Source organism: Streptomyces sp. NPDC054786 (assembly GCF_053611685.1).
The window spans coordinates 99838-157508 of the sequence record NZ_JBSHAW010000018.1 but is presented as its reverse complement, the minus strand read 5'-3'; the positions used below and the strand labels follow the sequence as shown (position 1 = coordinate 157508).

The 57671-nt window shown below is 70.6% G+C and carries 50 protein-coding genes and 1 pseudogene (1 of these 51 running past the window's edge); 18 read left to right on the top strand and 33 right to left on the bottom strand.

Annotation, left to right across the window (positions count from 1 at the left end; all coding sequences use genetic code 11):
* A protein-coding gene (locus tag ACWGI6_RS17300; protein WP_453268286.1) for an FtsX-like permease family protein crosses the window boundary here: on the top strand, positions 1-2399 show its 3' portion. It extends 19 nt beyond the left edge of the window; only the last 2399 of its 2418 coding nucleotides appear in the window; its start codon lies beyond the left edge, outside the window; it ends in the stop codon at positions 2397-2399.
* A gap of 57 nt (positions 2400-2456) precedes the next feature.
* Positions 2457-3056: a dihydrofolate reductase family protein gene (locus ACWGI6_RS17295; protein WP_453268285.1), complete on the top strand. Its 600-nt coding sequence runs from the start codon at positions 2457-2459 to the stop codon at positions 3054-3056.
* A 100-nt stretch (positions 3057-3156) separates the two neighbouring features.
* Here ACWGI6_RS17295 and ACWGI6_RS17290 read toward each other — a convergent pair whose 3' ends face one another.
* Complete coding sequence (locus tag ACWGI6_RS17290) at positions 3157-4116, bottom strand: LysR substrate-binding domain-containing protein (RefSeq protein WP_453268284.1); 960 nt, start codon at positions 4114-4116, stop codon at positions 3157-3159.
* A 132-nt stretch (positions 4117-4248) separates the two neighbouring features.
* Between ACWGI6_RS17290 and ACWGI6_RS17285 the strand changes: the two genes are divergently transcribed.
* Together ACWGI6_RS17285 and ACWGI6_RS17280 are read left to right on the top strand one after the other, a co-directional pair.
* The gene (locus tag ACWGI6_RS17285; RefSeq protein WP_030084285.1) at positions 4249-4803 is read left to right on the top strand and encodes a peroxiredoxin; all 555 of its coding nucleotides are present in this window, start codon (positions 4249-4251) and stop codon (positions 4801-4803) included.
* Positions 4804-4835: 32 nt separating this feature from the next.
* Positions 4836-5369 (top strand): alkyl hydroperoxide reductase, encoded by a 534-nt coding sequence (locus ACWGI6_RS17280; RefSeq protein ID WP_244418910.1) that lies wholly within the window; start codon positions 4836-4838, stop codon positions 5367-5369.
* Between the two features lie 81 nt (positions 5370-5450).
* Here the strand turns inward: ACWGI6_RS17280 and ACWGI6_RS17275 are convergent, their stop codons facing one another.
* The 4 genes from ACWGI6_RS17275 to ACWGI6_RS17260 form a co-directional block, all read right to left on the bottom strand.
* A complete protein-coding gene (locus tag ACWGI6_RS17275) occupies positions 5451-6950 on the bottom strand; it encodes an AI-2E family transporter (protein ID WP_453268283.1) in 1500 nt (499 codons plus the stop codon).
* 127 nt (positions 6951-7077) lie between these two features.
* A complete protein-coding gene (locus ACWGI6_RS17270; RefSeq protein ID WP_393906799.1) occupies positions 7078-7779 on the bottom strand; it encodes an aggregation-promoting factor C-terminal-like domain-containing protein in 702 nt (233 codons plus the stop codon).
* A gap of 403 nt (positions 7780-8182) precedes the next feature.
* Positions 8183-9505: a PhoH family protein gene (locus ACWGI6_RS17265; protein WP_453268282.1), complete on the bottom strand. Its 1323-nt coding sequence runs from the start codon at positions 9503-9505 to the stop codon at positions 8183-8185.
* Between the two features lie 588 nt (positions 9506-10093).
* Entirely contained in the window at positions 10094-10873 is a 780-nt protein-coding gene (locus ACWGI6_RS17260) for an isoprenyl transferase (protein WP_453268294.1), read from the bottom strand.
* A 140-nt stretch (positions 10874-11013) separates the two neighbouring features.
* On the opposite strand from ACWGI6_RS17260, the gene mgrA reads away from it, so the two are divergent.
* On the top strand, positions 11014-12045 hold the full coding sequence (gene mgrA / locus ACWGI6_RS17255) for an L-glyceraldehyde 3-phosphate reductase (protein ID WP_453268281.1): 1032 nt from the start codon (positions 11014-11016) through the stop codon (positions 12043-12045).
* Positions 12046-12437: 392 nt separating this feature from the next.
* Here mgrA and ACWGI6_RS17250 read toward each other — a convergent pair whose 3' ends face one another.
* The gene (locus ACWGI6_RS17250) at positions 12438-13172 is read right to left on the bottom strand and encodes a prepilin peptidase (RefSeq protein ID WP_453268280.1); all 735 of its coding nucleotides are present in this window, start codon (positions 13170-13172) and stop codon (positions 12438-12440) included.
* Positions 13173-13265: 93 nt separating this feature from the next.
* On the opposite strand from ACWGI6_RS17250, the gene ACWGI6_RS17245 reads away from it, so the two are divergent.
* On the top strand, positions 13266-13619 hold the full coding sequence (locus ACWGI6_RS17245) for a DUF192 domain-containing protein (protein ID WP_393906795.1): 354 nt from the start codon (positions 13266-13268) through the stop codon (positions 13617-13619).
* A 146-nt stretch (positions 13620-13765) separates the two neighbouring features.
* Here the strand turns inward: ACWGI6_RS17245 and ACWGI6_RS17240 are convergent, their stop codons facing one another.
* From ACWGI6_RS17240 to ACWGI6_RS17180, 13 genes are all read right to left on the bottom strand, one after another.
* The gene (locus ACWGI6_RS17240; protein ID WP_453268279.1) at positions 13766-14392 is read right to left on the bottom strand and encodes an OmpA family protein; all 627 of its coding nucleotides are present in this window, start codon (positions 14390-14392) and stop codon (positions 13766-13768) included.
* A gap of 10 nt (positions 14393-14402) precedes the next feature.
* On the bottom strand, positions 14403-14987 hold the full coding sequence (locus ACWGI6_RS17235; RefSeq protein ID WP_453268278.1) for a hypothetical protein: 585 nt from the start codon (positions 14985-14987) through the stop codon (positions 14403-14405).
* Positions 14988-15056: 69 nt separating this feature from the next.
* On the bottom strand, positions 15057-15746 hold the full coding sequence (locus ACWGI6_RS17230; RefSeq protein ID WP_453268277.1) for a pilus assembly protein TadG-related protein: 690 nt from the start codon (positions 15744-15746) through the stop codon (positions 15057-15059).
* Between the two features lie 38 nt (positions 15747-15784).
* Positions 15785-15949 carry a membrane protein gene (locus ACWGI6_RS17225; RefSeq protein ID WP_018089307.1) on the bottom strand — a complete coding sequence of 55 codons (165 nt, stop codon included), beginning with the start codon at positions 15947-15949 and terminating at the stop codon, positions 15785-15787.
* A gap of 362 nt (positions 15950-16311) precedes the next feature.
* Entirely contained in the window at positions 16312-16749 is a 438-nt protein-coding gene (locus ACWGI6_RS17220; RefSeq protein WP_453268276.1) for a hypothetical protein, read from the bottom strand.
* A 3-nt stretch (positions 16750-16752) separates the two neighbouring features.
* Positions 16753-17646, bottom strand: coding sequence for a DUF5936 domain-containing protein (locus ACWGI6_RS17215; protein ID WP_453268275.1), 894 nt, complete (start codon positions 17644-17646; stop codon positions 16753-16755).
* A gap of 38 nt (positions 17647-17684) precedes the next feature.
* Complete coding sequence (locus ACWGI6_RS17210; RefSeq protein ID WP_453268274.1) at positions 17685-18632, bottom strand: type II secretion system F family protein; 948 nt, start codon at positions 18630-18632, stop codon at positions 17685-17687.
* On the bottom strand, positions 18629-19969 hold the full coding sequence (locus tag ACWGI6_RS17205) for a CpaF family protein (RefSeq protein WP_393906788.1): 1341 nt from the start codon (positions 19967-19969) through the stop codon (positions 18629-18631). The genes ACWGI6_RS17210 and ACWGI6_RS17205 overlap by 4 nt, the downstream gene beginning before the upstream one ends.
* Positions 19966-20421, bottom strand: a complete 456-nt coding sequence (locus ACWGI6_RS17200; protein WP_453268273.1) for a TadE/TadG family type IV pilus assembly protein — start codon at positions 20419-20421, stop codon at positions 19966-19968. Before ACWGI6_RS17200 ends, ACWGI6_RS17205 begins: the two co-directional genes overlap by 4 nt.
* On the bottom strand, positions 20418-20801 hold the full coding sequence (locus ACWGI6_RS17195) for a TadE/TadG family type IV pilus assembly protein (protein WP_393906786.1): 384 nt from the start codon (positions 20799-20801) through the stop codon (positions 20418-20420). Before ACWGI6_RS17195 ends, ACWGI6_RS17200 begins: the two co-directional genes overlap by 4 nt.
* Before the next feature lie 3 nt (positions 20802-20804).
* Positions 20805-22265 carry an AAA family ATPase gene (locus ACWGI6_RS17190; RefSeq protein WP_453268272.1) on the bottom strand — a complete coding sequence of 487 codons (1461 nt, stop codon included), beginning with the start codon at positions 22263-22265 and terminating at the stop codon, positions 20805-20807.
* Between the two features lie 13 nt (positions 22266-22278).
* On the bottom strand, positions 22279-22998 hold the full coding sequence (gene cpaB, locus ACWGI6_RS17185; RefSeq protein ID WP_453268271.1) for a Flp pilus assembly protein CpaB: 720 nt from the start codon (positions 22996-22998) through the stop codon (positions 22279-22281).
* 132 nt (positions 22999-23130) lie between these two features.
* Positions 23131-24705, bottom strand: coding sequence for a hypothetical protein (locus ACWGI6_RS17180; RefSeq protein ID WP_453268270.1), 1575 nt, complete (start codon positions 24703-24705; stop codon positions 23131-23133).
* A gap of 316 nt (positions 24706-25021) precedes the next feature.
* On the opposite strand from ACWGI6_RS17180, the gene ACWGI6_RS17175 reads away from it, so the two are divergent.
* Entirely contained in the window at positions 25022-26062 is a 1041-nt protein-coding gene (locus ACWGI6_RS17175; protein ID WP_453268269.1) for a chitinase, read from the top strand.
* A gap of 104 nt (positions 26063-26166) precedes the next feature.
* On the opposite strand, the gene ACWGI6_RS17170 is transcribed toward ACWGI6_RS17175, so the two are convergent.
* Entirely contained in the window at positions 26167-27072 is a 906-nt protein-coding gene (locus ACWGI6_RS17170; RefSeq protein WP_453268268.1) for a S1 family peptidase, read from the bottom strand.
* 248 nt (positions 27073-27320) lie between these two features.
* On the opposite strand from ACWGI6_RS17170, the gene ACWGI6_RS17165 reads away from it, so the two are divergent.
* Positions 27321-28673 carry a M14 family metallopeptidase gene (locus tag ACWGI6_RS17165; RefSeq protein WP_453268267.1) on the top strand — a complete coding sequence of 451 codons (1353 nt, stop codon included), beginning with the start codon at positions 27321-27323 and terminating at the stop codon, positions 28671-28673.
* Between the two features lie 76 nt (positions 28674-28749).
* Here the strand turns inward: ACWGI6_RS17165 and ACWGI6_RS17160 are convergent, their stop codons facing one another.
* Positions 28750-28941 (bottom strand): hypothetical protein, encoded by a 192-nt coding sequence (locus ACWGI6_RS17160; protein ID WP_453268266.1) that lies wholly within the window; start codon positions 28939-28941, stop codon positions 28750-28752.
* Between the two features lie 10 nt (positions 28942-28951).
* Positions 28952-29800: a helix-turn-helix domain-containing protein gene (locus tag ACWGI6_RS17155; protein ID WP_453268265.1), complete on the bottom strand. Its 849-nt coding sequence runs from the start codon at positions 29798-29800 to the stop codon at positions 28952-28954.
* Between the two features lie 265 nt (positions 29801-30065).
* On the opposite strand from ACWGI6_RS17155, the gene ACWGI6_RS17150 reads away from it, so the two are divergent.
* Positions 30066-30554, top strand: a complete 489-nt coding sequence (locus ACWGI6_RS17150) for an ATP-binding protein (protein ID WP_453268264.1) — start codon at positions 30066-30068, stop codon at positions 30552-30554.
* Positions 30555-30624: 70 nt separating this feature from the next.
* On the opposite strand, the gene ACWGI6_RS17145 is transcribed toward ACWGI6_RS17150, so the two are convergent.
* The 4 genes from ACWGI6_RS17145 to ACWGI6_RS17130 form a co-directional block, all read right to left on the bottom strand.
* On the bottom strand, positions 30625-32100 hold the full coding sequence (locus ACWGI6_RS17145) for a GntP family permease (protein ID WP_453268263.1): 1476 nt from the start codon (positions 32098-32100) through the stop codon (positions 30625-30627).
* A gap of 176 nt (positions 32101-32276) precedes the next feature.
* A complete protein-coding gene (locus ACWGI6_RS17140) occupies positions 32277-32687 on the bottom strand; it encodes a RidA family protein (protein WP_453268262.1) in 411 nt (136 codons plus the stop codon).
* Positions 32688-32718: 31 nt separating this feature from the next.
* Entirely contained in the window at positions 32719-33471 is a 753-nt protein-coding gene (locus ACWGI6_RS17135; protein ID WP_393906774.1) for an IclR family transcriptional regulator, read from the bottom strand.
* Between the two features lie 73 nt (positions 33472-33544).
* Positions 33545-34657, bottom strand: a complete 1113-nt coding sequence (locus tag ACWGI6_RS17130) for a sugar kinase (RefSeq protein WP_453268261.1) — start codon at positions 34655-34657, stop codon at positions 33545-33547.
* A 201-nt stretch (positions 34658-34858) separates the two neighbouring features.
* Here ACWGI6_RS17130 and ACWGI6_RS17125 point away from each other — a divergent pair, with 201 nt between their 5' ends.
* Both ACWGI6_RS17125 and ACWGI6_RS17120 read left to right on the top strand, forming a co-directional pair.
* A complete protein-coding gene (locus ACWGI6_RS17125; RefSeq protein ID WP_453268260.1) occupies positions 34859-36148 on the top strand; it encodes an amino acid deaminase in 1290 nt (429 codons plus the stop codon).
* A 234-nt stretch (positions 36149-36382) separates the two neighbouring features.
* Positions 36383-38017, top strand: a complete 1635-nt coding sequence (locus ACWGI6_RS17120; protein ID WP_453268259.1) for an N-acyl-D-amino-acid deacylase family protein — start codon at positions 36383-36385, stop codon at positions 38015-38017.
* A 19-nt stretch (positions 38018-38036) separates the two neighbouring features.
* Here ACWGI6_RS17120 and ACWGI6_RS17115 read toward each other — a convergent pair whose 3' ends face one another.
* The gene (locus ACWGI6_RS17115; RefSeq protein WP_453268258.1) at positions 38037-40046 is read right to left on the bottom strand and encodes a P-loop NTPase fold protein; all 2010 of its coding nucleotides are present in this window, start codon (positions 40044-40046) and stop codon (positions 38037-38039) included.
* A 207-nt stretch (positions 40047-40253) separates the two neighbouring features.
* Here ACWGI6_RS17115 and ACWGI6_RS17110 point away from each other — a divergent pair, with 207 nt between their 5' ends.
* Both ACWGI6_RS17110 and ACWGI6_RS17105 read left to right on the top strand, forming a co-directional pair.
* Positions 40254-41465, top strand: a complete 1212-nt coding sequence (locus tag ACWGI6_RS17110; protein WP_453268257.1) for a pyridoxal phosphate-dependent aminotransferase — start codon at positions 40254-40256, stop codon at positions 41463-41465.
* A gap of 84 nt (positions 41466-41549) precedes the next feature.
* Positions 41550-41984 (top strand): SCO4983 family protein, encoded by a 435-nt coding sequence (locus ACWGI6_RS17105; RefSeq protein ID WP_453268256.1) that lies wholly within the window; start codon positions 41550-41552, stop codon positions 41982-41984.
* 87 nt (positions 41985-42071) lie between these two features.
* Here ACWGI6_RS17105 and ACWGI6_RS17100 read toward each other — a convergent pair whose 3' ends face one another.
* Together ACWGI6_RS17100 and ACWGI6_RS17095 are read right to left on the bottom strand one after the other, a co-directional pair.
* Positions 42072-43205: an L-talarate/galactarate dehydratase gene (locus ACWGI6_RS17100; protein WP_453268255.1), complete on the bottom strand. Its 1134-nt coding sequence runs from the start codon at positions 43203-43205 to the stop codon at positions 42072-42074.
* Between the two features lie 259 nt (positions 43206-43464).
* Positions 43465-45288 (bottom strand): phosphoenolpyruvate carboxykinase (GTP), encoded by a 1824-nt coding sequence (locus ACWGI6_RS17095; protein ID WP_453268254.1) that lies wholly within the window; start codon positions 45286-45288, stop codon positions 43465-43467.
* Positions 45289-45526: 238 nt separating this feature from the next.
* On the opposite strand from ACWGI6_RS17095, the gene trhA reads away from it, so the two are divergent.
* The 3 genes from trhA to ACWGI6_RS17080 all read left to right on the top strand — a co-directional run bounded on the left by trhA (position 45527) and on the right by ACWGI6_RS17080 (position 48753).
* Positions 45527-46243: a PAQR family membrane homeostasis protein TrhA gene (gene trhA, locus ACWGI6_RS17090; RefSeq protein ID WP_453268253.1), complete on the top strand. Its 717-nt coding sequence runs from the start codon at positions 45527-45529 to the stop codon at positions 46241-46243.
* A 396-nt stretch (positions 46244-46639) separates the two neighbouring features.
* On the top strand, positions 46640-48118 hold the full coding sequence (locus ACWGI6_RS17085; RefSeq protein ID WP_453268293.1) for a DHA2 family efflux MFS transporter permease subunit: 1479 nt from the start codon (positions 46640-46642) through the stop codon (positions 48116-48118).
* 2 nt (positions 48119-48120) lie between these two features.
* The gene (locus ACWGI6_RS17080) at positions 48121-48753 is read left to right on the top strand and encodes a TetR/AcrR family transcriptional regulator (protein ID WP_453268252.1); all 633 of its coding nucleotides are present in this window, start codon (positions 48121-48123) and stop codon (positions 48751-48753) included.
* Here ACWGI6_RS17080 and ACWGI6_RS17075 read toward each other — a convergent pair.
* The 4 genes and pseudogenes from ACWGI6_RS17075 to ACWGI6_RS17060 form a co-directional block, all read right to left on the bottom strand.
* A complete protein-coding gene (locus ACWGI6_RS17075; protein WP_393906762.1) occupies positions 48743-49243 on the bottom strand; it encodes a MerR family transcriptional regulator in 501 nt (166 codons plus the stop codon). The genes ACWGI6_RS17080 and ACWGI6_RS17075 overlap by 11 nt on opposite strands.
* Before the next feature lie 11 nt (positions 49244-49254).
* A complete protein-coding gene (locus ACWGI6_RS17070) occupies positions 49255-50622 on the bottom strand; it encodes an amidase (RefSeq protein ID WP_453268251.1) in 1368 nt (455 codons plus the stop codon).
* A 71-nt stretch (positions 50623-50693) separates the two neighbouring features.
* Positions 50694-51701 carry an MDR family NADP-dependent oxidoreductase gene (locus ACWGI6_RS17065; RefSeq protein WP_453268250.1) on the bottom strand — a complete coding sequence of 336 codons (1008 nt, stop codon included), beginning with the start codon at positions 51699-51701 and terminating at the stop codon, positions 50694-50696.
* 126 nt (positions 51702-51827) lie between these two features.
* Positions 51828-53887: pseudogene (locus ACWGI6_RS17060) on the bottom strand (thioredoxin domain-containing protein).
* 355 nt (positions 53888-54242) lie between these two features.
* On the opposite strand from ACWGI6_RS17060, the gene ACWGI6_RS17055 reads away from it, so the two are divergent.
* Together ACWGI6_RS17055 and ACWGI6_RS17050 are read left to right on the top strand one after the other, a co-directional pair.
* On the top strand, positions 54243-55442 hold the full coding sequence (locus ACWGI6_RS17055) for a cytochrome P450 (protein WP_453268249.1): 1200 nt from the start codon (positions 54243-54245) through the stop codon (positions 55440-55442).
* Positions 55443-56504: 1062 nt separating this feature from the next.
* Positions 56505-57191: a Crp/Fnr family transcriptional regulator gene (locus tag ACWGI6_RS17050; protein WP_453268248.1), complete on the top strand. Its 687-nt coding sequence runs from the start codon at positions 56505-56507 to the stop codon at positions 57189-57191.
* Positions 57192-57671: the final 480 nt, after the last annotated feature.

Here is a 57671-nt window from a genome sequence, read left to right as displayed (position 1 = left end):
ACACCGGCAGCGGCCACGCGGGCGACGGCGCGCCCGCACCCCGCGACCCGCTCGCCGCACCGCGCACCGGCCCCGCGGCCTGGGCCCGGGACCTCGTGATGGGGATGCGGTTCGCGGCCGGCGGCGGCCGCGAGGGCTGGATCCGTACGGCGCTGACCGCGGCCGGCGTCGCCCTGGGCGTGGCCGTCCTGCTGCTCTGCTCGTCCGTACCGCCCCTGCTGGACTCCTGGCACGGCCGGGAGAAGGCCCGGGAGAACCTGGGCCGGCTACACCCTCCGCCGCGCTCCGGCCGCACCATGCTCTACACCTCGGCCGACACCACCTTCCGCGGTGCGCCGATCCGCGGCCGCCTGATGCGCCCGGACGGCGCGCATCCGCCCGTACCTCCCGGCATCGGTCAACTCCCGGGCCCCGGACGGATGCTGGTCTCCCCGGCGCTCAAGGAGCTGCTGGGCTCCCCGCAGGGTGCGCTGCTGCGCGACCGGCTGCACTACAAGGTGGCCGGTGTGATCGGCGACGACGGTCTGCGCGGACCGCAGGAGCTCACCTACCTCGCGCAGAGCGCCACCCTCGCCCAGGCCGACGGCTATCGCATCGACCACTTCGGCAAGGACTGGGAGCCACCGCCGATGCGGGCGCCCGTCGTGCTCCTCCTGGTCATGACGTGTGTGACGCTGATGATGCCGGTGATGGTCTTCATCGGCACGTCCGTACGGTTCGGCAATGAGCGCCGCGAGCGCCGGCTGGCCGCGCTCCGGCTGGTCGGCGCCGATGTCGGTACGACCCGCCGGATCGCCTCCGGTGAGGCGCTGTTCGGTTCGCTGCTGGGGCTGGTGGGAGGCGGCGCGCTGTTTCTGGGCGGCCGGCAGTTCGCCTCGGCGGTCACGCTGTGGGACGTCAATGTCTTCCCCTCGGACGTGACCCCCGCCCCGCTCGCCGCCGCACTGATCGCCGTGCTGGTGCCGACGGCGGCGGTCCTGGTGACGCTGTTCGCACAGCGCGGCATCACCATCGAGCCGCTGGGTATCGTCCGCAACCGCCCCGCGCTCCGCCGCCGGCTGTGGTGGCGGGTGGCGCTGCCCGCCGTGGGCACCCTGCTGCTGGTGCCGCTGGCCCGGGAACAGCCGTGGCGCGACACCCCGCTCAACACCTTCCGGCTCGCCACCGGCTCGATGCTGCTGCTGTTCGGCGTCACCGTCCTGCTGCCCTGGCTGGTGGACGCGGTGGTCGGCCGGCTGCGCGGCGGCCCGGTTCCCTGGCAACTGGCGGTCCGCCGACTGCAGTTGAACAGCAGCTCGGCCACCCGTGCGGTCAGCGGCATCACCGTCGCGGTGGCCGGTGCCATCGCGATCCATATGCTCATGACCGGTATGCAGGCCGGTTACGCCCAGGCGTACGCGGAGTCCGGCAAGCTCCCGCGGATCGGCCTGTGGGGCAACGCCCACGGCTGGCCGCACACCCAGCGGGCGCTCACCGCGCTGCGTGCCACCCCCGGAGTGACGGCGGTCCGCGGCACGATCGACGCGAACATCGGCCGGCTGCCGGCCGCCGGACGTCCCGCGTCCGATGCACCGCCCTCGACGCTCGCCGTCGGCAGCTGCGCCGAGCTGCGCCGTCTGGCCCGTCTGGACTCCTGCCGGGACGGCGAGGTGTTCCTCACCGATGCCACGGACCGGGACGCCGCCCTCGCACCCGGCGCGAGGATCAGCCTCAACACCCCGTACACCGACGAAGATCCGCAGACCCCGCACCCCTGGACGATCCCCACGGCGGCCCGCGTCGCCCGGCTCTACGACCGCGAACGCGACCCCGACCACGTCTCGTACGACCTGCTGGCCACGCCCTCCGCGATCGACACCGGCCGGCTCAGCCACCCCACCGCCGAGTTCAAGCTCGACTTCGATCGCGGCACCCCGGACGCCGTGGAGTACATCCGCAACACCGTGGCCCGTATCGACCCGACGATGAACGAGTTCTCCGCCATCGACAATCCGCATGACGCGCAGTACACCAGCGTCCGTGACGGCCTGTTCGCCGGCGCCGCCCTCACCCTGCTGCTGATCGCCTCGGGCCTGGTCATCTCCACCGTCGAGCAGCTCTCCGAGCGCCGCCGGCTGCTGTCCACCCTCGATGCGTACGGCGCCCGCCGCGCCACCCTGGGCTGGTCGGTGCTGTGGCAGACCGCCCTCCCCGTCGCGCTCGGGCTGGGCCTGGCGCTGGGCTGCGGGCTGGCGCTGGGGGCGCTGCTGCTGACGATGATCGACAACCCGGTGACGGTCGACTGGCCGGTGGTGGCGGGGATGACCGGTATCGGCGGCGGCATGATCCTCTTCGTGACGCTGCTGAGCCTGCCGCCGCTGTGGCGGATGATGCGGCCGGATGGGCTGCGTACGGAATGAATCTGCGAGATCATTTCGCCACAGCAGTGCCCATCAACTGCCCAAGGGGGACCCTTCATGCGCCGACTCGTCTACTGCATCGCTTCCACCCTCGACGGCTTCCTCGCCGGCCCTGACGGCGCGGACCCCACCGGCCCGGACGGCTTCTGGCCGATCGCCGACGACTACCTCAAGCATCTGGCCGCCGAGCTCCCCGAGATCCTGCCCGTCCAGGCCAGGTCGGCGCTCGGCATCACCGACGAGGGAACGCACTTCGACACCGTCCTGGAAGGCCGGCGCACCTACGACATCGGCCTCCGGGCCGGCATCCCCGACGCCTACCCGCACCTGCGGCACCTCGTCTTCTCCCGGACCATGACGCAGAGCCCGGCCCCGGCGGTGGAGCTGGTGGCCACCGACCCGGTCGCAAAGGCCCGCGAGCTGAAGTCCGCGGACGGCAAGGACATCTGGCTGCTGGGCGGCAGCGAACTGGCCGGTGTGCTCTACCCGGAGATCGACCAGCTGATCGTCAAGCTCAGCCCGCTCACCCTCGGCACCGGCATCCCGCTCTTCTCCCGCGACACCGCCTTCGACCCCCGCACCTGGGAGCTGACCGAGCACACGGTCCTCCAGAGCGGCGCGGCCTTCCTGACGTACGACCGGGCCGGCACGGCCTGAGAACTGCCGGAGCGCCGCAGGGCCGGCGCCTTCGCGCACGGGTGGACCCGGCCCTGCGCGGAGCGCGCCGGGCGCAGTCCCGGTGACGGCGCGCCGCCTCTCATCCCCCCACCATCCGCACCGGCAACCCCCGCAACGCCTTGCGCAGTGCCCCCGCGAACTCCTCGAACTCCCCCTGGCGTGCGGCGCCCGTCCGCATGGCGAGGGCGATCCGTCGCGAGGGTGCAGGATCGGCGAAGTAGCCGGTCGTGAGCTGGTCGTTGCGGCCGGTTTCGACCCGTAGCGCGGTGCGTGGCAGCAGCGTCACGCCGAGGCCGCCGGCCACCAGTTGCACCAGGGTGGACAGGCCCGCCGCGCTGGTCGTCACGGGGGTGTTCTCGTCCCGGCCGGCCTCCCGGCAGATGTCCAGGGCCTGGTCGCGGAGGCAGTGGCCCTCGTCGAGCAGCAGCAGGTCCAGTTCCTGGAGCGCCTGGCGCGGGATGTCGCCGCGGCCGCCGAGCCAGTGCTCCTTGGGGGCGACCAGGACGAAGTCCTCGTCGAAGAGCGGGAGTTCGGTGATCTGGGGGACGCCGAGCGGCACGGCGAGCAGGAGCAGGTCGAGGCGTCCGTGGGACAGGCCGTCCAGGAGGGAGGCGGTCTGTTCCTCATGCACCTGGAGGTCCAGGTCGGGGTAGGTCCCATGGACCAGCCGCAGGACGGCGGGCAGCAGATACGGGGCGACGGTCGGGATGACGCCGAGCCGCAGCACGCCCGTGAACGGCGCGCGGGCCGCCTCCGCCTCCTCCATCAGATCGCCGACGGCCTCCAGGACCGTGCGGGCCCGTGCGGCCACCCGCTCCCCCGCGGGCGACAGCAGCACCTTGCGCGTCGTACGCTCCAGCAGCTGCACTCCGAGGGTCTCCTCCAGTGCGGAGACCGCCCCGGACAGCGCGGGCTGGCTCATACCGATCTCGGCCGCCGCCTCGCGGAAATGCAGATGCTCGGCCACCGCCGCGAACGCCCGCAGCTGGGCCAGGCTGGGCTGGCGTGGCCGGCCGCCCTGATGCGCCGGTGAAGCCACTGATAACCACCTCCGATCAACATCAACCAGTCTAGCTATTTCCCTGATCAATGTCCGCTGTGGCACTGTGTAACCCGTCCAAGCCTCACGGAAAGACCTCAAAAGGGACTTTTCGCGCAACAAGGAGAGTACGTGCTCACTGTCGGAGACAAGTTCCCCGAGTTCGACCTGACCGCCTGCGTCTCGCTGGAGCAGGGCCAGGAGTTCGAGCAGATCAACCACAAGACCTACGAGGGCAAGTGGAAGATCGTGTTCGCGTGGCCCAAGGACTTCACCTTCGTGTGCCCCACCGAGATCGCCGCCTTCGGCAAGCTGAACGACGAGTTCGCCGACCGTGACGCCCAGGTCCTCGGCTTCTCCGGCGACTCCGAGTTCGTGCACCACGCCTGGCGCAAGGACCACCCGGACCTGACCGACCTGCCCTTCCCGATGCTCGCCGACTCCAAGCACGAGCTCATGCGCGACCTGGGCATCGAGGGCGAGGACGGCTTCGCGCAGCGCGCCGTCTTCATCGTCGACCAGAACAACGAGATCCAGTTCACCATGGTGACCGCCGGTTCCGTCGGCCGTAACCCCAAGGAGGTCCTGCGGGTCCTCGACGCCCTGCAGACCGACGAGCTGTGCCCGTGCAACTGGTCCAAGGGCGACGAGACCCTCGACCCGGTCGCGCTCCTCTCGGGCGAGTGAATCTCAGCTAGCGAACTGGAGGCTGATCTGACATGGCTCTCGACGAACTGAAGTCCGCCGTACCGGACTACGCCAAGGACCTGAAGCTGAATCTCGGCTCGGTCATCGGCAACAGCGACCTCCCGCAGCAGCAGCTGTGGGGCACCGTGCTGGCCTGCGCGATCGCCTCGCGCTCGCCGAAGGTGCTGCGCGAGCTGGAGCCGGAGGCGAAGGCGAACCTCTCCCCCGAGGCGTACACCGCCGCCAAGTCGGCCGCCGCCATCATGGCGATGAACAACGTCTTCTACCGGACCCGGCACCTGCTGTCGGACCCGGAGTACGGCAACCTGCGCGCCGGTCTGCGGATGAACGTCATCGGCAACCCGGGCGTGGACAAGGTCGACTTCGAGCTGTGGTCGCTGGCCGTCTCGGCCATCAATGGCTGCGGCATGTGCCTGGACTCGCACGAGCAGGTGCTCCGTAAGGCCGGCGTGGACCGCGAGACGATCCAGGAGGCCGTCAAGATCGCGTCCGTCCTGCAGGCCGTCGGCGCCACCCTCGACGCCGAGGCCGCGCTCGCCGAGTAAGCACGGCACGCGCGACGCACACCGACAGAACCCCGCAGACATGACGTCTGCGGGGTTCTGTGCGTCCAGGGGCCGGTGGGACTACGCCGGGGGCTCCTCGGCCCGGCGCGACACCGGGGGCGGGGTCGGCGCCACCGAGATCGCGGTGGCGCCGCGTGGAGCCACCGACATCCGGACCGCCTGTTCCCTGGAGTACGAACGCAGGTAGCCGACCACCGTGTTGGTGACCGCCACCAGAGGCACCGCGACGACCGCACCGCCGATGCCCGCGATCAGCCCGCCCGCGGCGACCGACAGGATCACCGCGAGCGGATGGACCCGCACCGCCCGGCCCAGGATGAACGGCTGCAGTACATGGCCTTCGATCTGCTGGACGGCCAGCACGACCGCCAGCACCATCAGGGCCGTGAACACGCCATTGGCGACCAGCGCGATGACACACGCCAGCGCGCCCGAGACCACCGCGCCGATCAGCGGGATGAAGGCGAACAGGAAGATGAAGACGGCGAGCGGCACGGCCAGCGGCACATTGAGGAAGTACAGGCCGATACCGATGAAGATGGCATCGATCAGGGCGACGACCACCGTGCCGCGGACATAGGCGGTCAGCGTCCGCCAGGCCCGCGGCCCGGCGCCCGCCACGCCCTCGCGGGCCGCGCTCGGGACCAGCTTGAGCAGCCAGTTCCAGATCCGCGGGCCGTCGTAGAGCAGGAAGAGCGTGGTGAACATCGCCAGCAGGATGCCGGTGAACACTTCGAGGACGACGGTGACGCCCTCCAGGCCGGCCGAGGTGATGGCCTCGGTGTTGGCGCCGATCGCGTCCTGCAGGTTCTTGGCGATGTGGTTGATCTGAGACTCGGTCACATGGAACGGGCTCTTCAGCAGCCAGCCCTTGAGCTCGGTGATGCCCTCCTGGATGCGGCTGGAGACCGAGTCGATGTTGTCCTGGACCTGCCACACCACGAACCAGCCGACCAGGCCCATGATGACGAACCCGCCGATGAAGGTCAGCGCGGTGGCCGCCCCGCGCGGCAGCCCGCGCTGACGCAGCCAGCCCACGGTGGGCTGCAGCAGCGCGGTGATCAGCGTCGCCGCGATGAAGGAGAGCACCACCAGTTCGATGGTGGTGATGACGCGCGCGAGGACCCACAGCGTGGCGGCCAGCACCAGCAGCCGCCAGCCCGCCTCGGCGGCGACCCGAACTCCCCACGGCACCGCGGCGACCGGGTCCGGGCGGGCCGCGACCGCGGGGGCGTAGGAGGGTGGCGGGGGGACGTTCTCCGGCGGTACGGCTTCGGGGGACGGCGAGACGAGCTCCGTCGCGGGGTGCGGCACCCCGTCCTTCGCCTCCGGCAGCTGCGTACGGGGGACGGTGAGCGTGCTCAGCGCACCGTCGCGCGCCGGGGAGTCGTCGGCCACGGCGTCGGCCACGGGGACGTCCGCGTGCCCGGCACGCCTCAGCTCTTCCGGGTCGACGGCCACTGCGGCGGCCTCCGCGCGGCGGCGCTGTTCCTCCAGCCGCTGCGAGAGCCGCGTCAGACCGGTGCCGAGGCCACCGACCCACTGAGGCAATCTGGACATGTTCCTTCCTCTTCCCCTCCCACGCGCCACAATCTGACGGGCACGACGTTACCTGCGCCGGACGCACGAAACCCCCGACGCTGCCGCGTTCGGGGGTTTCGGAAGTGCGGTGGTACTGCCGGCGGGCCTAGTACCAGCTGTTGGCCTGCCAGAACGACCAGGCGCCACAGGGGCTGCCGTAGCGGTCGTTCATGTAGTTCAGCCCCCACTTGATCTGGGTGGCCGGGTTGGTCTGCCAGTCGGAGCCCGCCGAGGACATCTTGGAGCCGGGCAGCGCCTGGACGAGCCCGTAGGCGCCCGAGCCGGCGTTGGTGGCCTTGTAGTTCCAGCCGGACTCGTGGTCCACGATGTTGCTGAAGCACTGGAACTGGTCGCCGGCCATCATCTGCCGCGCGATGGCCTGCGTCTCGGAAATGGAGTACGAGCTCTTGCCGAGGAGGTCGCCCACGTCGCGCGACGAGGAGCGGGACGCGGCCAGCTCCTTCTTCTTGCGCGCGTCGGCTTCCTTCTTGGCCTTCGCCTCGTCCGCCGCGTCCTTCTTGCTCTTCGCGGTCTCAGCAGCAGCCTTGCGGGCCGACTCCTGAGCGGACTTCAGCGCTGCCGTGTCCGCCTGGGTGGACTGGTCGTCCGCCTGCTGTGTCAGGGAAGCCGTCTGCACCTGGGCCTGTGCGCCCGCGGGAATGTCGGCGATCGTCGCGTCGGCAGCGGTGGCCTCGGTGTTGCCGACCGAGGCGGGCTCGTTGCCTGCAGCGACGCCGACCACGGCGCCGACGGTGGTGACCGCGGTGGCGGATGCCACGGCGAATCCCCGGACCGAGATCCGGCTCACACGATTTCCTTCCAGCATCGCCCACATAGGTGACCTCGCGGGCGCAATCGTGCCCCTGACGCTGGCCTCCCCTTGTTCCGGGCCCTGTTGAGGGGGTCCGACTGGTCACGGGAGGCACTGGCCCGGTACGTCCCCCTCGGGGTCCGCGTGGTGCTCGGGCGGCATACGGCGCATCGCTATGAAGTTCGTTGGTTCTGCACACCGCTGGGGGTGCTTGATGCCGTATGCGGGGCCTGACAGGACCCAGACTCTGCCCGACCGGGACGCCGCGAGGCAATTCCCCACTGGGTGTGAAAGCTCACACCTCGTTTACGGCAAATGATTTTCGGATATCCACTCGCAGCACTGCGCCGCCCGGCTAAGCTCCTTCGCTTTTGCCGGGCGGCGCCGTGTTCACAACCGGTCAGATCCTGCCGTCCTCCAGCAATTCGGTCACCAGTGCCGCGATCGGCGAACGCTCCGAGCGGTTCAGCGTGACGTGGGCGAACAGCGGATGCCCCTTCAGCTTCTCGACGACCGCGACCACCCCGTCGTACCGCCCGACCCGGAGGTTGTCGCGCTGCGCGACGTCGTGGGTCAGCACGACCCGGGAGTTGGCGCCAATACGGGACAGAACCGTCAAAAGGACGTTGCGCTCCAGGGACTGGGCCTCGTCCACGATGACGAACGCGTCATGCAGCGAACGCCCGCGGATATGGGTCAGCGGCAGCACCTCCAACATGCCGCGCCCCACCACCTCTTCGATGACGTCCTTGCTGGTCACCGCGGACAACGTGTCGAAGACGGCCTGGGCCCAGGGGCTCATTTTCTCCGCCTCGCTGCCCGGCAGATAGCCCAGCTCCTGCCCGCCGACGGCGTACAGCGGGCGGAACACCATCACCTTGCGGTGCTGCCGGCGCTCCAATACGGCCTCCAGGCCCGCACACAGCGCCAGCGCCGACTTGCCCGTACCGGCCCGGCCGCCCATCGAGACGATGCCGACGTCCGGGTCGAGCAGCAGATCCAGCGCGATCCGCTGCTCGGCGCTGCGGCCGTGGATCCCGAACGCCTCCCGGTCGCCCCGCACCAGCCGGACCGCACCCTCCGCGGTGACCCGGCCGAGCGCCTTGCCGCGATCGGACTGCAGCACAAGTCCGGTATGCACCGGAAGTTCGGAGACTTCCGGTACGTGGGCGGTCTCGGCGGCGAACAGGTCGTCGATCTGCTCGGCGGAGACGGTCAGCTCGGCCATCCCCGTCCAGCCGGAGTCGGTGATCGCCAGCTCGGCGCGGTACTCCTCGGCCAGCAGCCCGACCGAGGACGCCTTGATACGCAGCGGCAGATCCTTGGAGACGACCGTGACGTCGTACCCCTCGGCCTGCAGATTGCGTGCCACGGCGAGGATCCGCGAGTCGTTGTCACCGAGCCGGAAGCCCGCGGGCAGGATTCCGGGGTCGGAGTGGTTCAGCTCGACCCGGAGTGTCCCGCCGAGATCCCCGATGGGGATGGGCGCGTCCAGCCGCCCGAACTGCACCCGGTACTCGTCCAGCAGACGCAGCGCCTGCCGCGCGAAGTAGCCGAGCTCGGGGTGGTGCCTCTTGGCCTCCAGTTCCGTGACCACGACGACCGGCAGCACGACTTCGTGCTCGTCGAAGCGGGCCATGGCGCCTGGATCCGCCAGCAGCACACTGGTGTCAACGACATAAGTGCGCCGGTCGTGCTCACGGCGCTGCTTGATGTTCACCACGGGTGGACGAACCCCCTCGGATGAGGTTGGGGTGCGACGGCGTCGCGGGGCGGTGTTCTCCCGGGGCCACCGCTCGTCCAGCTACCGCTGGGCGGCGTCCCCGAGAACCCCGGCCATCTAGTGACCGGACCGGGCTCGGACCACAATGCGCGGGCCGAGCGCCGGCCCTCCGCGTCGACCGTGCGGTGCGCACGGACCTCCGTGATGTGCAAAGGGCCTCCCGGGCGGACGGCCCCATGCCGTCCGCTGAGATGCGGCGCCCGATGGCTTGTTCCGGACGCCGACCTGGAAGGGATATTCCCTCGAACCCGCGTAGCCATGCCACGGCATATGACGCACGGTCGGTGAACCTTGGGTTACACGTGCTCGCCGAGCGCCGTCGACGCAAAGGTGGTACCCGAGAGGAAGCTGCGTCAGAAGAGGCCCCGCCAGCGGCGCATGGGACCGGCGGGGCCTGGTGACACCCTGTGATATCGGGGCGTCAAGGACATCAGGGATGTAGCAGACGTATGGGGTGCAAAAGCAACTCGCCTGGCGGAACGAAGCGGAGGGCCCAGGGCCTGTCCGGCCCTGCCCGTCGGGCGCTCCCTAGAAGCCGTAGCGGCGGTGCCGGGCGGCGTAGTCGCGCAGGGCACGCAGGAAGTCGACCTTCCGGAACGCCGGCCAGAAAACTTCGCAGAAGTAGTACTCCGAATGGGCGCTCTGCCACAGCATGAAGCCCGACAGCCGCTGCTCGCCGCTCGTACGGATCACCAGATCCGGGTCGGGCTGGCCGCGGGTGTAGAGGTGTTCGGAGATCAGATCGATGTCGACGATCTCGGCGAGCTCCTCGAAGGAGGTGCCGCGCTCGGCGTGGTCCAGCAGCAGCGAGCGCACCGCATCGGCGATCTCCTGCCGGCCGCCGTAGCCGATCGCGACATTCACCAGCACGCCGGTGTTGTCACGGGTGGCCTGCTCGGACCCCTTGAGCACCTGCTGGGTGGCGGTGGGCAGCAGATCGCGGTTGCCGACGTGGTGCACCCGCCAGCGGCCGTCGGCGGCCAGATCGCGGACGGTGTTCTCGATGATGCCCAGCAGCGGCTTCAGCTCCGCCTCGGGCCGGTCGAGGTTGTCCGTCGACAGCAGCCAGAGCGTGACCACCTCGACGTCGGTCTCCTCGCACCAGCCGAGCAGCTCACTGATCTTGGCCGCGCCGGCCTGGTGGCCCTGCTCGGTCGTCCGCCCGTCGGCCCGCGCCCAGCGCCGGTTGCCGTCCAGGATGACGCCGATGTGCTTGGGCACCTGGGTGTGATCCAGGCGACCCTCCACCCTGCGCGCGTACAGCCGGTAGACCAGATTGCGCAGTGCAGGCGGATAAGGGATGCGCATCCCGGAAGATCGCAGCATGTGTGGTCCAGCCCCTCCGTGCCAATGGCGGTCGCCCCGTCGCCTCAAGTGGGCAACTTTACTTCTCGGCTGTGTCGACAGCCCAATCAGGTAGGTCACAAGTACGTGATAGGGAGATGAGCATGACTGGCACCGACTACCGCGCAGCGGATTCCCGCTACGACTCGATGAAGTACCGGAGAACGGGTCGCAGTGGACTCAAACTCCCCGCCATCTCCCTTGGACTCTGGCACAACTTCGGGGATGACCGCACCCTGAGCTCCCAGCGGGACATCCTGCGCCGCGCCTTCGACCTGGGCGTGACCCACTTCGATCTGGCCAACAACTACGGCCCGCCACCCGGGTCCGCCGAGCTGAACTTCGGAAAGATCTTCGCGCAGGACTTCCGCGGCTACCGCGACGAGATGATTCTCTCGACGAAGGCCGGATATCTGATGCACCCCGGCCCCTACGGAGAATGGGGTTCGCGGAAATATCTCCTCTCGTCGTTGGATGCCTCACTGAAGCGGATGGGCGTCGATTACGTCGATATCTTCTACTCGCACCGCTTCGATCCGGACACCCCGCTGGAGGAGACGATGGGCGCGCTGGCGTCCGCCGTCCAGCAGGGCAAGGCCCTGTATGCCGGGGTTTCCTCCTACAACGCCGACCAGACCCGTGAAGCGGCCGGAATCTTGCGCGGTATGGGGGTCCCTGCACTGATCCACCAGCCCTCGTACTCGATGATCAACCGCTGGACCGAGGACGATCTGCTGCTGGACACCCTCGAAGCCGAGGGCATGGGCTGCATCTCCTTCGCACCACTTGCGCAGGGCATGCTCACGGACAAGTACCTGCAAGGGATCCCCGAGGGCTCGCGCGCCTCCCAGGGCAAGTCCCTGGACCCGGACCTGCTGTCCGACGAGGTCGTACGCCGCCTCCGCGGCCTCAACGACATCGCGGCCCGCCGCGGCCAGTCGCTGGCCCAGCTCGCCCTGGGCTGGGTGCTCCGCGACGAGCGGATGACCTCCGCCCTGATCGGCGCCAGCAGCGTCGCCCAGCTGGAGGCCAATATCGCCGCCCTCGACGCCCCCGGGATCACGGACGCCGAGCTGGCCGAGATCGACGAGTTCGCGAAGACGACGGACGGCGTGAACATCTGGGCTCGGCGGTAGCGCCCGGCCCGGCGGAACGGGCCGAACGCCGTCACCGGGGTGTGCCGTGCAGCCGTGGGTGCCTGCGCTCCCCCGGGGTGCCCGGCGCTCTCCACGGGTGACGGCGCCGCCGGTGCACGGACCGGCCGGTGCACCGAACAAAAAGCGGGCCGGTCCGTGGGGGGGATACGGACCGGCCCGAGGGGGGGTTTCCACCATAACCCCGCGGGAGGGATGTTCCGCGCACCGGCGCGCACGACGGCGTGGCGCCGGCCCAGGAGGGGGCCGGGGCCGGGGGCAGGGCCCGCGGAGGAAATCCGTCCGTACGGCCGGGGGGCCGCGGAGGAGACCTGTCCGATACGGCCGCGGGTCCCGTGGAGGAGACCCGTCCGCCACGGCTGCAGGGCCCGCGGTCAGGCGTCCGCGGCGGCGCCCAGGAGCAGCCCGCAGAACGCCCCGAGGATCATGAAGGGCCCCAGGGGCATCGCCGTGCTCCGTGCGTCCCGCCGGACGATCATCAGCCCCGCACCGTAGAGCGCACCGATCAGCACCCCCGCCGCACCGCCGGTGACGAGGGTGCGCCAGCCGTACCACCCCAGGGCGACGCCCAGCCCGACCGCCAGCTTGACGTCGCCCAGCCCGATCCCGCGCGGGTTGACGACGTAGAGCAGGAGGTAGCCCGCGCCCAGGAACAGGCCGCCCAGCAGTGCCCGCCGCCACGCCCCGGCCTCCCCCGTGAGCCAGCCGACGGACCCCAGCAGCGCCGCCGCCACCACGGCGAGCGGCAGCGTCAGCTCGTCCGGGAGGCGCCTCACCCGCCAGTCGACGGCCACCAGCAGCACCGCGACCGGCGTCATCACCAGCCAGGCGACGAGTTCCAGCCGTGGCCCGGTGGCGGCCGCCAGGGCCGCACAGGCCAGCGCCGTGGCCGCCGCCGTCGGCAGCACTCCCGGCCCGTAGGCCCCGCAGTCCGGGCAGTGCCCCCGCCCCAGCCAGCCCCGCGCCACCCCCGTGATCGCATGCCCCCCGGGACAGACCGCGCGCCACGGCTCCTCGGGCCCGACGGCCATCCGGTGGGCGGGCCGCGGTAGGAACAGCCCGGCCGCGGTCCCGTAGACGGCGGCGAGAACCATCAGCATCACTGACACGTGCCGACCCTAGAGCCTGTCCGGCTCCAAGGTGGGGGACGGAACCGGGGCAGGGGACGGAACCGGCGCGCGGGAGCTGATAGAACGCTGTGCATGGCGCGTTGGGAGAACGGCCCGGGGATTCTGCACGGCGCGAATGCCGGCATTCCGGTGGAGATCGCGGCGTCCTACCGGGCCCGCACCCGCGGACTGCTGGGCCGCGAGGGCATCGAGGGGGCGCTGTTGCTGACCCCGGCGAGCAGTGTGCACACCTTCCGGATGCGGTTTGCGATCGATGTCGCCTATCTGAGCCGGGACTTCACAGTGCTGGCCGTACGCACCATGCGTCCGGGCCGGCTGGGGCTCCCCCGCCTCCGGGCCCGTCACGTCCTGGAGGCGGAGGCCGGTGCGATGGCGCGCTGGGGCCTGCGCCCCGGCCTCCGGCTCGGTCTCGACCCGGCCCGCTGACGGGCCGGGCACGGCGTGCTGCCGCGCCCGGGAGGCGGGCAACACCGCCGCATACGCGGGGCGGACGACGGCGGGCGCGCCGCCCCGCTCCGTCCGCCGCAGGAGGCGACCGGTCCCGCTCGGGGCGGCTCCGGCTGCGGCCGCGGTCACGAGGTGCGCGGGAAGCTGACCTCGACCCGGCGGTTCTTCTTGCGGCCCGCCTCGGTGCTGTTGTCGGCGATCGGGTACTGCTCGCCGTAGCCGCGGATCTGGAAGCTGATGGACGAGCCGAGGTCCTTGGCCAGCTCCTGTTGGACGGCGTTGGCCCGCTTCTTGGACAGGACCAGGCCGTGGCTCGCCGAGCCGAGATTGTCGGTGAAGCCGAAGACCCGGAGGCGGGTGGCGTTCTGCTTCTTGATCTCCGTCGCGATGGTGCCGATGCGCGACAGCGCGTCCGACGACAGCTTGGCGCTGTCCTTGTCGAACAGGACCTCCGCCTGGAGCGAGAAGGTCACATTGTCGTTGGTGTCCTGGCGGCGCTCGGAGCCGTCGTCGGTCTCGACGATGGACTTGATGTTGAGGACCTTGGAGGCGGCGAGCTTGGCGCCCTGGACCATCCGCAGGTCGGGGTCGTTCGGGTCGATGTGCACCGGGGGGCTGGAGTCCTCGGTCAGGCCCGGCGGATCGGCATGGGCGGCGGGGACCGTCAGCGCCGCGGTCAGCAGCAGGGCGACGGCGGCGGTGACGGCCGTACGGGGCGCGCGGCGTCCTCGGGGCATCTGGGTCGCGGTCATCGGTACCCGCTCAATCCGTGATCTGCACGTTGGCCGGGGGCATGGTCGGCAATTGGAAGTCGACCTGGGTCACCTTGGCCGGCGGCGCCGGGAACTGCGCGAAGATCGGGCGGCTGGCTCCCGGCATCAGACCGCTGAGGCCGGTGGTGCACAGGCATTCGCCATTGGTGTCGCGCAGCACCAAATACCGTTTCTTGCCCGCCTTGTCGACGAGGGTGGCTCCGGAGATGGAGGAACGGGACCGCAGCTCGGTCTCGTTGGAGCGCCAGTCGATCGCGTTGAAGGCGCGGTTGCCGTGGTTGGACACCGTGCCGTTGACGGTGACGAAGCCACCGGAGTCACGGACGACGGAGTGCAGGGTGACCACCACGCCGTCCGGCCCCTTCATCTCCCCGATCACCTTGTCGGAGTCGGCCGCCGGGCTGCCGGGGCCGCTGCCCTTGGGGGCGGTGCTGCGGGCCGGCGGCTTGTTGCCGTCCGACCCCTTCGCGCCGCCGTCGCCACCACCACAGCCGGCCACGACGAGAGCCAGGCCGACAGCGCTCGCCATGGCGACCGCTCCCCTGGCGGCCTTCGTGGTGCGCCGAATGCTCATTGGATGCGATTCCTTTGATCGTCGTCTGGTCGTCTCGGAGTGCGGGTCGGGGGGTGTGGGGGTGGCCGGTCAATGGGCGAGGCGTACGGAGAAGAGGTCGGCGGCGTCGGGGAGATGCTGGAGGTGGTCGGGGTCGAGCGTCCAGCGCTTTCCGTCGCAGGTGATCCCGATGGGCCCGGGGCCGTCCTTGCCCTTGCCGTCCTTGCCGGCCTTGTCCTTTTCCCGGCCCTTGGTGTCCGGCTCGGCCGTGCCGTCCTTGGCGGGATCGAGGGTGCAGCGGGGCGCGACGACGGACTTCGCCTCGGCCTGCGCATGGGTGCTCTTGGTGATCGGGATGACCGAATTGCCCACGGCGTTGCGGGTGGTGACCGCGACGGCGAACGAGGTGGGCCAGGAGTCCGGGGTGCAGCCGGCACCGGAGCCGGAGCCGGAGAGCCCGGCGCCGTTCCGCTCGGCGAACCAGCCCGCGCTCTCGCAGGCCGCTCCGGACGGGGCGCCGCGCCCGTTCAGCAGGTCCTTCCAGACGGTCAGGTTGCTCTCGTAGCTGCCGTCGCGCAGGCCGTCGAGAATGCCCTTGGTCAGCAGATCGCGGTACTTCTGGCCGGCGGCGAGCGCGGCCGCGTCGGCGGCGGTCTGGGCGCCGTTGCGGGTGGCCGCGGCCTGCCCGACGGCGAAGAAGGCGAGCGCGAGAAAGAGCAGGCCCCCGACCGCCACGATGTAGAGCGGGAAGGCCTGCCCGGCGTCGCGCCGGCGGCGCATGACGGTGACCGGCACGACAGTGGCGGCAGCGGCGGGGCCTAAATACCGACGACGTCGGAGATCTTGTTGGCGATGGCGTTCGCGATCTGACTGCCGAAGTCCGTGGTCGACAGGACCAGGACGATCGCCACGACCACCGCGATGATGCCGAGGTACTCGATCGAGGTCTGTCCTCGGTCGTTCCCCAAAATACGCTTCGCCATCGTCTTCCCCTCCATGGGCGGCCGTACCGCTCTGGTCCGGCTGGTCTGTCCCCGTGGTGCCGGCGCGTTCGACCGCGCTCACGACACGAGAAAAGTACGCCGGAACAGCGTGCCCGGAACAGGGATTCCGTACCCCATCCTCTTTTGGGATCACGGACGGCGGGCCCAACGGCGCATTTCGGCCACTCAGTCGCACCCCACCCACCCCCGCTCCCCCTCCGGAACCATGCCCCGTTCCGCTGCCCATCTGGACCGGGCGGCCCATCCGCACCGTAGTGCGAGCGAAACCGTCCGCCCACCCACTGTGACACAACTCGTTGCTCTTGCGAAGGAGTTGACGAGAAGCGAGCGGTGGAGCGCACTCATCCGGCCGGGTGCGGGCCACGGCCGCCGAGCGCGTACACCAGGCCCGAACAGTCGTTGCCACCAGCCGGATCGGGAGCGTACAGGGTCCACACCACGAAGGCCTCGAAGAGCAGTGGCAGCACGCCCAGAACCAGGAAGACCATGGCCGCCTCGGAGGCCCGGGACGCCGCCGGCGCCCAGCCGCGCCGGAGTGCGCCACCGTGCAGCACGGCGTACAGCAGCGGGGCGGCGAGGCCGGCACAGAGGCCCGCCCACCCGAAGATGTGCATCCGCAAGGACGGCCCGAAATAGTGACAGTCGTGGAAGGTGTCGGTGGAGAAGGCGGTGGAGAGGAAGGAAAGGGCCCCGCCGAGGAGCACCAGCGCGGGGACACCGAGCCCGGCCCAGCGGCGCCAGGCGGCCGGGGGCGGAGCGGTGGCCCGGGTCCGTGGCACGGTTCACTTCCCCATCAGCGAGCCGAAGTTGGTACCCGAGCCCAGGAAGAACCCGGCGATGAGCAGGATCATCGTGGCCGGAACCATAAAGGTGGTGACGACCATGGTGGCCTTGGGGACGGCGCGGGCGGCGCGGCGCCGGGCGTTCTGGGCGTCGGTGCGGCGCATGTCGTTGGCGATCTGGATCAGGGTCTCGACGATCGGCGAGCCGAGTTCCTCGCCCTGCTGGAGGGCGGTGACGAACTGGGCGACCTGTTCGGAGTCGTTGCGTTTGCGTAGCTCCTCGAAGGCCGCGCGACGGCTGACCCCCATGTCCATCTGCCGCAGCGTGATGCGGAGTTCATCGGCCCAGGGCCCCTCGTACTTCTCCGCGACCCGGTCCAGTGCCTGACGGAAGCTCAGGCCCGCGCTGACCACGACCGCCAGCACGTCCAGAAAGTCCGGAAGGGTGCGTTCGATGGTGTCCTTGCGCTGGCGGATCGCGGCCCAGATGCCGACCTCGGTCCAGAAGAGACCGAAGAGCACCATCAGGACGCCCAGCAGCGGCTGGCCGCGCAGGAACATCACCAGCGCGCCGAAGAAACCGAGGGCCCCGTAGACGGCGCGCCGGGCGGCGTACCGGTCGACGGTCAGCCCGCCGGGATTGCCGGCCAGGTCGATCCGCCGGCGGACCCGTGCGGTGCGCTTGTCGCCCATCAGCCGCAGCACCAGCGGCGCGTAGCGCATCCCGGTGCGGTCCACCGCCGAACCGACCACCGTGGTGCGCGTCGCGCCGACCTCCAGGGACAGCGCCAGGTCGGGCGGCAGCCGTGCCTCACGGCGGTAGAGCGCGATACCGCAGCAGATGCCGGCGACCGAGAGGGCGAAGGCCGCGGCCAGCAGAATTCCGATTCCCATTCCTGTTCCCCTGGAGATACCGATGCCGGTGCCGGTATCTAGACGTCGATCTTGGACAGCCGGCGGATGAAGAAGAACCCGAGCCCGTAGAGGGCGAAGGCCACCACGACCGCGAGCTGGCCGAGGAAGGAGGAGGTCATCCGGTCGATGGCGCCCGGGGCGATCCGGTTCATCAGCAGCAGGGTGCCGATGCCGAGCAGCGGGACGACATAGGCGGTGACGACGACCTGCGAGAGCTGGGTGCGGACCTCCCGGCGGGTCTCCTTGCGCTCCTCCAGGGTCTTGGTGAGGTTGCGCAGCGAGCCGACGACCGTGCCGCCGGCGCGGTTGGAGAGCACCAAGGTGGTGACGAGTACGACGAGTTCGCGGGACGGGAGGCGTTCGGCCAGCTCGCCGAGGGCCTCGTCGACGGAGTGGCCGACGGCGAGCTTGTCGGAGACCTTGGCCAGCTCCTCACCGGCCGGGGCCTCCAGCTCCTCGGCCGCCATGCCCAGCGCCGTCCGCAGGGCGAGCCCGGCCTGGGTGGCGTTGGCGAGGATCCGGGAGAGTTCGGGCAGCTGGTTGATGAACTTCTCGATGCGCTTCTGCCGCTGCCAGTTGAGGAAGGCGAACGCCGCCCAGACGGCGACCAGCGCGGCGATCGGGCCGAAGAACGGGGCGAGGGTGGCCTGCGCGATCAGCCACAGCGCGAGCACCGCGCCGAGCATGTAGACGAAGAATTCGCCGGGGGTGACGTCCAGGCCGGTGGCCGCCAGCCGCAGTTCCAGGCGGCGGCCGAAGCGGGTGCCGCGCAGGGTGCGGTCGACGGACGGGAAGCGGCGCCGTCGTCCGTCGGCCGGCAGCCGGCGCTCGTCGTCGAGCCGGTCGACGACGGCCTGCCGCTGGGCGCGCCCGGCCGCGTACGTCCGCACGCCGGCGATCGCGAGCAGCCCGCACAGCAGGGTGGCCCCGATGGCGAGCAGGGCGAGGTGGTTCCCGCCGGTCATGAGGTGGCCTTCCGGGTGGCGAGTTGGGCGTCATCGGTGGCGACGCCGAAGGCGGGCGGGGTGGGCTCGCTCGCCATGAAGAGGCGCTCGGCGACCCGGCGCGGCAGCGGGAAGTAGCGGAACCGCCCGTGCACGATGCGGTCGGCGCCCATCGGTTCGGCGTCGAAGCGGCAGACCGTCGCGATCCGGTAGTCCTCGTGGCCGCGCGAGTCGAGGATGGCGATCTCGCTGATCCGGCGGGAGCCGTCGGCGTGCCGGGTGAGCTGGACGATGCAGTCGACGGCGCTGTTGATCTGGTCCCGCAGCGCCTCGAAGGGGATCTTGACGTCCGACATGGAGGCCAGGGTCTGCAGCCGCATCAGGGCGTCCTCGGCGCTGTTGGCGTGGACGGTGGCGAGCGAACCGTCGTGGCCGGTCGACATCGCCTGGAGCATGTCGAGGGTCTCCCCGCCGCGCACCTCGCCGACGATGATGCGGTCGGGTCGCATCCGCAGGGAGTTGCGTACCAGGTCGCGAATGGTGATCCGGCCCTTGCCCTCCACATTGGGCGGCCGGGACTCCAGCCGGATGACATGGCTCTGCTGGAGCTGGAGTTCGGCGGCGTCCTCGACGGTGATGATCCGCTCCCCGTCCGGGATCAGGCCGGACAGCGCGTTGAGGAGCGTGGTCTTGCCCGCGCCCGTGGCACCGGAGACCACCACGTTGAACTTGGCTCGCACCAGCCCCGCCAGCATCATCAGCATCTGCTCGTCGAGCGTGCCCATGCCGATGAGTTCGGCGAGGGTGTAGGCGCGCGGGAAGCGGCGGATGGTGAGGGTGGCGCCGTTCAGCGCGAGCGGCGGGATGATGACGTTGACGCGCTCGCCGGACGGCAGCCGGGCGTCGACCATCGGATTGGACTCATCGACCCGCCGGTTGACGGTCGAGACGATCCGCTCGATGGTCTGCATCAGCTGCTCGTGCGAGGCGAAGCGCACGGGCAGCAGCTCGACCCGGCCGGCCCGCTCGACATACACCTGGTCCGGGCCGTTGACCATGATCTCGGTGATCGAGGCGTCTTCGAGCAGCGGCTCCAGCACCCCGAGGCCGAGCGCCTCGTCCACCACCCGGCGGATGAGCTGGGCGCGTTCGGCGGTGGAGAGCACCGGCCCCTCACGGCTGATGATGTGGCCCAGGACGCGCTCCAGCCGCCCGCGGCGCTCGGCCGCGGCCAGCGAGGACATCTCGGCGAGGTCGATCTCTTCGAGCAGCTTGGCGCGGTAGACGGCGACCATGTTGCTGTCCTGGCGCGCCTCACCGGCCGGCTCGGGTGCGACGATCCGGGCTTTCAGGCTCATCGCGAGGGTGCTCCTTCGTACGGGTGCGCTGCCCGGAGGCCCAGGGCGCCGGGTTTCTGCGGGCGGGGCATGGTGGCGCTGCGGGAGGCGGTGCCGAAGTCGTCGATGCCGGGCAGCAGCGAGGGGATGGTGACGCGTACGGTCGCGCGGACCGCGTCGCCCCCGCCGCCGTCCACCAGGACCTTCGCGCCGCGCGAGACCCAGCCGGTCATCGCCGCCCGCCCGGCGGCCTCCGGGCCGGTCGTGCGGTCGGCCTCGTCCATCGAGGCGGTACGAGCGGCGGCGCGCGCTCCCGTACCGGCCTGCTGGACGGCGAATGCCGCCAGTCCGAGCTGGACCACGGCCAGCCCGATGACCAGCAGGATCGGCAGGAAGCCGAGGAATTCGACGGACACCGTGCCCCGGTCGCGGCCGTGGCCGCGGAGCCGGGCGGGCAGACGTACGGCGCTCACCGGGGGACCTCCTTCGCGGCGCCGGCCGAGCCCTTTGCGGACCAGGGGAAGCTGCCCGCGCCGGGGAAGAGCACCGGGACCTCGATCTGGACCGTCGCCTTCCACACGCCTGCTTCGGGGCGGCAGGCGATGGTGGCACCGCCCCGCCAGGAGCTGGGCAGTTCGTCCTCGGCGGCGGACCGGCAGGCGCCGGAACCGCCGCCTTCCGTCGCGGTGCCGGCCCGTGCGCCCCGGTCGGCGGCGTGGGCGGCGAGCGCATAGGCGTAGCCGACCAGCACCAGCTGCCACAGCAGCGCCAGGACCAGCAGGATCAGCGGGAGCAGTCCCATGAACTCCACGGCGACCTGCCCCCGGTCGTTGCCGCCCAGTGGGCGCCGCACCGCTCAGCCCTCCTCGTACGGACCGGCCGGATCGAACGGGCCCGAGCCGCCGGCCGCCGCCGCGGAGCCGCGCCGCGCCCCGAGCCGGATGCCGGACCCTGCCCCGGCCCCGGAGGCCGACCCCGATGCCGGGCCCTGGCCTGCCCCGGAACCGGGAGCCGCCCCCGGCGTTATGGCCTTGCGCCTGCGCCCCGTCAGCGTCGGGCGGGCCCGATGGCTGCCCCGGCCCTGCCGCACGGCCGGTGACTCGACCAGGCCGAGTTCGCCCGCCAGCGCCCACAGTGCCTGCCGCACCGTCGACCGTCCGTCGAGATCCTGCATCCGGCCGGCGTCGACACAGGGCTGGAGCTCCTTGAAGGCGGCCGGCACATGGGTCCTGGCGACCTGGGTGCCGGTGGCCTTCGCGACCAGCGGCGGCTGGATCTCGGTGTTACGGGTGAGGCGGTTGACCACGGTCGTGGTGTCCTCCGCCTGACGGATCTGCAGCCGGTCCCACAGCCGCACCTGCCGCTTGGCGGCCCGTACGGCCACCACGTCCGGGGTCGTCACCAGCAGTGCCACATCGGCGAGTTCGACGGCCGCGGCGTTGGCTGACTGCATCTGGGAGCCGCAGTCGACCAGCACCACTTCGTAGCGGGAGCGCAGCGCGCCGATGATCTGGCGGGCCGCCCGGTCGTCGACCTCCTCGCCGCGCTCCCCCTCCTCGGGCGCCAGCAGCAGCCCGAGACCCGTGTGGTGGTCGTGCACCGCGTCCTGGAGGACCCGTACGGAGATGTCCTGAATGCCCGCCAGATCGACGATCGAGCGGCGGAACTGGACGTCCAGGTAGGAGGCCACATCGCCGGACTGCAGATCCAGGTCCACCAGTGCGACGCTTCGGCCCGCGGCCCGTGCGGCCAGCGCCAGCTGCACGGCGGTGACGGTGGTGCCGACCCCGCCCTTGGCGCCGGTCACGGTCACCAGGGTGCCGGCCGGTCCGGGGACCGCCTCCGGGCTGCCCCCCAGGTGTACCCGTACGCCCGCCGACCACTGGGCGGCGGCCTGCACCCGGGCGGCCAACTCGTCGTAGCCGAGCGGCAGTCCGACGATGCCGCGGGCACCGGCGTCCATCGCCGCGGAGAACAGCGCGGGCCCGGCGTCGGTGGTGATCAGTACGACGCCGACGGCGGGGAAGCGCAGCGCCACCTCGCGGATCAGCTCCAGCGCCGGCGTCGGACCGATCCGCTCATGGACGAGCACGACCTCGGGGAGCGCCTCGACGGCGGACGGCGGACCGGCCGCGGGCGGGGCGCCGGCCGAAGACCCGCCGGCGCCCTGGGCGGCGGCGCCGGCCAGCGCGTTGAGCAGCGCCGTGGAGTCGGCGACGGCGGGCGCGGGCTCGGCGTCCGGCAGCTGGTTGAGCAGCGAGGACACCGCTCGCGCGGCGTCCGGGTCGCCGATCGCCGGGAGGATACGGATGGTCACCTGAGCCTCCGGGTCACTTGTCGCCGTCGAGGGTGTAGGTGCGCTGGCCGGGCGGGATGGTGGCCTCGCTGCCGGGGGCGAGCAGGGCGAGCCGTACGTGAGAGGCGAAGGACTCGGCGTACGCGACCCGTTGGGCGTCCTGGGTGTTCAGCGCGAAGGTGATCGGGACGGCCTCACCGGCCTGCCGGCCTGCGGTGGTGGTGTCGCCGGGGTCCTTGGCCTCCAGCGGCGTCAGCTTGCCGACGTCGATCACCTGGGCGCCGGAGACGATGACCTTGGAGACCGGCTTGTCCTCGGGGCGCTTGCCCTCGAAGGTGGCGTAGATGTTCACCCGGGCACCGGGGTTGATCTTGCCGGCCACGCCGGTTGCCGCGTCGATCATGATGGCGATCTCCTGCTGGCCCGCCTTCAGCGCGGGCCGCTCGACGATCATGTCGTCCTGCAACAGCGACCCCTTCTTCAACGGAGTCACCGCGATCCTGCCGCTGACCTTGTCCAGGTCGGTCACGGCGGTGGGCGGCAGCCACCGCTGCGGCATCTTCACCTTCTCGAACTGCCCAGGATCCAGCGCTTTATAGGCCGCGACATCCGTCTTCAGCCGGTACGCCGTCTTTTCGGGACCGACCTTGGACTCGACGTTCTTGATCACCGACAGTACGCCGACGAACGCGCCGACCGCACAGAGAACCGACAGGAGCAGCAGGATCACTCCGCGGCGCTGGCGTGAGTTCATGGGGGAGGGACCTCGATCGGGACGGGGAGAAGACGGGCGGACAGGGGGCGGGCGGGCGCCGGACGGGGACGGGCCGGCGGCGGCTGACGTGGTCGGCCGGAGGGGGCGGGGGCGCGGGCGGCCCGGGTGGGCTCAGCGCACGCGGGCCACCGTCCGCGGGGTGCCGGGGGCCTCCGGCCCACCGGGCAGGTCCGGGTATCCGGGGTGCTCCGGGTGGCCGGCGAAGTCGGGGTGACCGGGCAGTTCCCAGTGCCCGGGGGCACGGGGGCCGTCGGATGCGTAGGGGTTCCCCGGTACCGGACGCCCGGACCCGTACGGGTTCCCTGACGCTGCCGGGCAGCCCGCCGCCGGATCCGGCCCGCGGACGTCCAACTGCCCCGGTTCACCGGGCCCGCCACCGCGTACGCCCGCCACGTCCGGCACACCGAGCACACCGGCCACACCAGGAGGTGCCACCGGCGAGAGGCCGCGCTCGCCCCACGGCGAGGGAGGCGGTTCGCCCCACGGCGAGGCGGGCGGTTCGGCCGGCGGCGCCGAGGGAGGTGCGGGCTCGCCCGGCCCTCCGGAGGCCGGCGGCAGTTCGGGAGCGGGACCCGGGGCCGGCGCGGACGTCGGCGGGTGCGGAGGGGCGGGGGGAGCGGCGGCAGCGGGGGAGGAAGGAGCCACGGTCGGCGGAGGGGCGGGAGCGGGAGACGGGGCAGGAGCGGCAGACGGTGCCCGCACGGCAGACGGCGCAGGAGCAGGAGCGGAAGGCAGCGCAGGGGCCGAAGCCGCCGACGGTGCGGCGGAAGGGGCGTGCGCGGTGGCGGTGCCCGGCCCGGGTTCCGGACCCGCTATGGCCGCCGGCCCCTGCCCCGAGCCGCCACCCCCCGCCGCCCGTTCCCTCGACAGCGGCGCCGCGCAGAACGCACAGTGATCGCCCAGGAGTTCCAGTCCGCACCAGCCGCACGCCTCGCGCCGTACGGAGGCCACCAGCTGGTGAAGGACCGACACATCCGGTATGGCCGCCGCGAATTCGATCAGCTTCTGGGTTCCCCACCACCGGGCGGACTCGGCGGGCAGCCGGGCCTCGTACACGCCCTGCACCCGCCAGGCCGGAGCGAGCGCCCCGGTCACCCACTCGGAGGTGAGCTGGCCGCGGGCGACCGCGAGCTGGGTGGCGAACCCGGGCGCGGGCAGTCCGGCCTCGGTGCTGTGCCGGTCCAGGTGAAGCAGCTGCGGCTCGGGATGGGCCAGCACCGCGAAGTGCGCGCCGGGCAGCCAGGACTTCACATGGGACCGCAGGTCGACCTCGATCCGGTCCAGGCCGCTGACGCTGCCCAGCAGGGCGCCGGCGTGAATGTAGTGGGGCAGCAGCCGCGCGGCGCTGGCCAGCACACCGGGGCTGAAGTCGCACAGCGACAACTGCCGCAGCTGGCGGGCCAGTAACGCCACGCCCAGTGGCGGCAGGGACAGCGGCACGATGGCGATCCGGTCGCTCTCCAGGACGGCGCGCAGGGTGTGCAGCCGGCGGACGTGTTCCGGCGGGCAGGCCGAGGAGTACAGCACGATGAGGTGGCCGTGGTGCTCCAGGACGGCGCTGGTCTCCGTCAGGGCGTCGTCCAGCGGCTGGAGATGCGGGGCCTGCAGAACGACGGCGGCGGGGGTCTGCCGGTCGGTCGCGGGCATCGCGAGGTCCGGGCTGGTGACGGCAATCGCGGTCGGCACGTCGCTCCCCCACTCCCTCCGGCCGCCGGGGGCCCCGGGACCGCGGATCGGCACAGCTCTGCGCCATAGGCGCCATACGTTCAGCACTTTATCCACAGAGATACGTCCCAGAGAACACGTTCTGGGCTACTCGTCATGACCATCACCCCGTAGGGAAAGGGCGCATACCGCCCGAGCGGCCTTCAGGGGAACATCCGCTTCCGGCAGGACTCTTGACAGGATCAATGGTCTGGACCACGTTGTACCGCACGCGCAGGGGCCCCTGAATCGCGCATCCGCACCACTCCCCTCTCCTTCCCCCCACACGGAGGCAATCGTGGTTCGCGCACGATCAGGCACGTCGAAAAACAGGCTGACGGCAAGACTCCTGGCCGCACTGGCCGCTGCGGCACTGACCTCGGCCGGCATCCTCGCGGCCGGCACCGCCCACGCCTCCGGGGACCACCCCCGGCCCGCCACCGCCGCACACACAGCGGCCGTTCCCGCGCACGCCGTCACCGGCTACTGGCAGAACTTCAACAACGGCGCCACGGTGCAGAAACTGAAGGACGTCGACGACGCCTACGACATCATCGCGGTCTCGTTCGCCGAAGCGACCGGCACGCCCGGCGCCGTCGCCTTCCACCTCGACCCGGCCGTCGGCTATGGCTCCACCGACGAATTCAAGGCAGACATCAAGGCGAAGCAGGCGGCCGGAAAGTCGGTGATCCTCTCCGTCGGCGGCGAAAAGGGCGCGGTGTCCGTCAGCGACGACACCTCCGCCAAGAACTTCGCCGACTCCCTCAACGGCCTGATGGACGAATACGGCTTCAACGGCGTCGACATCGACCTGGAGAACGGCCTCAACTCCACCTATATGACACAGGCGCTCAAGGCCGTACACGCCCGGCACGGCGACGTCGTGGTGACCATGGCGCCGCAGACCATCGATATGCAGTCACCGCAGAACGAGTACTTCAAGACAGCGCTCGGCATCAAGGACTTTCTGACCGCCGTCAATATGCAGTACTACAACAGCGGTTCGATGAACGGCTGCGACGGCAAGGTCTACTCCCAGGGCTCGGTCGACTTCCTGACCTCGCTCGCCTGTATCCAGCTGGCAGGCGGGCTCGACCCGTCCCAGGTCGGCATCGGCGTGCCGGCTTCCGCGAGCGCGGCCGGCAGCGGGTATGTCGCCCCGTCCGTCGTCAACGCCGCCCTGGACTGCCTCACCCAGGGCACCAGCTGCGGCTCCTTCAAGCCGTCCAGGACCTACCCGGGCCTGCGCGGCGCGATGACCTGGTCCACCAACTGGGATGCCGCCAACGGCAATGAGTTCGCACACCAGGTGGGCGCGCACGTCCACGGTCTCCCGTAACGGCACCACGGCACCGGCGCTCCGGTGCCCCGGCGCCACCCCCCACACACCGCCAGGTCCCGCGCACCCCGTGCACGGGACCTGGCGTCGCGCTTCGCGTCAGTTCACCTTCGGGTGGCCGCCGGCTTCGGCAGCGCACACCCGGCCGCGCTCAGATCCAGCTTGTTGCCGACACCGAAGCACTTCGGTATCCCGTACGTCTCCTCGGCGTAGTTGGTGCCCTTGTGCACCGTGACATTGCCGTTCTCGTCGACCTCGCACGGGTTGTTGACGGTGCACTTCTCGCCGTCCTCGTTGCCCGTGTTGTTGATGGCCGCGACCTTGCCGGTGGCGGTGTCGACCACCGGCGATCCGGACGTGCCGCCGATCGTCTGGCACTGCGGGGTGTAGCGGACCGAGTCCTTCCAGGTCCAGTCGCCCTCCTTGAGGGTGGGCACGAACCCGTCGATGTTGCAGGAGTAGATCTTCTTCCAGTAGCCGGAGACGACACTGATGGCCGCGCCCTTGACCGGGTGGTCGGTGGCCAGCTCCAGCGGCTTGATCCCGTACTTCTGCTCGATCTGGGCGTAGGTCGACGAGGTCTCGTAGAGCGAGACATCGGTGTCGGTCATCGTGGCGTACGCGATCTTGGTGGCCTTGATCGTGCCCGCCCGGCCGGCCGACTTGTCGAGCAGGGTGAAGCTCCGGCTGGACGGCTGGTCGACGATGACCTCGCCGGCGCCGGGCATACCGCTTTCCAGACAGTGGCCGTTGGACATCACCAGGGCCGGGTCGTTCGGCTGCGAGGTGGGCATCCGGACGACCGACCCGGAGCAGTTGCTCAGCGCGACGGTGCCGGCGAAGTCCACCGCCTTGGTCTTGTGCCGCTGGGGGAGCTGCTGCTTGAGGTGCTGCTGCTTGACGTGCTGCGTCCCGTGCTGCGGCGCCGCGTGGGCCGTTCCGACGGTGCCCGCCAGGGCTGCGGCTCCCAGCACGGCCGTGGCCAGGGTGCCGACGAGAGGTCTGTTCATGTGGGGGTCCTCTCCGCTCATGTCACCGAAGCCCCTTTGAGGAGCCTTCGGCTTTGTCGTGCGCATTGTTGGCGCCACCGCGGCATGAGGCAATGAATTTCCCGAAAACGATGGGCAGTTGCCGGGTTCACCCCGGCCGGAGCGGTCCGCCGACGGCCTCATATCTGGCTTTGCGACGCCTTGACCCGGTCATGCCAACGCACCAACACTGACGCCGTCGCTTCGCCTCACACCCCACAGGAGACCGCATGCGACCACGTATCCGCGGCGGACGCAGAACCGTCCTCACCGCGCTCCTCTCCCTCGCACTCGCCGCCCCGATCGCCGCCGCCCAGGCGCAGGACCTCCCCTCGGCCCGACCCGCGGCAGGCTCCGTGGCGAGCACCGAACTCCCCCATCAGTACGAGGTGACGGGCCTCGCCACCCCCGCCCAGCGCACCGCCCTCACCACGACCGGCGCCACCATCGACGAGGTCCACGCCCGGGCCGTCGTCATCACGGCGAACCGCACCCAGGCCGCCGCCGCCCGCCAACTCGGCTACGCGCTCCGCAGGTTGCCCGATCCCCCGGCCACCGAGCCCGCGCCCCCCGGCACCCGGGTCAAGGACTTCCCCGCCGGCTACACGAAGTACCACACCTACGACGAGGCCACGAAGGAGATCGACGCCCTCGTCGCCAAGTACCCCGCCCTCCTGAGCAAGCAGGTCATCGGCACGTCCCACGAGGGCCGCGCCCTCCTCGCCCTCAAGCTCAGCAAGAACGTCGCCAAGGACGAGGCCGAGCCCGAAGTCCTCTTCACCGCCCACCAGCACGCCAGGGAACATCTCACCGTCGAGATGGCCCTCTACCTCCTCAACGAATTCACCTCGAAGTACGGGACCGACTCCCGCATCACCAAGATGCTCGACTCCCGTGAGATCTGGATCATCCCGGACCTGAATCCGGACGGCGGCGCCTATGACATCGCCTCCGGCTCGTTCCGCAGCTGGCGCAAGAACCGCCAGCCCAACGCCGGATCCAGCAGCGTCGGCACCGACCTCAACCGCAACTGGGACTTCAAGTGGGGCTGCTGCGGCGGCTCTTCGTCCAGCCCCTCCTCCGAGACCTACCGCGGCCCGTCCGCCGCCTCCGCCCCCGAGGTCCAGGTCGTCTCGAAGTTCGTCCACAGCCGCATCGTGGGCGGCAAGCAGCAGATCAAGGCCGCCATCGACTTCCACACCTACAGCGAACTGGTCCTGTGGCCCTTCGGTTTCACCGACGACGACACCGGCCCCGGCATGACCCAGGACGACCACGACGCCTTCGCCACCATCGGCAAGAACATGGCCGCCAGCAACGGCTACACCCCCGAGCAGTCCAGCGAGCTGTACATCACCGACGGCGCGATCGACGACTGGCTGTGGGGGGACCAGAAGGTGTTCGCCTACACCTTCGAGATGTACCCGTCCTCTTCCGGCTCCGGCGGCTTCTACCCGCGTGACACGGTCATCCCGAAGGAGACGTCGCGAAACCGTGAGGCGGTGCTCCGGCTGCTGGAGATCGCGGACTGTCCTTATCGGGCGATCGGCAAGGAGGCGCAGTACTGCAGCAGCGGCAGTTGACGCACCACTGCCGGCACGAGAGGCGGGCCGCGTCACCACGACGCGGCCCGCCGCGCCCAGGCGAGGGCGGGTACACCTAGAGCAGGTGGTCGGCCTTGCCTGCCTTTATCTCACGGATGAGCGTACGGAGAGCTTCGCGGCTATCGGTGACGTAGGCGTCCTCGGCGCCCGCTACGGCGATGTAGGCGTTGCCCTGGTCGTCGGTGCCGAGACGGAAGCACGCCGAGCCTTCGGCGCAGAACGGCTCTTCCCAGCGGATGTCAGCCATGGAGTGCCCCTCAAAGTTGACGCGCAACGACCTGGATGAAGTCGCGCGAACGTTCGGGGGAGAGGCTAACCCGTTCCATTCCGTCCACCTGGGACCGGTACCGGTTCAACTGCGCCTCCAAGTGGACGAACTCCGGCCCATGCGTGCTGTCAACCTGCACGGCATCCAGTTGCGGCGCCACACCTTCCGCGTAGATCACGGTCTGCCCGGCACCCGGAAACTCGCCGGCTTCGAAAGGAATCACGCGCAAGGTCACATTGTCGCGCTCGGACATGGCGAGGAGGTGCTTCAACTGGGCGAGGGCGATCGCCCGTCCCCCGAACTGCATCCGCAGCGCGGCCTCATGGATGATGCCGACGTATCCGCACGGGTCATCGCCGTCCAGCACTTGCTGGCGTTCCATCCGGTGGGCAACCCGTAGCGCGATCTCATGCTCCGGCATAGGAGGAACGCCGACGCGAAAGATGGTGGTGGCGTGGTCGCTGGTCTGCAGCAGGCCCGGCATATGCACTGTGTGCGCGGTGCGCATGCGTACCGCGTGCCACTCGAACTCGGCGATGTCCAGCAGCCCGACAGGGAGACTGCCCCGGTACTTCTCCCACCAGCCCCGGCTGGACTGAGCCATGGCCACCAGTGCATCGACATACTTCTCATCGCGGCAGTGACAGTTGCAGGCCAGAGTGCGGAGCCGCTCCGGGCTGATGGGGCGCAGACCCGCCTCCATGTTGGAGAGCCTGCTCCGGTCGATGCCCAGCAGCCCGGCTGCGGATTCGGCGGACATGCCTGCCGCCGTCCGCAGCTTGCGGAGTTCGGCGCCCAGCCGCTGCTGGCGTTCGGTCGGCGTTGTCCTCTGCGCCATGAAGGTCCCTCCGACTTCGAGATGTTGAGAAGTCTGCCGCCTGACGGGCGAGAGGCACCACCAAGGGCCAGAAAACTCCCGACGCAGTGGCAAATTTAACCCTCACTGCCCTACAGTCAGTAACGCAGCGCTTACGCTCCACACAGCCGGAAGCGCATCGCGCGAGCCTGCCCGCATCCTCCTGCCCTGGGAGGGCAGGCCGCGCCAGGGAGACAGGCCACCGGCTGCCGCACCATCAACCACCCGTCATCAAAAGGGAGTTGCCATGCCCGCAGCCATGACCGTCTGCCCGCACCCCCTCGACACCCGCACACCTCGCGTGCCGGAAAACCTGGCCTACGGCCTCACTCTTCCCGCCGCGCTCGCCAGTCCGGCCGTCGCACGCTCCGCCGCCCGTACGATCCTGGAAGCGCACGGTCTGCATGACGTGACCGCCGCCGCCATCCAGGTGATCGGCGAACTCGCCGCCTGTGCATGCCTGTTCACGCCGTCCGACAGCGTCTACCTGTCGCTCCGCTATCGCGACGACGCCCTGCGCATCAGCCTCTACGACGGGCACCCGCGCCATACCCACCGCCGTCTCGCGGCGGCCTGCGACGGCAGGCGGCGGTCCCTGCTCTTGCTGCTCGCCTGCGTGATGGAGGCCTGCGACGGCAAGTGGGGACTCGGGTCGTCGCAGGAGCCCGGTAACGGGACGCGGATGTGGGCCGTACTGCCGCGCGAAGGGGCGCGGGGGTACGGGCACGCGGCCTGACGCCGATGGGGCGCCCGGTGCCGGGCGCCCCATCGGCGTACGTACGGAGACGGGAAGCCGCCACCCGCGCCTACACGGCCAGGCTCACCAGCGCCGCCACCGCGAACCCGGCGACCGAGAGCACCGATTCCAGCACGGTCCAGGACTTGAGCGTGTCGCGCTCCGTGATCCCGAAGTACTTGCTCACCATCCAGAACCCCCCGTCATTCACATGCGAAGCGAAGATCGACCCGGCCGAGATCGCCATGATGATCAGCGCCAGATGGGCCTGCGACATGCCCTGGCCCTCGACGAGGGGGACGACGATGCCGGCCGTGGTGACGATGGCGACCGTGGCCGAGCCCTGGGCGACGCGCAGGACAAGGGAGAGGAGATAGGCGAGGACGATGACGGGGAGGCCGACGTTGTGGAAGGTGTCGGAGAGGGCGGTGGCCACACCGCTGCCCTTGAGGACGGCGCCGAAGATACCGCCGGCGCCGACGACCAGGATGATGTTGCCGACGGGCTTGAGCGAGGCGGTGGAGACCGTCTCCAGGGACTTGCGGGACCAGCCGCGGCGGATGCCCAGCAGGTAGTACGACATCAGCAGGGCGATCGTCAGGGCGACGAAGGGGTGGCCGAAGAACTCGATCACCGACCGGCCGGTCGAGGGGGCCAGGGCGATGGAGGAGAAGGTCGCCAGGAGGATCAGGACCAGCGGGGTGCCGATGATGGTGAGGACGGTGCCCAGGGAGACCGGCGCCTCGTGCGGCTTGACGCCGGCCGCGTCCTTCTCCGCGGTGACCGCGGCCTTGGCCTCCTCCGCGGCCTCGACCATGTCCTGCGGGACGGCGACGAAGAGCCGCTTGCCGATCCAGGCCGCGTAGCCCCAGGCGGCGAGCACCGCCGGGATGCCGCAGATGATGCCCATGAGGATGATCCAGCCGAGGTCGACCTTGAAGAGGCCGGCGGCGGCGACCGGGCCGGGGTGCGGCGGCAGGAAGGCGTGGGTCATCGACAGACCGGCGAGCAGCGGCATGCAGTAGAGCAGGATCGACTTGCCGCTGCGCTTGGCGGCGGCGTAGACGATCGGCGCGAGGACGAAGATGCCGACGTCGAAGAAGACCGGGATGCCGAAGATCAGGCCGGTCAGGCCCATGGCGAGGGGTTCGCGCTTCTCGCCGAAGAGGCGGAGCAGCCGGGAGCTCAATACCTCGGCTCCGCCCGAGACTTCGAGGATCGCGCCGAGCATGGTGCCCAGGCCGATGATGATGGCGACATGCCCGAGGATGCCGCCCATACCGGTCTCGATCATCGAGACGGCGTCGGATTTCTGGACCGTGCCGAAGAGTTCGGTGACGGAGAGCCCGGCGGCCAGGCCCACCGCGATGGAGACCGTCAGCAGCGCGACGAACGGCTGCAGCCGGACCTTGATGATCAGGACGAGGAGCAGGGCGATGCCCAGGGCGGCGACCGTGAGAAGCCCCGCGGTGCCCGGTATCAGGGCGAGCAGTCCACCGGTGTGGGGTGGTGGTGGCGGGGTGGCGGGCGTGGCAGCAAGGAACATGGGGTGACTCCGTTGTCAGGCAGGGGCGGGCCCCGGGAGGTCCGGGTGGTCCCCTGGAAGGCATCTCCAGGCAGGGGGGTCCGCGGCACGGCACCCCGTCGGTACGGGGCGCCGTGCCGTGCGGCGAACAGTGCGCTCGATGGCGCTAACGGCAGGCGGGGCAAGGGGTTTGTGCCTCAGCTCAGGACCGCGAGGGCGTCGATCTCGATGAGCAGGCCCTTGGGCAGACCGACGTAGACGGTCGTACGGGCCGAGGGTGCCTCCTTGAGGCCCTGCTCCTCGAAGTAGGCGTTGTAGATCTCGTTCATCTCGGCGAAGTGATCCACGTCGGTGAGGTAGACGCGCATCATCATGACGTCGTCCCAGCTCGCGCCGCCCTCTTCGAGGATGGCCCGGACGTTGGCGAAGGTCTGCAGGGTCTGCTCGCGCAGGGTGGGGCCGGCCGGGGTGGGGGCCTGGCCCTCGACCGCGGGGAGGAAGCCGACCTGGCCGGCGATCTGAAGGATGTTGCCCTTCTTGACGCCGTGGGAGAACTTCGCGGGCGGGGTGGTGTGGGTGGCCGGGGTGAGCGCGATCTTCTCGGTCATGGTGTTCAGGCTTCCTGTACGGGACCAGTGGTTACTGGGGAATTGCGGTTCCGGAGTACTCCCGGCTGATGGTGTCGGCGGTGCGGCGTACCAGCGGGAGCAGCGTGAGGAGTTCCTCGGCGGTGACGACGACATTCGGCGCGGAGACCGACATGGCGGCGACCACGCGCCCGTCCGTGCCGCGGATGGGGGCCGCGACGCAGTTGATGGACTCCTCGTGGCCACCGAGGTCGGTGGCCCAGCCCTGTTCGCGGACCTTGGCCAGTTCGGCGAGGAAGGCCGTGGCGTGGGGAGTCGAACGGGACGTGTAGAGGGGGTAGTCGAGCTTCTCCGCGAGGGCGCGGCGCTCGGGTTCGGGCAGATCGGCGAGGAGCAGCTTGGCGACCGCGGCGACGGTGATCGCGACGGGCTTGCCGATCCGGGAGTACATCCGGACCGGGTAGCGGCTCTCCACCTTGTCGATGTAGAGGACCTCGTTCTCCTCGTAGACCGCGAGGTGGACGGTGTGTCCGCAGGTCTCGTTGAGTGCGACGAGGTGGGGGTGGGCGATCTCGCGTACGTCGAGGTTTTCGACGGCCTGCTGGGCGAGGGCGAAGAGCCGGGTGCCGAGGCGGTAGCGCTGGTCGGACTGGCGGTAGACGAGGCCGTGTTCGTGGAGGGTGCGCAGCAGCCGGAGGGCCGTGGACTTGTGGACACCGAGCCGGTCGGCGACCTGTCCCAGGTCGGCGGGTCCCTCGGCGAGCAGCGGCAGGATGCTCAGCGCTCGGTCGACGGTCTGGCTCATGCCGGAACCTCGCTTCGCTCGGCCCTGTCTTCGCCAGGGGTGCACCTCTCGATGGTTCTCTCGCGTCGCTCGTTCACCGCGTACGTACCTCCTCGCCGGCCCTGCGGCCGGATGCTTCGGCTTCGGTCCAGCCGGGGCCGAGGTGCAGTCTCCCCCAGGCCGCGTCGTCGAGGTCCGCCAGGCGGTCGGCGTGCGCGCGGGCGGGCGGCGTCGCGAGATCGCCGGGGACGGTGAGGGCGGCGGCGGCCCACAGGTGGCCGTACCGGATGCGGGTGCGGACGGGGAGGCCGCGGAGGGTGGCGGAGAGGAATCCGGCGGCGAAGGCGTCTCCGGCGCCGGTGGCTGCCACGAGGTCGACGTTCAGGGAGGGGACGAAGGTGGCGGTGCCGGCCGCGCCGTCGCGGCGCTCGCCGGTCGCGGTGGTGCGCTGGAACACGGTGGCTCCGGCCTTGCCCTGCTTGACGACCAGGACGTCCGGTTCCGGCAGCGCTTCACTGATGGCGCGTGCGTCGTACAGGCCCCATGCGTCGCGGGCCTCGTCGTCGCCCACGAAGACGAGGTCGGCGCCCCGCGCGAGTTCGAGCAGCGCCCCTGCCCGGGCCCTGTCGCGCCACAGCCCCGGCCGGTAGTTGACGTCGAACGAGAGCAGCGGACGCCCCGGGCGGCGGGCGGTCAGCTCACGCATCAGGCCGAGGCAGTCCTCGGACAGCGCCGCCGTGATGCCGGACAGGTGCAGGACCCGGCCGGAGCGGATCGCGGGCAGGTCCATGTCCGCGGCCGTCATGGCGGAGGCGGCGGAACCGGCGCGGTAGTAGGCGACCTCGTGGGTGTCGGTGGCGCGGTCGCCGGCGGTGCGGAAGTAGATGCCGGTGGGGCGCAGCGGGTCGCGCCGGACGTGGCTGACATCGACGCCGCAGTCGGCGATGGCGGCCAGCAGGTGGTCGCCGAAGCCGTCGGTGCCGACCCGGGAGACCCAGCGTGCGCTGTGGCCGGTGCGCGCGAGGGTGCAGGCGACATTGGATTCGGCGCCGCCGATGGCGCGGTCGAAGGACGGTACGTCGGCGAGCCGGCCGGGCAGGTTCGGCAGGAAGGTGACCATGGACTCGCCGAGACAGACGACGTCGACGTCCGGGACGGGTGTGCCGCCCGGGACGGGGGTGTCGCCGGCGTTCGAGGACCTGGTCACGATCGGTTCCGCTCCTTCGCTGTGGTGCGCGCCCGGGCCGGGTGCCGCACCGGGTTCCGGCCGGATGCCGCACGGTGTTGCGGCCGTTTCCTGCCGCGTTTCCCACCATTGACCGGGCGATGGCTCGGATGTTAGACAGCGGTACGCGATATACGCAATGAGTGTTGCAGATGGTGCAACAAGATCTTTTGAGGAGGCCCCATGGCCGGCGAACGGCTCGCGCAGGGACTCGAGGAGCTCGCGGACGAGCGGGTCGACCACCGCTTCAAGGCGCTCCCCCCGGACGCCGAGGGCCGGACCGTCGGTCAGCTGGCCGCCGAGCGCCGCAACCTCTTCGGCGGTGGGTTCACCACCCCCGTCCTCGCCCTCTCCGCCGAGTCGGTCGCCCACAACCTGGCGCTGATGGAGACCTACGCCGCCCGGCACGGCCTGGCCTTCGCCCCGCACGGCAAGACCTGCATGGCACCGCAGCTCTTCGCCCGCCAGCTGGAGCACGGCGCCTGGGGCATCACCGCCGCCGTCCCCCACCAGGCCCGCGTCTACCGCAGTTACGGCATCGAGCGGATCTTCCTGGCCAACGAGCTCGTGGACGCGGCCGCGCTGCACTGGCTCGCCGGTGAGCTCGCCGCCGACCCCGGCTTCCGCTTCCTTTGCTACGTCGACTCACTGCGCGGCATCGAGCTGATGGACACCGCGCTGCGCGAGGCCGGCGCCACCCGCCCCGTGGATGTCGTCGTCGAGCTCGGCGCCGGCGAGGGCGCCCGTACCGGCGTGCGTACCGAGGCCGAATGCCTCGAACTCGCCGATGCCCTCGCGGGTGTGGACACCCTCCGTCTGGTCGGCGTCGCCGGCTACGAGGGCGAGGTGCCCGACGCCACCCCCGAGCGGGTGACCGCCTGGCTGCGCCGACTGGTCGCACTGGCCGTGGAGTTCGACAAGGCGGGCCGGTTCACCGACCTCGACCAGATCGTCATCAGCGCCGGCGGCAGCGCCTGGTTCGATGCGGTGGCAGACGTCTTCGCCGAGATCCCCGAGCTGTCCGCCCCGGTCCTCAAGCTGCTGCGCTCGGGCGCCTATGTCTCGCACGACGACGGTCACTACCGTCACCTCACCCCGTTCAACCGCGTCCCGGAGGAGGGCGCGCTGCGGCCCGCCTTCCGTCTCTGGGCGCAGGTCGTCTCCCGCCCCACGCCCGAGCAGGCGTTCCTCAACGCGGGCAAGCGCGATGCGGCGTACGACCTGCATCTGCCGCAGGCCCAGGTCGTACGGTCCGGCCGGGACGGCACCCTGCGGCCGGCGGACGGCGTGACCGTCACCGGCCTGTCCGACCAGCACGCCTGGGTCAGCACCGAGCGGGCCGGCGACCTGGAGGTCGGTGACTGGGTCGGGCTGGGCCTGTCGCACCCCTGCACGTCCTTCGACAAGTGGCAGCTGATCCCGCTGGTCGAGCAGGACGGCACGGTCACCGATTTCATCCGCACCTTCTTCTAGGACCGGTCCGGCCCCGAGCCGGAAGACACCGCCCAGGCCGTGATCCGAAAGAAACGGCCCAGGCCTGGAGGGCGTGGCTTGCCCGCCCTCCTCCCCGACCCCGGCGGTGCGCGCCGATCCCCCGCGGCGCGCGCCGCCGGTCCCCCGGCCCGAGCTCCTGAGGCCCCGGGACACCGAGGCACCGAGGCACCGAGGCACCGAGGCACCGAGGCTCCGAGAAAGGCAGTCCCAGCCATGGACACCGTGCTCCGCGACGTCCGCGTCATCGACGGGTCCGGCGGTCCGTCCTACCGCGCCGATGTCGCCCTGGCCGGCGGCCGGATCGCGTCGATCCACCGCGAGACGGACGGCGGCCCGCGCCCCGGCGGCGCCCGCGTGGTGGACGGCCAGGGTCTCGCCCTCTCCCCCGGCTTCATCGATATGCACGCCCACAGCGACCTCGCGCTGCTGCGTGACCCCGCACACGAGGCGAAGGCCGCCCAGGGCGTCACCCTCGAAGTCATCGGCCAGGACGGTCTGTCGTACGCGCCGGTCGACGACCGGACCCTCGCCGAGATCCGGACCCAGATCACCGGCTGGAACGGCGGCGGGCCCAAGGACACGTCCGTCGACTTCACCTGGCGCACGGTCGGCGAGTACCTCGACCGCCTCGACCACGGCTTCGACGGCCACGGCATTGCCGTCAACGCCGCCTACCTCATCCCGCAGGGCACCGTCCGGATGCTCGCCCTCGGCTGGGACGACCGCGCCGCCACCGCCGACGAGCTGACGCGGATGAAGCAGCTGGTCGCCGAAGGCCTGGAACAGGGCGCGGTGGGGCTCTCCTCCGGTCTGACCTACACCCCCGGGATGTACGCCTCCGACGCGGAACTGACCGAACTGTGCCGGGTGGTGGCCCACTACGACGGCTACTACTGCCCGCACCACCGCTCCTACGGGGCGGGCGCCCTCCAGGCGTACGAGGAGATGGTGGCCCTCACCCGCGAGGCCGGCTGTGCGCTGCATCTGGCGCACGCCACCATGAACTTCGGCGTCAACGAGGGCCGCGCGCCGGAACTGCTCTCGCTCCTGGACGGCGCGCTGGACGACGGCGCGGACATCACCCTCGACACCTACCCGTACACCCCCGGCTGTACGACCCTGGTCGCGATGCTGCCGAGCTGGGCGAGCGAGGGCGGTCCCGAGGCGATCCTGGCCCGCCTCCGCGACGATGCGACGGCCGAGCGGATCCGCCGGGTCATGGAGGTCGACGGGGCGGACGGCTGTCACGGGGTGCCCATCGAATGGGACACCATCGAGATCTCCGGTGTCTCGGACCCCGCTCTGGCCGGCTATGTCGGCAAGACCCTCGCCCGCAGCGCGGCGGAGCGCGGCGAGGACCCGTGGGTGACCGCCCGGCGTCTGCTGACCGACGACCGTCTGGGCTCGACGATCCTGCAGCACGTCGGCCACGAGGACAACGTCCGCCGGATCATGCGCCACCGGGTGCACACCGGCGGCAGCGACGGCATCCTCCAGGGCCACAAGCCGCATCCGCGCGCGTACGGCACCTTCCCCCACTACCTCGGCAGGTACGTCCGCGAGCTGGGTGTGCTGTCGCTGGAGGAGTGCGTCGCCCATCTGACCGGCCGCCCGGCCGCCCGCCTGCGGCTCCCCGACCGCGGCCTCGTCCGCGAGGGCCACCGCGCCGACCTCGTCCTCTTCGACCCCGAAACGGTCGCCGCCGGATCCACCTTCGAGGCCCCGCGCACCCCGCCCACCGGCCTCCCGCATGTACTGATCGACGGCCGGTTCGTGATCGAGGACGGCCGGCGGACGGATGTCCTGGCGGGGCGGGCGGTACGGCGGACGGCGGCGGGCCGGGGGTAGAGGTGTCCCCCGGCCCGGGTCAGGGCAGGGGACGTTCCGCCTCGGCCGCGCGCAGGACCAGCCGCTCGATCTCGGGCCCGCTGCTCGTCAGATGCGCCCCCAACTCCTCGGCCACCGCCGATCGTTCCGGGGTGACGCGGCCCGCGTAGAAGACGAACGGGCCGTCGTAGCGGCCGTCGCGCCGCAGGCGTGCGAGGTGCTCCAGGCCCTCCCGCGGATTACCGTCCCGCTCGATGTCGGAGACGATCAGCGTCGGCCGTTCGACGGCGAGGGCGGCGTCGGCGGCTGCGGAATCCTCGGCGATCCGCACCACCGCACCGGCCGCCCGGAAGGCGTTGACCAGGGACTTGTTGTTCCGTGGGTGGTCGTCCACCCAGAGGATGCGCACGTACCGCAGCGGCGCGACGTCCGCGCCGGGCGCCGCCGTCCGCCCCGCCGGCACCGCACCGTAGGCCCCCGGCTGCATCCCGCCGTAGGCCCCCGCCGGCATCGCCCCGTACGCCCCCGTCGGCATCCCGCCGTATGCCCCGGACTGCATCCCGCCGTATGCCCCGGACTGCATCCCCCCGTACGCCCCCGCCGGCGGCTGTGCCTGAGTCGGGAGCGACTGGACGTACGCGGCGGCGGGCTCCGGCTCCACCGCGGCCGGGAGCTCGGCCCCCTCGCGCAAGCGCCGCAGCAGCTCCTCGGACCGGGACAGCGCCACCAAGCCGTCGATCAGCGAGGTGAACTCCTGGTCGCGCACCATCTCCGGGAAGGTGCTGGGCAGTTGGCGCTCCAGTCGGCTCAGTGTCGCGTCCCGGCCGTCCGCGTCCTGTTCCGGCAGGTCGTGCTCGCGCAGGAAGCGGGTCACCGTCGGCAGCTCCGCCACGGGGATCGGGTCGGGTGTCCGCAGCAGCCGGCGCACCTCCCGGTAGGTACGGAACTCGGCGATCACATCGCCCGCGCCGGACCCGGCGGCCCCGGCCACCATCCGGTAGAAGTCGGGGTAGAAGTACTGGAGCAGCAACGTCCTGACCACCGCCTCGGGCGCGAAGTCGTCCCACATCGGATTGAGCGTCGCCTCCAGCACGAAGCCGTTCACCAGGCGCTTGATGCGGCGGGGGTTACGGGCCGAGCGCTCCGCGAGCATCGTGGTCAGCCGCTCGTCCAGGAGCTGATCGATGCCGACGGTCCGGGCGCACCAGTCGATGTACGCCCGCACGCCCTGCTGGTCCGGCACCGGAATGCGGTAGCTCGTCTGGAAGATCTTCTCCATGAACGCCGAGGCGGCGGGGGACAGATCGCGTAACAGCCCGTTGGGCGCCAGCGCCGACCGGTCGCACCCGATGACGAACTCCAGGCCCGGCACGTCCAGATAGACCTTCACCGCCTCACAGACCGCGAGCACCGTCTCCTCCGGGCAGCGGTCGAGGTCGTCGATGAAGACGACCAGCAGCCGGCGCGGCCGGAAGTCATCGGTCTGCGACCACTCCTGCACCAGTTCGCCGATCGCCCCGCGCATCTCGTTGCGGGCCTGGGAGTTGACGGACAGGGTCTTCCACAGCTCGTCGACCAGTCCGGCCGCCCCGAGCGGCCCGGCGGCGACCGTCGTCACCGCGCGGACGGCCCGCAGCAGGGCGCGCCGCTCGGAGATCCGTTGCAGCGCCCGCCGCAGCACCCGCCGGTCGAACCGCATCAGGACGGACTTGATCAGGCCCTCCAGCGCATCGGCGCCCTGTGAGGTCCAGGCGTTGTACCAGACGGCGTGCGCCTCGGGGGCGTGTGCCAGCTCCGCGTCGACCAGCCGCATCAGGCTGCTCTTGCCCATCCCCCAGCCGGCGTCGACGGCGAGCGTGAACGGGGTGGAGGCGCGGGAGGCGACCAGTAGTCCGGCCAGCTGGCGGGCGGCCCGGCCGACGCCGAGCAGATCCGCGCCGGACTCGGCCACCGGTTCGTCGTTGAGCAGCACGAAAGGGCCGCGCGGCGAGGGGGCGGGCGTACCGGTGGAGGGGGAGACGGGCGGGGGTAACGGCGCCGAGGTGGACATGTGCCCGGAGCGTAGCGAGCCGCGCTCCCGGCCGCCGGGCACTCCGCGGAATCAGCGGGCGCCGCGGAATCAGCGGTGCCCCCGGGAGGGGCGCCGCGACGACCGGCCACAGAGCGTCACTACGCGTGACACACCCCACACCGTCCGCTGACCAACGTGGGGAAAAACACCGGGCGGTCGCCGAAACGCGCCCGTAAGGTGGCGGACATGCAGGTGATCCAGTCAACGAAGCTCGCCAACGTCTGCTACGAAATCCGTGGCCCGGTGCTCGAGGAGGCCATGCGGCTGGAGGCGGCGGGTCACCGCATCCTCAAGCTCAACACCGGCAACCCGGCGGCGTTCGGCTTCGAGTGCCCGCCCGAGATCCTGGAGGACATCCTCCGCTCGGTCGGCACGGCACACGGTTACGGCGACGCGAAGGGCCTGCTCTCCGCCCGCCGCGCGGTGATGCAGCACTACCAGACCAAGGGCATCGAGCTCTCCGTCGACGACATCTACCTGGGCAACGGCGTCTCCGAGCTGATCCAGATGTCGATGCAGGCGCTGCTGGACGACGGCGACGAGGTGCTGGTCCCGGCCCCGGACTACCCGCTGTGGACGGCGTCGGTCTCGCTCTCCGGCGGCACGGCCGTGCACTATCGCTGTGACGAGCAGGCGGACTGGATGCCGGACCTCGCCGATATCGAGCGCAAGGTAACCGACCGCACCAAGGCCATCGTCGTCATCAACCCCAACAACCCCACGGGTGCCGTATACGACGACGAGCTGCTGCGGGGCATCGCGGAGATCGCCCGCCGGCACAACCTGATCGTCTGCGCCGACGAGATCTACGACAAGATCCTCTACGACGGCGTCACCCACACCCCGTTCGCCTCGCTCGCTCCTGACCTGCTGACCCTGACCTTCAACGGGTTGTCGAAGTCGTACCGGGTGGCGGGCTACCGCAGCGGCTGGATGGCGGTCTGCGGCCCCAAGGCGCATGCCGCCTCGTACATCGAGGGGCTGACGATCCTCGCCAATATGCGGCTGTGCGCCAATATGCCGGCCCAGCATGCGGTCGCCACGGCCCTCGGCGGCCGTCAGTCGATCAACGAACTGGTGCTGCCCGGCGGCCGGCTGCTGGAGCAGCGCGACACGGCGTACGAGCTGCTGACGCAGATCCCCGGCGTCAGCTGCGTCAAGCCGAAGGGCGCGCTGTACGCCTTCCCGCGGCTGGACCCGAACGTGTACAAAGTCAAGGACGACCGGCAGATGGTGCTGGATCTGCTGCGCGCCGAGAAGATCATGATTGTGCACGGCACCGGCTTCAACTGGCCGGAGCCGGATCACTTCCGCCTGGTCACGCTGCCCAGCAAGGACGATCTGACGGAGGCCGTCACCCGCATCGGCTCCTTCCTGGACGGTTACGGACAGTACTGAGCCGAAGCAATTTCTATACGGACCACAACTTTAGACAATGTCTAAGCTAGGATGGTCTTCCAGACGCTTTCAGGAGGCCGTCCCATGTACGAACCGATCCGCACCAAGTCGGTCCACACCATGGCCGTCGCCCCGGAGATCCCGCACCGCTCCCGCGAGGAGGAGCTGGAGATCCGGCTCGCCGGCCAACTGACCGCGCTGCTCACCGTCACCGACGAGCTGCACGCCCTGGCGACGCGGGACGACAGCGGCGCACTGGACGACAGCGCGCTGGCCGCCGCGGCGGAGCGCATCGCCGAGCAGGTCGCGCGACTGAGCGGCGGCCACTATCCGCTGCGTGCCGAGCCCTCCGACGGCGGCAGCCCGTCCCGGACCGAGGCCCTGCACCAGCGCGCCCACACCCTGGCCGGAAACGCCCTGTCGGTCGCCACGTCCCGCGGTGACGCCGCGGCGATGGCCCTGACCGCGGAGCGGATGGAGGCACACGCCGCACCGCTCCGGGATCTCGCCACGGCGTGAGCCGCGGGGGCCGCGCCCCATCGGCCGCCCCGGCTCCCTGCCGCCGGCCCCGGCATCACTCCACCGGCCCATCCGGGCGGCACCTCTTCAGCCGGCCGACGCCTCGCACCGGTCCACGGTCCAGCCCATCGCCCGGTCACTCAGCGAGAGGCCCAGACCCGGCCGGCCCGGTACGCACATCCGCCCGTCGCGCAGCTCCAGCCGCTCGTTGAACACCGGCTCCAGCCATTCGAAGTGCTCGACCCAGGCGGTCCCGGGGTAGGCCGCGGCCAGATGGAGATGGATCTCCATCGCGAAGTGCGGAGCCAGGCTCAGCCCCTTGTGGCCGGCGAGCGCCATCACCCGCAGAAACGGGGTGATCCCGCCGACCCGCGGCGCATCCGGCTGGACGAAGTCCGCCGCGCCCGCCTCGATCAGCCGGGTGTGCTCCTCCGCGCCGGTGAGCATCTCGCCGGTGGCCACCGGGGTGTCGAGCGACGCCGCGAGCGCGGCATGCCCCTCGACGTCGTACGCATCCAACGGCTCCTCGATCCAGGTCAGTTGGAACTGCTCCAGGGTCCGTCCCAACCGCTGGGCGGTGGCCCGGTCCCACTGCTGATTGGCGTCCACCATCATCGGGACACCGTCGCCGAGATGACCGCGGACCGTCTCGACGCGCCGGAGGTCGGCCGCCGTGTCCGGCTGCCCCACCTTGATCTTGATGCCGCCGATGCCCTGCGCCAGCGCCGTATCGGCGTTCTCCAGGACCTGTTCGACCGGCGTGGACAGAAAGCCGCCGGAGGTGTTGTAGCAAGGCACGGCGGAACGGTGGGCGCCGAGGAGCTTGGCGAGCGGCAGGCCCGCGCGCCGCGCCTTGAGGTCCCACAGGGCGATGTCGAAGGCGGCGACCGCCTGAACGGCCAGTCCGCTGCGGCCCATCGAGGCGCCGGCCCAGACCAGCTTCTGCCAGAGCCGGCCGGTGTCGCTGGGGTCCTCACCGATCAGCTCCGGCGCTATCTCACGGGCATGCGCATACAGCCCGGGGCCGCCCGCCCGTTTCGCATAGCCGAAGCCCAGCCCCTCCAACCCCGCCTCGGTGACGATCCGCGCAAAGATCAACGCGACCTCGGTGAGCGGTTTCTGCCGGCCCGTGAGCACCTTGGCGTCGCTGATCGGCTCCGGCAACGGGAGCCGGACGAAGGAAACGCCGACGGTCGCAATGCGATCAGTGCTGAGGCTCATGCCCCTCAGCCTCGACCGCAACCCCACACAGGGTCAAGAGTCCGAACTGTGTTCATGGATGAGAACGCGACGTGGCGGGGACAGTGGCTTGGGATGGTGGCCTGAGATGGAGGCGGGGACGGTGAGGGGGCCGGGGCGTGGGGCGCAACGGAGGCGGGCACAGCGGCCAGGCACGACGACGGGGACGGGCCCCTGTCAACGAGCCGGGGCCCCGCACACCATGTGCGGGGCCCCGGCCGGGTGGTGAACGGTGCGGTGGTCAGCCGAGCCGCTGGACCAGTGCGCGGTACTCGTCCCACAGCTCCTTCGGCGTGTGGTCACCGAAGGTGTTGAGGTGCTCGGGGATCAGCGCCGCCTCCTCGCGCCACACGTCCTTGTCGACGGTGAGCAGGAAGTCGAGGTCGGCGTCATCGAGGTCCAGGCCCGCGGTGTCCAGCGCGGCCTTCGTGGGCAGCACGCCGATGGGGGTCTCGACGCCCTCGGCCGTGCCCTCCAGCCGCTCGACGATCCACTTGAGCACCCGGCCGTTCTCGCCGAAGCCGGGCCACACGAAGCGGCCCTTGTCGTCCTTGCGGAACCAGTTGACGTAGTAGATCTTCGGCAGCTTGGACTGGTCCTTGTCGGCACCGACCTTGACCCAATGGCCCATGTAGTCGCCCATGTTGTAGCCGCAGAACGGCAGCATGGCGAACGGGTCGCGGCGCAGCTCGCCGACCTTGCCCTCGGCCGCGGCGGTCTTCTCGCTGGCCACGTTGGCGCCGAGGAAGACGCCGTGCCGCCAGGTCAGCGACTCGGTCACCAGCGGTACGGCGCTGGCGCGGCGGCCGCCGAAGAGGATCGCGGAGATCGGCACGCCCTTGGGGTCCTCCCACTCGGGCGCGATGATCGGGCACTGGCCGGCCGGGACGGTGAAGCGGGCGTTGGGGTGGGCCGCCGGGGTCGCGGACTCCGGCGTCCAGTCGTTGCCCTTCCAGTCGGTCAGGTGAGCGGGCTTCTCCTCCGTCATGCCCTCCCACCAGACGTCGCCGTCGTCGGTGAGCGCGACGTTGGTGAAGACGGAGTTGCCCCACATCGTCTTCATCGCGTTGGCGTTGGTGTGCTCGCCGGTACCGGGCGCGACGCCGAAGAAACCGGCCTCGGGGTTGATGGCGTAGAGGCGGCCGTCCTCGCCGAAGCGCATCCAGGCGATGTCGTCGCCGATGGTCTCGACGGTCCAGCCGGAGATCGTGGGCTCCAGCATCGCGAGGTTGGTCTTGCCGCAGGCGCTCGGGAAGGCGGCGGCGACGTACTTGGACTCGCCCTGCGGCGGGGTGAGTTTGAGGATCAGCATGTGCTCGGCGAGCCAGCCCTCGTCACGCGCCATGACGGAGGCGATACGCAGCGCGTAGCACTTCTTGCCGAGCAGGGCGTTGCCGCCGTAGCCCGAGCCGTAGGACCAGATCTCGCGGTCCTCGGGGAAGTGCGAGATGTACTTGGTGGAGTTGCACGGCCACGGCACGTCGGCCTCGCCCTCGGCCAGCGGCGCACCGAGGGTGTGCACCGCCTTGACGTAGAAGCCGTCCTCACCGAGCTCGTCGAGCACCGGCTGCCCCATGCGCGTCATGGTGCGCATCGAGACCGCGACATAGGCGGAGTCGGTGATCTCCACGCCGATCGCGGAGAGCGGGGAGCCCAGCGGGCCCATGCAGAACGGGACGACGTACATCGTCCGGCCGCGCATCGAACCGCGGAAGACGCCCTGCTCGCCGACGAAGATCTCCCGCATCTCGGCGGGGGCCTTCCAGTGGTTGGTCGGGCCGGCGTCCTCCTCCTTCTCGGAGCAGATGAAGGTGCGGTCCTCGACGCGCGCCACGTCCGAGGGGTCGGAAGCCGCGTAGTAAGAGTTGGGGCGCTTGATCGGGTCGAGCTTCTTGAACGTGCCCTTGTCGACGAGCTCCTCGCACAGCCGCTCGTACTCCGCCTCCGAGCCGTCACACCAGACGACCCGGTCGGGCTGGGTGAGCGCTGCGATCTCGTCGACCCAGGCGGTGAGTCCCTGGTGACGGGTCGGAATGGGAGAGGGAGCCGCGTTGTCGCGCGCCACGATCGCTCCTAGATGAGGGTGTGGACGGATTTATGCCCGTTTTGCCGGGAAATCCGCATCTTTTGTTTGCCTGCCCCTTGGGGGCTGCGACCCGGATGCTTCGTGACCGCTCATCCGGTGCCGACCGCACTCATTTGATCATCCGACCCGAATAGGGTTCTGTCCAGAGGGCACCTTCGTGACCGTCACCACTTCGGCACGAATCCGTAACTTACGGTCGCGTAGGTAGCATTGCTCCATGACTTCCGCGCCCGACGCCGCCGAGAGCCAGCCCTCCTCCGCGCCGCCCGCGATCGCGGCGGTCGCCGCCGCGGCCGCGCCACTCAAGCCCAAACTGCGCGGCTGGCTGCATGCCGGAATGTTCCCCGCCGTCCTCCTCTCCGGGGTCATACTGACGGCCCTCGCCGACAGCCCCAGAGGCCGTCTGGCCTGCGCCATCTACACCATGTCCGCCTGCCTGCTCTTCGGGGTCAGCGCCCTCTACCACCGCGGCAACTGGGGTCCGCGGGCCGACGGCGTGCTGCGCCGGCTCGACCACGCCAACATCTTCCTGATCATCGCGGGCACCTATACGCCGCTGACGATGCTGCTCATGCCCGGTTCCCGCGGTCAGGCGCTGCTCTGGGCGGTCTGGGCGGCCGCACTGGCCGGCATCGCCTTCCGGGTCTTCTGGGTCGGCGCCCCCCGCTGGCTCTACACCCCCTGCTACATCGCGATGGGCTGGGCCGCGGTCTTCTTCCTGCCCGACTTCCTGCACACCGGCGGCGTCGCCGTCCTGGTGCTGGTCATCGTCGGCGGGCTGCTCTACAGCGCGGGCGGCGTGATCTACGGGATCAAGCGCCCCAACCCCTCACCGCGGTGGTTCGGCTTCCACGAGGTCTTCCACTCCTTGACCCTGGCGGCCTTCGTCGTGCACTACGTCGGCATCTCCCTGGTGGCCTATTCGCACGCCTGAGGCGCCCCGGCCCGAGCGGCCGGCGCCCCCCGACCCCCCGCGCCACCGTGGCCGCGGCCCCTGAGGCCGCGGCCATTTGCCATGCCTGACGTACACGAAACGCATCCGTACACCCCCGAGCTTCACTGACAGTAATCACTGTACTCCACATCGTGACACACCCGGCAGACAGTTGACCTTCGACAAGAAATTGACAGCCTAAATCTTTTGAGAGTTACTGTCATTTGAAGCTGACCGTTGGCTTTTCTGTGTTCTCCCGGACCTGACTCTCAGAGGTGTGCCATGACATCGCAGACCGACCGGCCACTCACCCCGGCCGCGGACGGCCCGGCACCATCGGCGTCCGCGCCGCCCGGCCCCCGTCGCTGGTGGGCCCTCGGCGCTCTCGTCGCCGCCATGCTCGTCCTCGGTTTCGACACGACGATCCTCAACGTCGCGCTGCCGACGATGGCCGGGCAGCTCGGCGCCGACACCGGGCAGCAGCAGTGGATCGCCGACGCCTACACCGTGGTGCTGGCCGCCCTGATGCTCCCCGCCGGGCTCCTCGGCGACAGGTTCGGCCGCCGCCGGATGCTGATCACCGGACTCGGGATCTTCCTCGTCGGCTCGCTGCTCGGCACCCTCGTCGACAGCCCCGAACTCGTCATCGCCGCCCGCGCGGTGATGGGGATCGGCGCGGCGCTGATCATGCCGCTGGCGATGTCCGTACTGCCCTCGCTCTTCGGGCCCGCCGAGCGGTCCGCCGCCGTGGGTGCGATCTCCGCCGCGGCCGCGCTCGGCATGCCGCTCGGGCCGCTCGTCGGCGGCTGGCTGCTGGACCACTTCTGGTGGGGCGCGGTCTTCTTCGTGAACGTCCCGCTGGTCGTGATCGCCATCGCCGCCTGCCTCTTTCTGCTCCCCGAAACGAGCGACCCGACGTCCCCGGAGGTCGACGCGCTCTCGGCCGTGCTCACCGTCGCGGGGCTCGGCGCCCTGGTGTTCGGCATCATCGAGGCGCCCGCGCGCGGCTGGGGCGACCCGCGCGTGGTGACCGCGCTGGCCGCATCCGTCGCCCTGCTCACCGGCCTGGTGCTGCGCGGCCGCCGCCTGGCACGGCCGATGCTCGATCTGCGGCTGCTGCGCGGCCGCAGCTTCCTCTGGAACACCGTCGCGGCGTCGCTGGGCACCCTGGTGCTCTCCGGCCTGATGTTCCTGCTCCCCCAGTACCTGCAGGCCGTACGGGGACACGACGCCTTCGGCACCGGGCTGCGGATGCTGCCGATGATGGCCGGGCTGCTGATCGCGGCCAAGGGGAGCGGTGCGCTCGCCGGGCGCACCGGTCCGCGCCCCGTCATCACCGGCGGCCTGCTCGTCCTGGCCGCGGCGGCCTTCCTCGGCGCCACCACGGATGTGCACGACGGCTACGGCCACACCGCCCTGTGGCTGTCCCTCGCGGGTATCGGCTTCGGCTTCGCCATGGTCCCCGCCATGGACGCCGCGCTGGGCGCGCTGCCACCGGAGCGGGCCGGCAGCGGCTCCGGACTCCTCATGACCATGCGGCAGTTCGGCGGTGCGCTCGGGGTGGCGCTGCTCGGCAGCCTGCTCGCCGGCGCGTACGGCGACCGGCTCGACACCGCAGGACTGCCCGCACCGGCCGCCGAAGCGGCCGGTGATTCGGTCGTGGCCGCCCACCTGGTGGCCGGCCGGATCGGCTCGCCCCACCTGGCCGCCGCCGCGAACAGCGCGTTCGTGCACGGCATGAGCCTCGTCCTGCTGATGTGCGGCATCGCGGCCCTGGCGGCGGCACTGCTGACGGCCGTCTTCCTGCCCAACCCGCGTACGGGGCGCCGTACCCGCACGGACCCGGCCGTGGCCCCCGGGACACCTGATGCCTGACAATGACGTCCATGGCCGCACGTACATCTGCCACCACGCCGCCCGGGACGCCGAAGGTCGGGCTGCGGGAGCGGAAGAAGATCCAGACCCGGCAAGCGATCCGGCGGGCCGCCTACCGGCTCTTCGAGGAGCAGGGGTACGACGCGACCCCCGTCGATCAGATCGCCGAGGCCGCGGATGTCTCGCCGAGCACGGTCTTCCGCTACTTCCCCACCAAGGAAGACATCGTGCTCACGGACGAGTACGACGCCGTGCTGGAGACCGGGCTCCGGGCGCGCCCCGCGGGCGAGCCGATGGTCGAGTCGATGCGGCAGGTCACCATCGAGGCGCTGCGCAAGATCGCCGAGGAGGACCGCACCGAACTCGTCCAGCGCGTCCGGCTGATCCGTGAGGTGCCCGCCATCCGGGGCCGGACGGCGGAGAACACCGCACGGGACGCGGAGATGCTCGCCGCGGTACTGGCGGAACGCTCCGGCCGCCCGGCCGACGACCTGGAACTACGCGTGATCATCGGCGCGATCCTGGCCGGGCTCCAGGAGGCGATGCTGAGCTGGGTCGAGGAAGGCCAGACCACCGATCTGGAGGATCTGATCCACCGGACGATGGACGTACTGGCGCGGGGCCTCACCCTCTGAGGGCGGGGGCGGCCGGGGGCGGAGCGCCGTCCAGCCTGAAGACCGGGCCGCTGTCCGCTCCGGCGCGTCCCCCGGCGCCCGGCTCCTGCGGCGCGCACGACTCCCCCGGCGCGCACGGCCCGCTCAGCCGCGCGGCGAGCCGCGCCCGTAGCTGCGACAACCGCTCGATGCGGGCGTCGAGGTCGGCGAGCCGGCGCCGGGCCACGGCTTCGGCAGCCGCACTGCACTCCGAGCGGGGGTCCTTCGGGAGGAGATCCGGTCCTTCGCCGGGCGCCATGGTCCGCAGCAGATGCGCGCAGGCCCGGACATCGCCGACCGTCAGCCCCGCCTCCCGCAGTTCGCGTACGGCCTGGAGCCGGCGGATGTCCTCCGCGTCGTACTCCCGGTGCCCCGACGGCGTGCGACGGGCCGTCACCAGCCCCCGCTGCTCGTAGTAGCGCAGCGTGCGCGGTGTCATGCCGGTGGCCGCTGCGGCGTCCCCGATGCGCATCTGTCCTCCCGTTACGGCACCCGGCCCGTGCGCGCCGGGCCCGGTCGGCCGTTCTCGTGCAGTACACCTTCGATGCCTGCCGCCCCGTACAGCAGGTCCTCGTCCGCGCCGAACGCGCCGACGAGCTGGAGGCCGAGCGGCAGCCCGTCGGCGGCGTGGCCGGCGGGCAGGCTGACGGACGGCAGCCCGGCGTTGCTCCATGGCAGGCACATGATCGAGGTGCCGGTGGTGCTCAGGTCCGCGGGCGCCGGACCCGTGGCCGACGGGGCGATCCACACGTCGATGCCGGACGCTGCCCCGTCCGCCGCGAGCCCCTCCCGGAACGCGGCGCGCCGTACCCGGGCCGCCCCGTAGGCGGTGTCCCCGATCGTGTGCCCCTGACGGATGGCGGCCGTGGTCTCCTCCCGGTAGCGGTCGCCGAAGCGCGCGAACCAGTCGGTGTGGGCCCGCGCGACCTCGTAGCGGTTCATCGTGAACAGCTGCTCCACGATCTGCTCGAAGTCGTCCATCACCGGCACCTCGCGCACCGTGTACCCGGCCGACCGCAGCAGCTCCCGCTGCTCCGTGAAGGCCGCCAGCGCCTCGTCACCGGCCCGCTCCAGATACGGGCCGGCCGGCACGCCCAGCACCGGACGCCGCGTCCGCCCCGCCGGCCCCGGCACCTCGTCCGCCCGGTCCTGCCACCCGTCGCAGAGCACCGACGCGGCAAGCGCGACACCCGCCACGTCCGTGGCGTAGCACCCGAGGGTGTCGAAACTGACGGCGTTGGGGATCACCCCGTCGACGGGTATCCGCCCGTAGCTCGGCTTGAAGCCGACCACTCCGCAGTACGCGGCGGGGCGGATCATCGAGCCGACGGTCTGTGTCCCGATGGCCAGCGACACCATCCCGGCGGCGACCGCGGCGGCCGATCCGCTGCTCGAACCACCGGGCGTATGTGCCGGGTTGTGCGGGTTACGGGTCGGGCCCGGCGCGGTGACCGCGAACTCCGCGGTCACGGTCTTGCCCGCGATCAGCGCGCCGGCGGCGCACAGCCGGTCGATGACGGTGGCCTGCGGACCGCCGAGCACCTCCGGGGGCAGCGCCGAGCCCGCACGGGTGGGCAGACCGTCGACGTGCACGATGTCCTTGATGCCGACCGGGACGCCGTACAGGGCGGGCCGGCCGGCGGGCTCAGGCGGGCCGGCCGCCGTCCGCTGCCGGGCCGCCTCCAGGAGCCGCGTACGCCGCCCCGGCTCGGGCACGAACGCCCGCACCTGCGGGTCGATGGCGTCGATACGGTCGCACGAACGGTGCACCGCGTCGACGGGGTCGTCCGCGCCGGCCCGTAGCGCCGCGGCTTCCTGGACAAGGGATCGCTGCCGGAGCAAGGTCGTCACTCCTGCAGGCTACAACCGGGGTCGGACAACGGCGGAGGAATCACCTGTGGCCGCGACGCCCGGCGCCGTCCTCACAACTCCACGACCACGGCGCCCAGATGACGTCCCTCGGTCAGCTCGCGCAGGGCACGCGGCGCCTGCTCGATGCCCTGCAGCCGGACGTGCGGGAAGGTGAGGGTGCCCGCGCGCAGCCCCTCGCCGAACCGCCGGTTCCACTCCGGGATCACGTCCAGGTGGTCGTACAGGGCGACACCGCGCACGGTGATGCTGCGGGAGAGCAGCGAGAGGCTGTCGACCTCGATCGTGGTGGCCTTGCCGTCGTCGGCGAGCTGGCTGGACAGCGACCCGACGATGGCGAGCCGGGCGCCCCTTCTGGCGACGGCGAGGGCGGCCTGCAGCTGCTCACCGCCCACGTTGTCGAAGAGCGCGTCAATGCCCTCCGGGGCGGCCGTGCGCAGCTGCTCCTCGATGGGGCCCGCGCCACGGATCACCACGGCGTCATAGCCGAGTTCCTTGATCAACCGGTCCGCCTTCGCCTGCGATCCCGTACTGCCGATGACCCTTGCGGCGCCGCGCAGCCGGGCGATCTGGCCCGCCAGCGAACCCACACCGCCCGCCGCCCCCGTGACGAAGACCGTGTCGCCGGGGTGTACCTCGGCGCCGCGCACCACGCCCATCCAGGCGGTGGGGCCCTGCGAGAGGTAGCCGGCCGGGTCGGGCAGCAGGCCGGGGTCGAGCCGGTGCGCCTGGTCGGCGTCCACCACGGCGTATTCGCGCCAGCCGAGGCGGTGCTCCACCAGGTCGCCGGGGTTGAGGTCGGTCCCCGGGGCGGCGACCACCTCGCCGATGGCCGAGCCGTGCAGCGGCTCACCGACCACGTAGGAGGGCATCGGCACATCGCTGGTCTCGTTCATCAGCGTGCGCATCACGGCGGCGACGCCCATCAGGGTGTTGCGTACCAGCACCTGGCCGGGCACGGGTTCCGGGACCGGCACCTCCACGATCTCGAAGAGGTCATCGGTGACCGGTCCCTGAGGGCGGGCGGCCAAGCGGACTTCGCGGTGTGTGCGATTCGACATACCCCCGAGGCTAAAACTTGACGCGCGCGTCAAGGTCAATCCGGTCACCGGTCCACAGGACTGGTGGCGGTTGCCCCCTGGGAGGGCCGCCCTGCCGGACGCCCCGGGGGCCCCGCCGTCGTCACCTCATCCCCGGAGCCGCTCCGTCAGCTCCTCCGGGTCGGTCGTCGGCCGCTCGCAGGTGAAGTGGCGGCAGACATAGGCGGCCGGTTTGCCGTCGACCAGGGGGCGGTCCTGGAGGAGCGGCACCTCGTCGGCCCCGGGTTCGCCCAGCGCGGTGACCGCCCCCGGGGCGGTGCCGAGCAGTGCGGCGCGGTGCAGCGCGACGGTGGCCGGATCGCCCTGCGGGCCGACGACGGCGACCTCGCGCGGGCCGTCGAGCGCGGCCTCGGCGACGGCCAGCCCCCATCCGATGAAGCGCGGTGCCCGGCCGCCGAGCGCGGTGACGATGCCCAGGGCCCGCTCCGCGGCGCTCCGGTGGAGGTCGCTGCCGGTCAGCGCCGCGTACGACAGCAGGGCACCGGCCGCCGCGGTCCACCCGGAGGGCGTCGCATTGTCGGTCGGGTCCTGGGGGCGGCGGATCAGGGCCTCGGCGTCGGCCGCGGTGTCGTAGAGCGCGCCGTCCTCGGTGGTGAACTGCAGCAGCACGGTGTCCAGGAAGAAGCCCGCGAACTCCACCCAGACGCCCTCACCGGTGACCGAGGCCAGGGTGAGGAAGCCCTCCGCCACATTGGCGTAGTCCTCCAGGACGCCGGAGTTGGCGCCGGGCGTCCCGTCGCGGGAGGTGCGGTGCAGCCGGGCGTGCCAGTCCATGTGGACGCGTACCAGCAGGTCGGCGGCGTCGGTGGCGGCCTGGATCAGGTCCGGCCGGTCGAAGTAGGCACCGGTCTCGGCGAGCGCGGCGATGGCCAGCCCGTTCCAGGAGGCGACGACCTTGTCGTCCCGGCCGGGGCGCGGCCGCTCCTCCCGCGCCGCGAGCAGCCGCTGCTTGACGGAGGCCATCCGTTCGGCGTCCACCGGGTCTTCGGTTTCCGGGAGTTGGAGGACCGAGGCGCCCTCCTCGAAGGTCCCCTCCTCGGTGACGCCGAAGCAGCCGGCGGCGAATTCCGCGTCCTTCTCACCCAGTACGGCGCGCAGCTGCTCGGGCGTCCAGACGTAGTAGGCGCCCTCGACATGCCTGCCGGTACCCGAGCCGTCGTCGCTGTCCGCGTCCAGTGCGGAGGAGAAACCGCCCTGCTCGGTGCGCAGTTCGCGGACCATGAAGTCGGCGGTCTCGACGGCGATCCGGCGGGCCAGGTCCGAGTCCGTGGACCGCCACAGGTGGGCGTAGGTCCGGCACAGCAGGGCGTTGTCGTAGAGCATCTTCTCGAAGTGCGGCACGGTCCAGGTGGCGTCCACCGCATAGCGCGCGAAACCGCCGCCGAGCTGGTCGTAGATGCCGCCGCGGGCCATCGCCGCACAGGTCCCCTGCACCATTTCCAGCGCCCCGGCGGAGCCGGTGCGGGCGTGGTGGCGGAGCAGGAACTCCAGCACCATGGACGGCGGGAACTTGGGCGCACCGCCGAACCCGCCGTGCCCCGCGTCGAATTCGCGGGTCAGGCCCATCAAGGCGCTGTGCAGCTCCTCGGGGCGCGGTGGCCGCCGGTCCGCGGGCAGCGACTCGGTCAGGGACCGTCCGGCCAGGTCGGCGACGATCCGGCCGGCGACCTCGCCGACCTCCTCACGACGGTCGGCCCAGGCGCTGCGCACCCCCTCCAGGACCTGCTCGAAGGACGGCATGCCGTGGCGGGGCTCGGGCGGGAAGTACGTACCGAAGTAGAAGGGCTCGGCGTCGGGGGTGAGGAAGACGGTCATCGGCCAGCCGCCCTGGCCGGTGGCGGCCTGCACGGCCTCCATGTAGACGGCGTCGACGTCGGGGCGTTCCTCACGGTCGACCTTGACCGCCACGAAATGCTCGTTGAGCAGGGCGGCAGTGGCCGGGTCCTCGAAGCTTTCGTGAGCCATCACATGGCACCAGTGGATTACTGGAAGCATAAGTGGCAGGACGCATAGCCCACACTCAAGAGAATGGGCACGTCCCGCCGCTTAGCTTCCGTCATCGCCCCCTCTCCCCATGGCCACCAATCCACCGGATTGGAGGCGTGCTGGAGCAGGTAAGGCGACTGGGAGCTGGCCAGTCGATTCATACCGGCATCGTCGCACGACCCGGACCGTCCGGCCCAGCTTGCCGGCACGCGGCATGGAATGGGTGCGGAGCCCACAGAGCCCCTCGGCCGCCGGTGTGATGAGTGAGATCACCACGCCGACGACGAGGGGCTCTGCCACGTCATGCCCCTCGCTGACCAGTCCGTATCTCCCCGGAGCACGGGATGAGGGGGCTCGGCAGGCGGACAAACTTCCGGTCAAGGAGTGCTCACTGCTCAAGAGTGAGCAGAACCGGCACTGCCGTTCGATCAGACTCCGGACCAGCAGCCTCACGCGGGACCTAGCCCACCGGGGGAGACCCGTCCCAGCCGGGGCGGGAGCGAGGAGTAAGGACGCATGACGGATACGGGACAGGCGTACACCTACCCTTTCGAGGGGCAAACGCATGGGCTGGAGATCCACCCGCGAGTCGCCGAACTCCGGGAGACGGAACCGCTGGCCAGAGTGCGCCTCCCGTACGGCGCTGAGGGATGGCTGGTCGCGCGTCACGACGACGTCAAGATCGTCAACTCGGATCCGCGTTTCAGCCGGGCCTCGGTGGGTGAGGACACTCCGCGCACCACGCCGCTGAGCCTCCGGAGCGAGAACATCCTGAGTATCGACGCCCCGGATCACACGCGCCTGCGCCGCCTGGTGTCCAAGGCGTTCACCCCGAAACGGATCGGCCAGATGCAGTCGTGGCTCGAGGAGCTGGCCTCCGGCCTCATCGACCGCATGGCGCGCAAGGGGTCACCGTCCGATGCGGTGAAAGACCTCGCCGAACCGTTCAGCGTCGCGGTGATCTGCCGGCTGCTGGGCGTGCCCTACGAGGACCGGGGCAAGTTCCAAGGCTGGTCCGAGGTCATCATGTCCTCCACGACGTACAGCAGGGAGGAAGTGGGAGCGGCCAACTTCGCCCTCTGCAGCTACCTGGCGGACCTGGTGGCGGCACGCCGGGCGACTCACCACGAGGACCTGCTGGGAGTCCTCGTGGCGGCCAGGGACGACGAGGACCGCCTCTCCGAGGCCGAGCTGATCACTTTCGGGGTCACCCTGCTCATTGCCGGGCACGAGACGACGGCTCATCAACTGGCCAACATGATCTACGTCCTGCTCACCCACGAGGACCAACTGGCCCTGCTCCGCGAGCAGCCCGAGCTGCTACCGCGCGCGGTGGAGGAGCTGTTGCGCTTCGTCCCGCTCGGCATCGGTATCGTGAATGCCCGCATCGCGACCGAGGACATCGAGCTGAGCGGTGGCACGGTACGTACCGGTGAGGGGGTCCTGGCCCCCGTGTCCCACGCCAACCGTGACCCCCGCGTGTTCACCGATCCGGACCAGCTGGACATCACCCGGGAGAAGAACCCGCACCTGACCCTCGGTCATGGGGCCCACTACTGCCTCGGTGCCCAGCTCGCGCGCATGGAGCTGCAGGTGGCGATCGGTTCCCTGCTCCAACGCTTCCCGAATGCTCACCTGGCCGTGCCGGCAGAGGAGATAGCGTGGAAGACGGGCGGTGTGTTCCGGGGCCCCGAGCACCTGCCCCTCGCATGGTGAGGCCCTGGCGGAGAAGCCCATCTGCCGACGGCCGGGGGCCGGCATCGAGGCGACACGGGCGCGGGAATCTGCGCCGAAATGGCTTCGCTCGCTTCCGGGTGAACGGCGGACATGCAAGCGAAGGTCCCGGAGACACCCGAACGACGGTCATGGAGCTTTCGTTTGTCGTTTCGGGCCGGCCCGAAGAGCGGTGGGCATTCTCATTCCGCACGGCAAGTAACGAGGCAGTGCTATAGAGGCCCGCTCGATCTCACAGAAGATGCATAGGTGGCAGCTACACATCAGTTGTCAAATTGGCTATGCTCAACTCCGTGACCAACCACCCCCACCGCTGTGGCGCGCTGCCCCATCTCCTCAGCACCAGAACCACATCTACCAGAATAGTCACCTCCGGTTTCTGGGCCGTCTCCCAGCCATCCTCCCACCACGACTCTGCGGCAGCCCCCCTCATAGGGAGGCCGGCACGATGACCAAGGGAATGCATCGAACTCCCGCGTGGAGTGCAGGTTTTCCATGGACGGCATGAACGAGCACCCCTGAGACCCTCCACGTCAGGGGTCCTCACAAGCCATATCCTCGCCTGGCAGAGATGTTGACAGCAGGCTGAGAAGGTCGGCCGCATCCGGCCTTCTCGGCATCCGGCAGGACGAAATTCTCATGCTCGCTCGCGAAGAGTCCGGGACGCCCCACTGTCGGGAGTTGTGCGGTTACTCCACCCGCCGATCCCTACACCGCCCCTCAGCGGATCCACCGGACCTGAGCACGTGCAGTGCAATGCCATGCCTGCACAGCCGACTCGCTCGCCTGCCACGTCTTCGCCCATGAGGCTTCGCAAGGGATTGCTCCGACGGGCAGTCACTGCAGGCCTTCGCGCACGTCGGCGCCCGAGTTCCGCCGAGCCGGCCGGCCGCGACCGGCCCACCCCAATCGTCACGGAGGGGCCGGCTTCACCCCCGCCCTGGCCGGCGCCAACGGATTCGCCGCCGACTCGAGCCAGAAACGGACTCGCAGAACGCTGCCGATTCACCCAACTGCTTTGAGTTGCACCAGGAGTACACGAAAATGAGCACCGCGTATTGCTCCAGGCCGCCCGCTGATCTCCTCAGCAGACTGAGAGACATCCTGGTGGATGGGCCGCTGCTCGGCACGCGCCTCGCGCTCAAAAGGAACGAATACGCCTACAGCGCCGGCGACACCGATCAGAGCATCTACTTCCTTGAGAGCGGACGACTCAAAACAGTCATGTTCTCGCGCAGCGGAAAAGAGTGCCTGCTGCACATATGCTCTCCGGGTGAAATATTTGGAGAGCAGGGCGCCTGGGGGGAGGTACGCGAGGATTCAACAATTGCGATGCAGGACAGTGTCCTGCATCGAGTACCGCTCTCTCAGTTCATCAGCACTATCACTCAAGAAGGGTTAATTGGCGACTATGTCGCATACCTGTCCAGTCGACTGTCCGAACAGCAGCAGGCGATAACAAATCTGGTGACCGTCGACAGCGAACAACGCCTCGGAACGATTTTGCTCGACCTGGCCGACAGGCTGGGCAGGGGTGATCAGCTCAACCCCCGCATCGAAGACCGGATCACCCATGAAGAGTTGGCCAGGATGGTGGGCACGACCCGCTCTCGTATCGGGTTCTTCCTCAAGGCCTTCCGCAGCAACGAACTCATCGAGATCTCACAGACCTCACGTCTGATCGTCAACCGGCAGCGCCTTTCCGAGTATCTCGACGAGCGGTACGGCTGATATCAGCCCGAGCAATCACCTCACCGCCATCGGCCACGACCGGTCCCTTCGGCACATCGACCGATCCGTCGTCCCCGCCGACGCCGAGCTGAGCTCCCTCAACCCGCCGTCAACGCCCTCGAAGCCGGCATGCGAATGGCCCCGCCGACGAGCGCCTGTGGAACGGCTGTTGCGCGCCGTCCACGGCACAGGTGACGAGGCTCGCCTGCGGCTTCCCCGGAGTGGGGACACCGGGGCTCTCACCGCGATCGATGGATCACCCCCTCCACGCTGCCGTCGCGGGAGCTCATGTGGGTGGGCCGTCGAGGAACCGGGCATTTCTCATGAGCAGAGCCCGGAACGCTCCCGAGGTGCAGCCACCCGCCGCCGACCCGCACCTACGTGATGACGCCGCACCGCTTCCCCGGGCGCCGGGTCGGCGGGATTGCCGGCCGACCGGTCGCTGCGTTCCGGTTCGCCAACGTATCGGTGACCGGAACC

Bases quoted from the DNA above. Each gene is read 5' to 3' on its own strand.
- ACWGI6_RS17205 (WP_393906788.1), bottom strand. From the start codon at position 19,969: ATGAGCCTGAAAGCCCGGATCGTCGCACCCGAGCCGGCCGGTGAGGCG.
- ACWGI6_RS17295 (WP_453268285.1), top strand. From the start codon at position 2,457: ATGCGCCGACTCGTCTACTGCATCGCTTCCACCCTCGACGGCTTCCTC.
- ACWGI6_RS17230 (WP_453268277.1), bottom strand. From the start codon at position 15,746: ATGCGCCGCCGGCGCGACGCCGGGCAGGCCTTCCCGCTCTACATCGTG.
- ACWGI6_RS17170 (WP_453268268.1), bottom strand. From the start codon at position 27,072: ATGAACAGACCTCTCGTCGGCACCCTGGCCACGGCCGTGCTGGGAGCC.
- cpaB (WP_453268271.1), bottom strand. From the start codon at position 22,998: ATGAACTCACGCCAGCGCCGCGGAGTGATCCTGCTGCTCCTGTCGGTT.
- mgrA (WP_453268281.1), top strand. From the start codon at position 11,014: ATGACTGGCACCGACTACCGCGCAGCGGATTCCCGCTACGACTCGATG.
- ACWGI6_RS17120 (WP_453268259.1), top strand. From the start codon at position 36,383: ATGGACACCGTGCTCCGCGACGTCCGCGTCATCGACGGGTCCGGCGGT.
- ACWGI6_RS17245 (WP_393906795.1), top strand. From the start codon at position 13,266: ATGGCGCGTTGGGAGAACGGCCCGGGGATTCTGCACGGCGCGAATGCC.
- ACWGI6_RS17110 (WP_453268257.1), top strand. From the start codon at position 40,254: ATGCAGGTGATCCAGTCAACGAAGCTCGCCAACGTCTGCTACGAAATC.
- ACWGI6_RS17125 (WP_453268260.1), top strand. From the start codon at position 34,859: ATGGCCGGCGAACGGCTCGCGCAGGGACTCGAGGAGCTCGCGGACGAG.
- ACWGI6_RS17150 (WP_453268264.1), top strand. From the start codon at position 30,066: ATGCCCGCAGCCATGACCGTCTGCCCGCACCCCCTCGACACCCGCACA.
- ACWGI6_RS17085 (WP_453268293.1), top strand. From the start codon at position 46,640: ATGCTCGTCCTCGGTTTCGACACGACGATCCTCAACGTCGCGCTGCCG.
- ACWGI6_RS17225 (WP_018089307.1), bottom strand. From the start codon at position 15,949: ATGGCGAAGCGTATTTTGGGGAACGACCGAGGACAGACCTCGATCGAG.
- trhA (WP_453268253.1), top strand. From the start codon at position 45,527: ATGACTTCCGCGCCCGACGCCGCCGAGAGCCAGCCCTCCTCCGCGCCG.
- ACWGI6_RS17055 (WP_453268249.1), top strand. From the start codon at position 54,243: ATGACGGATACGGGACAGGCGTACACCTACCCTTTCGAGGGGCAAACG.
- ACWGI6_RS17210 (WP_453268274.1), bottom strand. From the start codon at position 18,632: ATGACCGGCGGGAACCACCTCGCCCTGCTCGCCATCGGGGCCACCCTG.
- ACWGI6_RS17100 (WP_453268255.1), bottom strand. From the start codon at position 43,205: ATGAGCCTCAGCACTGATCGCATTGCGACCGTCGGCGTTTCCTTCGTC.
- ACWGI6_RS17135 (WP_393906774.1), bottom strand. From the start codon at position 33,471: ATGAGCCAGACCGTCGACCGAGCGCTGAGCATCCTGCCGCTGCTCGCC.
- ACWGI6_RS17105 (WP_453268256.1), top strand. From the start codon at position 41,550: ATGTACGAACCGATCCGCACCAAGTCGGTCCACACCATGGCCGTCGCC.
- ACWGI6_RS17080 (WP_453268252.1), top strand. From the start codon at position 48,121: ATGACGTCCATGGCCGCACGTACATCTGCCACCACGCCGCCCGGGACG.
- ACWGI6_RS17260 (WP_453268294.1), bottom strand. From the start codon at position 10,873: ATGCGCATCCCTTATCCGCCTGCACTGCGCAATCTGGTCTACCGGCTG.
- ACWGI6_RS17235 (WP_453268278.1), bottom strand. From the start codon at position 14,987: ATGAGCATTCGGCGCACCACGAAGGCCGCCAGGGGAGCGGTCGCCATG.
- ACWGI6_RS17140 (WP_453268262.1), bottom strand. From the start codon at position 32,687: ATGACCGAGAAGATCGCGCTCACCCCGGCCACCCACACCACCCCGCCC.
- ACWGI6_RS17115 (WP_453268258.1), bottom strand. From the start codon at position 40,046: ATGTCCACCTCGGCGCCGTTACCCCCGCCCGTCTCCCCCTCCACCGGT.
- ACWGI6_RS17145 (WP_453268263.1), bottom strand. From the start codon at position 32,100: ATGTTCCTTGCTGCCACGCCCGCCACCCCGCCACCACCACCCCACACC.
- ACWGI6_RS17165 (WP_453268267.1), top strand. From the start codon at position 27,321: ATGCGACCACGTATCCGCGGCGGACGCAGAACCGTCCTCACCGCGCTC.
- ACWGI6_RS17240 (WP_453268279.1), bottom strand. From the start codon at position 14,392: ATGACCGCGACCCAGATGCCCCGAGGACGCCGCGCGCCCCGTACGGCC.
- ACWGI6_RS17275 (WP_453268283.1), bottom strand. From the start codon at position 6,950: ATGTCCAGATTGCCTCAGTGGGTCGGTGGCCTCGGCACCGGTCTGACG.
- ACWGI6_RS17160 (WP_453268266.1), bottom strand. From the start codon at position 28,941: ATGGCTGACATCCGCTGGGAAGAGCCGTTCTGCGCCGAAGGCTCGGCG.
- ACWGI6_RS17050 (WP_453268248.1), top strand. From the start codon at position 56,505: ATGAGCACCGCGTATTGCTCCAGGCCGCCCGCTGATCTCCTCAGCAGA.
- ACWGI6_RS17075 (WP_393906762.1), bottom strand. From the start codon at position 49,243: ATGCGCATCGGGGACGCCGCAGCGGCCACCGGCATGACACCGCGCACG.
- ACWGI6_RS17155 (WP_453268265.1), bottom strand. From the start codon at position 29,800: ATGGCGCAGAGGACAACGCCGACCGAACGCCAGCAGCGGCTGGGCGCC.
- ACWGI6_RS17065 (WP_453268250.1), bottom strand. From the start codon at position 51,701: ATGTCGAATCGCACACACCGCGAAGTCCGCTTGGCCGCCCGCCCTCAG.
- ACWGI6_RS17280 (WP_244418910.1), top strand. From the start codon at position 4,836: ATGGCTCTCGACGAACTGAAGTCCGCCGTACCGGACTACGCCAAGGAC.
- ACWGI6_RS17215 (WP_453268275.1), bottom strand. From the start codon at position 17,646: ATGGGAATCGGAATTCTGCTGGCCGCGGCCTTCGCCCTCTCGGTCGCC.